General features: G+C 73.3%; 51 protein-coding genes and 1 pseudogene. 30 read left to right on the top strand and 22 right to left on the bottom strand.

The annotated features are described in order from the left end of the window. The 5 genes from AB0F18_RS19595 to AB0F18_RS19575 form a co-directional block, all read left to right on the top strand. Positions 1-1,634 (top strand): hypothetical protein (locus AB0F18_RS19595; RefSeq protein WP_362062178.1); only part of this gene is annotated, 1,634 nt, incomplete at its 5' end. 170 nt (positions 1,635-1,804) lie between these two features. Then, positions 1,805-2,764 carry an ABC transporter ATP-binding protein gene (locus AB0F18_RS19590; protein WP_362062175.1) on the top strand — a complete coding sequence of 320 codons (960 nt, stop codon included), beginning with the start codon at positions 1,805-1,807 and terminating at the stop codon, positions 2,762-2,764. Continuing rightward, positions 2,758-3,513: an ABC transporter permease gene (locus AB0F18_RS19585; protein WP_362062196.1), complete on the top strand. Its 756-nt coding sequence runs from the start codon at positions 2,758-2,760 to the stop codon at positions 3,511-3,513. The genes AB0F18_RS19590 and AB0F18_RS19585 overlap by 7 nt, the downstream gene beginning before the upstream one ends. 35 nt (positions 3,514-3,548) lie before the next feature. Then, on the top strand, positions 3,549-4,682 hold the full coding sequence (locus AB0F18_RS19580; protein ID WP_362062193.1) for a sensor histidine kinase: 1,134 nt from the start codon (positions 3,549-3,551) through the stop codon (positions 4,680-4,682). After that, entirely contained in the window at positions 4,679-5,314 is a 636-nt protein-coding gene (locus AB0F18_RS19575; protein ID WP_362062172.1) for a response regulator transcription factor, read from the top strand. The genes AB0F18_RS19580 and AB0F18_RS19575 overlap by 4 nt, the downstream gene beginning before the upstream one ends. Before the next feature lie 16 nt (positions 5,315-5,330). Here AB0F18_RS19575 and AB0F18_RS19570 read toward each other — a convergent pair whose 3' ends face one another. Both AB0F18_RS19570 and AB0F18_RS19565 read right to left on the bottom strand, forming a co-directional pair. After that, positions 5,331-6,122 (bottom strand): transglutaminase-like domain-containing protein, encoded by a 792-nt coding sequence (locus AB0F18_RS19570; protein WP_362062169.1) that lies wholly within the window; start codon positions 6,120-6,122, stop codon positions 5,331-5,333. Next, positions 6,119-7,108: a GNAT family N-acetyltransferase gene (locus AB0F18_RS19565; RefSeq protein WP_362062166.1), complete on the bottom strand. Its 990-nt coding sequence runs from the start codon at positions 7,106-7,108 to the stop codon at positions 6,119-6,121. Before AB0F18_RS19565 ends, AB0F18_RS19570 begins: the two co-directional genes overlap by 4 nt. 116 nt (positions 7,109-7,224) lie before the next feature. Here AB0F18_RS19565 and fdxA point away from each other — a divergent pair, with 116 nt between their 5' ends. Both fdxA and dapC read left to right on the top strand, forming a co-directional pair. Continuing rightward, entirely contained in the window at positions 7,225-7,554 is a 330-nt protein-coding gene (gene fdxA, locus AB0F18_RS19560; RefSeq protein ID WP_030713714.1) for a ferredoxin, read from the top strand. A gap of 105 nt (positions 7,555-7,659) precedes the next feature. After that, complete coding sequence (dapC, locus tag AB0F18_RS19555; protein ID WP_362062163.1) at positions 7,660-8,754, top strand: succinyldiaminopimelate transaminase; 1,095 nt, start codon at positions 7,660-7,662, stop codon at positions 8,752-8,754. A gap of 77 nt (positions 8,755-8,831) precedes the next feature. On the opposite strand, the gene AB0F18_RS19550 is transcribed toward dapC, so the two are convergent. Together AB0F18_RS19550 and AB0F18_RS19545 are read right to left on the bottom strand one after the other, a co-directional pair. Beyond that, a complete protein-coding gene (locus AB0F18_RS19550) occupies positions 8,832-9,215 on the bottom strand; it encodes an ATP-binding protein (protein WP_362062160.1) in 384 nt (127 codons plus the stop codon). A gap of 262 nt (positions 9,216-9,477) precedes the next feature. After that, entirely contained in the window at positions 9,478-10,548 is a 1,071-nt protein-coding gene (locus AB0F18_RS19545) for a hypothetical protein (protein ID WP_362062157.1), read from the bottom strand. 77 nt (positions 10,549-10,625) lie between these two features. Here AB0F18_RS19545 and dapE point away from each other — a divergent pair, with 77 nt between their 5' ends. Next, on the top strand, positions 10,626-11,705 hold the full coding sequence (dapE, locus tag AB0F18_RS19540) for a succinyl-diaminopimelate desuccinylase (RefSeq protein WP_362062154.1): 1,080 nt from the start codon (positions 10,626-10,628) through the stop codon (positions 11,703-11,705). 64 nt (positions 11,706-11,769) lie between these two features. Further along, positions 11,770-12,528 (top strand): TIGR00730 family Rossman fold protein, encoded by a 759-nt coding sequence (locus AB0F18_RS19535; RefSeq protein WP_362062151.1) that lies wholly within the window; start codon positions 11,770-11,772, stop codon positions 12,526-12,528. Between the two features lie 79 nt (positions 12,529-12,607). Here the strand turns inward: AB0F18_RS19535 and folP are convergent, their stop codons facing one another. Continuing rightward, positions 12,608-13,468, bottom strand: a complete 861-nt coding sequence (gene folP, locus AB0F18_RS19530; protein ID WP_362062148.1) for a dihydropteroate synthase — start codon at positions 13,466-13,468, stop codon at positions 12,608-12,610. Between the two features lie 76 nt (positions 13,469-13,544). Between folP and AB0F18_RS19525 the strand changes: the two genes are divergently transcribed. Further along, positions 13,545-13,898, top strand: a complete 354-nt coding sequence (locus AB0F18_RS19525; RefSeq protein ID WP_362062145.1) for a DivIVA domain-containing protein — start codon at positions 13,545-13,547, stop codon at positions 13,896-13,898. After that, positions 13,895-14,476: a DNA-3-methyladenine glycosylase I gene (locus AB0F18_RS19520; RefSeq protein WP_362062142.1), complete on the top strand. Its 582-nt coding sequence runs from the start codon at positions 13,895-13,897 to the stop codon at positions 14,474-14,476. The genes AB0F18_RS19525 and AB0F18_RS19520 overlap by 4 nt, the downstream gene beginning before the upstream one ends. A 15-nt stretch (positions 14,477-14,491) precedes the next feature. On the opposite strand, the gene AB0F18_RS19515 is transcribed toward AB0F18_RS19520, so the two are convergent. Further along, positions 14,492-15,295 (bottom strand): enoyl-CoA hydratase-related protein, encoded by an 804-nt coding sequence (locus AB0F18_RS19515; protein ID WP_362062139.1) that lies wholly within the window; start codon positions 15,293-15,295, stop codon positions 14,492-14,494. A 332-nt stretch (positions 15,296-15,627) separates the two neighbouring features. On the opposite strand from AB0F18_RS19515, the gene AB0F18_RS19510 reads away from it, so the two are divergent. Further along, entirely contained in the window at positions 15,628-15,795 is a 168-nt protein-coding gene (locus AB0F18_RS19510; protein WP_003966491.1) for a DUF3117 domain-containing protein, read from the top strand. Positions 15,796-15,902: 107 nt separating this feature from the next. Here the strand turns inward: AB0F18_RS19510 and AB0F18_RS19505 are convergent, their stop codons facing one another. Continuing rightward, positions 15,903-16,565 carry a class I SAM-dependent methyltransferase gene (locus AB0F18_RS19505; RefSeq protein ID WP_358894288.1) on the bottom strand — a complete coding sequence of 221 codons (663 nt, stop codon included), beginning with the start codon at positions 16,563-16,565 and terminating at the stop codon, positions 15,903-15,905. A 167-nt stretch (positions 16,566-16,732) separates the two neighbouring features. On the opposite strand from AB0F18_RS19505, the gene sigE reads away from it, so the two are divergent. The 5 genes and pseudogenes from sigE (at position 16,733) to AB0F18_RS19480 (ending at position 21,056) form a co-directional block, all read left to right on the top strand. After that, on the top strand, positions 16,733-17,512 hold the full coding sequence (sigE, locus tag AB0F18_RS19500) for an RNA polymerase sigma factor SigE (RefSeq protein WP_362062136.1): 780 nt from the start codon (positions 16,733-16,735) through the stop codon (positions 17,510-17,512). Next, positions 17,509-17,982: pseudogene (locus AB0F18_RS19495) on the top strand (zf-HC2 domain-containing protein); the annotation flags it as partial. The gene sigE and the pseudogene AB0F18_RS19495, both read left to right, overlap by 4 nt. A 279-nt stretch (positions 17,983-18,261) precedes the next feature. Further along, positions 18,262-19,608, top strand: coding sequence for a trypsin-like peptidase domain-containing protein (locus tag AB0F18_RS19490; protein WP_362062134.1), 1,347 nt, complete (start codon positions 18,262-18,264; stop codon positions 19,606-19,608). Positions 19,609-19,743: 135 nt separating this feature from the next. Further along, positions 19,744-20,193, top strand: a complete 450-nt coding sequence (locus tag AB0F18_RS19485) for a sec-independent translocase (protein ID WP_362062131.1) — start codon at positions 19,744-19,746, stop codon at positions 20,191-20,193. Between the two features lie 137 nt (positions 20,194-20,330). After that, positions 20,331-21,056 carry a hypothetical protein gene (locus AB0F18_RS19480; RefSeq protein WP_362062128.1) on the top strand — a complete coding sequence of 242 codons (726 nt, stop codon included), beginning with the start codon at positions 20,331-20,333 and terminating at the stop codon, positions 21,054-21,056. A 124-nt stretch (positions 21,057-21,180) separates the two neighbouring features. Here the strand turns inward: AB0F18_RS19480 and AB0F18_RS19475 are convergent, their stop codons facing one another. The 3 genes from AB0F18_RS19475 to AB0F18_RS19465 all read right to left on the bottom strand — a co-directional run bounded on the left by AB0F18_RS19475 (position 21,181) and on the right by AB0F18_RS19465 (position 24,328). Beyond that, positions 21,181-22,341: an Mrp/NBP35 family ATP-binding protein gene (locus AB0F18_RS19475; protein WP_362062125.1), complete on the bottom strand. Its 1,161-nt coding sequence runs from the start codon at positions 22,339-22,341 to the stop codon at positions 21,181-21,183. A 42-nt stretch (positions 22,342-22,383) separates the two neighbouring features. Continuing rightward, on the bottom strand, positions 22,384-22,890 hold the full coding sequence (locus tag AB0F18_RS19470; protein ID WP_362062190.1) for a DUF1003 domain-containing protein: 507 nt from the start codon (positions 22,888-22,890) through the stop codon (positions 22,384-22,386). A 166-nt stretch (positions 22,891-23,056) separates the two neighbouring features. Further along, complete coding sequence (locus AB0F18_RS19465; RefSeq protein ID WP_362062122.1) at positions 23,057-24,328, bottom strand: CBS domain-containing protein; 1,272 nt, start codon at positions 24,326-24,328, stop codon at positions 23,057-23,059. 167 nt (positions 24,329-24,495) lie between these two features. On the opposite strand from AB0F18_RS19465, the gene AB0F18_RS19460 reads away from it, so the two are divergent. After that, a complete protein-coding gene (locus AB0F18_RS19460) occupies positions 24,496-25,362 on the top strand; it encodes a hypothetical protein (RefSeq protein WP_362062119.1) in 867 nt (288 codons plus the stop codon). A gap of 16 nt (positions 25,363-25,378) precedes the next feature. Here the strand turns inward: AB0F18_RS19460 and AB0F18_RS19455 are convergent, their stop codons facing one another. Continuing rightward, positions 25,379-25,888, bottom strand: coding sequence for a hypothetical protein (locus tag AB0F18_RS19455; protein ID WP_362062117.1), 510 nt, complete (start codon positions 25,886-25,888; stop codon positions 25,379-25,381). Between the two features lie 44 nt (positions 25,889-25,932). Then, entirely contained in the window at positions 25,933-27,045 is a 1,113-nt protein-coding gene (locus AB0F18_RS19450; RefSeq protein ID WP_362062114.1) for a magnesium and cobalt transport protein CorA, read from the bottom strand. A 374-nt stretch (positions 27,046-27,419) separates the two neighbouring features. Between AB0F18_RS19450 and AB0F18_RS19445 the strand changes: the two genes are divergently transcribed. The 4 genes from AB0F18_RS19445 to AB0F18_RS19430 all read left to right on the top strand — a co-directional run bounded on the left by AB0F18_RS19445 (position 27,420) and on the right by AB0F18_RS19430 (position 31,404). Next, positions 27,420-28,004, top strand: a complete 585-nt coding sequence (locus tag AB0F18_RS19445; RefSeq protein WP_362062111.1) for a suppressor of fused domain protein — start codon at positions 27,420-27,422, stop codon at positions 28,002-28,004. Positions 28,005-28,087: 83 nt separating this feature from the next. Then, complete coding sequence (locus tag AB0F18_RS19440; RefSeq protein WP_362062108.1) at positions 28,088-28,729, top strand: DUF6758 family protein; 642 nt, start codon at positions 28,088-28,090, stop codon at positions 28,727-28,729. A 1,109-nt stretch (positions 28,730-29,838) separates the two neighbouring features. Continuing rightward, positions 29,839-30,705, top strand: a complete 867-nt coding sequence (locus AB0F18_RS19435; protein WP_362062105.1) for a PHP domain-containing protein — start codon at positions 29,839-29,841, stop codon at positions 30,703-30,705. A gap of 93 nt (positions 30,706-30,798) precedes the next feature. Next, positions 30,799-31,404: a MarC family protein gene (locus AB0F18_RS19430; RefSeq protein WP_362062187.1), complete on the top strand. Its 606-nt coding sequence runs from the start codon at positions 30,799-30,801 to the stop codon at positions 31,402-31,404. A gap of 60 nt (positions 31,405-31,464) precedes the next feature. Here AB0F18_RS19430 and AB0F18_RS19425 read toward each other — a convergent pair whose 3' ends face one another. The 3 genes from AB0F18_RS19425 to AB0F18_RS19415 all read right to left on the bottom strand — a co-directional run bounded on the left by AB0F18_RS19425 (position 31,465) and on the right by AB0F18_RS19415 (position 34,636). After that, positions 31,465-31,617 carry a hypothetical protein gene (locus AB0F18_RS19425; RefSeq protein WP_007266367.1) on the bottom strand — a complete coding sequence of 51 codons (153 nt, stop codon included), beginning with the start codon at positions 31,615-31,617 and terminating at the stop codon, positions 31,465-31,467. A 95-nt stretch (positions 31,618-31,712) separates the two neighbouring features. Then, a complete protein-coding gene (locus AB0F18_RS19420; protein WP_362062101.1) occupies positions 31,713-32,573 on the bottom strand; it encodes an alpha/beta fold hydrolase in 861 nt (286 codons plus the stop codon). An 86-nt stretch (positions 32,574-32,659) separates the two neighbouring features. Continuing rightward, complete coding sequence (locus AB0F18_RS19415; RefSeq protein WP_362062098.1) at positions 32,660-34,636, bottom strand: DEAD/DEAH box helicase; 1,977 nt, start codon at positions 34,634-34,636, stop codon at positions 32,660-32,662. A gap of 466 nt (positions 34,637-35,102) precedes the next feature. On the opposite strand from AB0F18_RS19415, the gene AB0F18_RS19410 reads away from it, so the two are divergent. Next, positions 35,103-35,861: a ferritin-like fold-containing protein gene (locus AB0F18_RS19410; protein ID WP_362062095.1), complete on the top strand. Its 759-nt coding sequence runs from the start codon at positions 35,103-35,105 to the stop codon at positions 35,859-35,861. A gap of 47 nt (positions 35,862-35,908) precedes the next feature. Here AB0F18_RS19410 and AB0F18_RS19405 read toward each other — a convergent pair whose 3' ends face one another. The 4 genes from AB0F18_RS19405 to AB0F18_RS19390 form a co-directional block, all read right to left on the bottom strand. Further along, positions 35,909-36,208, bottom strand: coding sequence for a hypothetical protein (locus tag AB0F18_RS19405; protein ID WP_362062184.1), 300 nt, complete (start codon positions 36,206-36,208; stop codon positions 35,909-35,911). 120 nt (positions 36,209-36,328) lie between these two features. After that, on the bottom strand, positions 36,329-36,556 hold the full coding sequence (locus AB0F18_RS19400; RefSeq protein WP_358894305.1) for a DUF3107 domain-containing protein: 228 nt from the start codon (positions 36,554-36,556) through the stop codon (positions 36,329-36,331). 120 nt (positions 36,557-36,676) lie between these two features. Next, positions 36,677-37,330, bottom strand: a complete 654-nt coding sequence (locus AB0F18_RS19395) for a TetR/AcrR family transcriptional regulator (RefSeq protein WP_362062092.1) — start codon at positions 37,328-37,330, stop codon at positions 36,677-36,679. A gap of 157 nt (positions 37,331-37,487) precedes the next feature. Beyond that, positions 37,488-37,703 (bottom strand): hypothetical protein, encoded by a 216-nt coding sequence (locus tag AB0F18_RS19390; RefSeq protein WP_362062089.1) that lies wholly within the window; start codon positions 37,701-37,703, stop codon positions 37,488-37,490. Positions 37,704-37,834: 131 nt separating this feature from the next. Here AB0F18_RS19390 and AB0F18_RS19385 point away from each other — a divergent pair, with 131 nt between their 5' ends. From AB0F18_RS19385 to moeZ, 7 genes are all read left to right on the top strand, one after another. Then, positions 37,835-38,830: an alpha/beta hydrolase gene (locus AB0F18_RS19385; protein ID WP_362062086.1), complete on the top strand. Its 996-nt coding sequence runs from the start codon at positions 37,835-37,837 to the stop codon at positions 38,828-38,830. Between the two features lie 4 nt (positions 38,831-38,834). After that, positions 38,835-40,193, top strand: coding sequence for a DUF3152 domain-containing protein (locus tag AB0F18_RS19380; protein WP_362062083.1), 1,359 nt, complete (start codon positions 38,835-38,837; stop codon positions 40,191-40,193). Positions 40,194-40,358: 165 nt separating this feature from the next. After that, the gene (locus AB0F18_RS19375) at positions 40,359-41,990 is read left to right on the top strand and encodes a DUF3492 domain-containing protein (protein ID WP_362062181.1); all 1,632 of its coding nucleotides are present in this window, start codon (positions 40,359-40,361) and stop codon (positions 41,988-41,990) included. Between the two features lie 158 nt (positions 41,991-42,148). Continuing rightward, on the top strand, positions 42,149-42,970 hold the full coding sequence (locus AB0F18_RS19370; RefSeq protein WP_362062080.1) for a hypothetical protein: 822 nt from the start codon (positions 42,149-42,151) through the stop codon (positions 42,968-42,970). A 76-nt stretch (positions 42,971-43,046) separates the two neighbouring features. Then, complete coding sequence (locus AB0F18_RS19365; RefSeq protein ID WP_362062077.1) at positions 43,047-44,063, top strand: NAD-dependent epimerase/dehydratase; 1,017 nt, start codon at positions 43,047-43,049, stop codon at positions 44,061-44,063. Then, positions 44,051-44,806, top strand: a complete 756-nt coding sequence (locus AB0F18_RS19360; protein WP_362062074.1) for a spherulation-specific family 4 protein — start codon at positions 44,051-44,053, stop codon at positions 44,804-44,806. The genes AB0F18_RS19365 and AB0F18_RS19360 overlap by 13 nt, the downstream gene beginning before the upstream one ends. A gap of 63 nt (positions 44,807-44,869) precedes the next feature. Next, the gene (moeZ, locus tag AB0F18_RS19355; protein ID WP_362062071.1) at positions 44,870-46,048 is read left to right on the top strand and encodes an adenylyltransferase/sulfurtransferase MoeZ; all 1,179 of its coding nucleotides are present in this window, start codon (positions 44,870-44,872) and stop codon (positions 46,046-46,048) included. Here the strand turns inward: moeZ and AB0F18_RS19350 are convergent. The 3 genes from AB0F18_RS19350 to AB0F18_RS19340 all read right to left on the bottom strand — a co-directional run bounded on the left by AB0F18_RS19350 (position 46,045) and on the right by AB0F18_RS19340 (position 50,739). After that, the gene (locus AB0F18_RS19350; RefSeq protein ID WP_362062068.1) at positions 46,045-47,646 is read right to left on the bottom strand and encodes an alpha/beta hydrolase; all 1,602 of its coding nucleotides are present in this window, start codon (positions 47,644-47,646) and stop codon (positions 46,045-46,047) included. The two genes, moeZ and AB0F18_RS19350, sit on opposite strands and share 4 nt — an antisense overlap. 72 nt (positions 47,647-47,718) lie before the next feature. Continuing rightward, positions 47,719-48,006, bottom strand: a complete 288-nt coding sequence (locus tag AB0F18_RS19345) for a hypothetical protein (protein WP_362062065.1) — start codon at positions 48,004-48,006, stop codon at positions 47,719-47,721. A 117-nt stretch (positions 48,007-48,123) separates the two neighbouring features. Beyond that, entirely contained in the window at positions 48,124-50,739 is a 2,616-nt protein-coding gene (locus tag AB0F18_RS19340) for a lysylphosphatidylglycerol synthase transmembrane domain-containing protein (protein ID WP_362062062.1), read from the bottom strand. Between the last annotated feature and the right edge of the window lie 88 nt (positions 50,740-50,827).

Genomic DNA, 50,827 nt, shown 5'->3' with positions numbered 1-50,827 from the left:
CCCCGGCCGCGCAGGCGCCCGCCGGAGCGCCGCCGGACGGCGGTTGGTTCGCCCCGCGCAAGGCGGCGACGCCCCCGCCCGCGACCCCCGCCGCCCCGGCGCCCGCGGCGAGCTACGGCTCCTCCGCGCCCGGCCCCGGCCGGAGCGCGGGCGGTTTCCCGGGCAACGCTCCCGCCGACGGCTTCGACGGTGCTCCGGGCAACGGCCCGGGCAACGGCTTCGACCGCGCCCCCGGCAACGGCCCGGGCAACCGCAACGCTCCGGGCGCCGCCCCGTACAACGGCCCCGGCACCGGCGCGGGCTTTGCGCCCCCGGCCGTCCCCGGCCGCCCGCGGCCGCCCGCCCCCGCCCCGGGTGCGGGAACCGGCGCCGGCTTCGCGCCCGCCCCCGGCGGCCCCGGTGCCGGTTCGGCCCAGGGGTACGCGGCGCACGACGGCGGTCCGTCCACCGAGGCCTTCCCCGCCTTCACGGAGCCCTCCGGGCCCACCGGCGGGCCCGCGCTGGGCACCGTGCCCGTGGGCGCCGACGAGACCCCGCGCTGGCCCGGCCCCGAGGCCGCCCCGTCCGCCCCGGGCGTCCCGGCCCCCGGCCCCCGGTCCGGCCCGGCCGCCCCGCCGCCCGGCCCGCGGCCGCCCCTGCCGACGCCCGCCCCCGCGGGCAAGGCCGGCAAGGCGGCCGGCAAGCCCGCCAAGAAGAAGGGCCGCTCCAAGCTGGTCCTGCTCGGCGGCGGCCTCGTCGCCCTCGTCGCCGTGGCCTACGGCGCCGGACTGCTCATGAACCACTCCGACATCCCCAAGGGCACCAAGGTTCTCGGCGTCGACATCAGCGGCAGCCGCGACGACGCCGTCGACAAGCTCCAGACGGCCTTCGGCAAGCGCTCCGCCACCCCGCTCCAGCTCAGCGTCGGCGGCAAGACCGTCGAGCTGAAGCCGGAGAAGGCCGGTCTGACCCTCGACAGCCAGACCACCGTCCGCAACGCCGCCGGCAGCGACTACAACCCCGTCACGGTCATCGGCTCGCTGTTCGGCGTGGAGCGCACGGCCACCGCCGTCATGCCGGTCGACGAGGAGAAGCTGCGGGTCTCCCTCCAGGAGCTCGCCGGCACCGCCGGCACCGCCTCCGAGGGCACCATCACCTTCGACACCGGCAAGGCCGTCGCCGTCCCCGGCAAGGCCGGCACCAGCCTGGACGTCGACGGCTCCGTGGACCTGGTCACCAAGGCCTTCCGCGAGCTCGTCGCCAACGGCAAGGCCGCCCCCGTCGAACTCCCCACCGCCACCAAGGAGCCCACCGTCACCCAGGCGGAACTGAACCGGGCGATGAAGGAGTTCGCGGAGCCCGCCATGTCCGCCCCCGTGACCGTCAAGGCGGGCACCAAGTCCCTGGCCTTCGGCGCCAAGTCCCTCCCCAAGATCCTCAGCATGAAGCCGGTCGAGGGGAAGCTCGTCGAGAAGTACGACCTGGAGGCCCTCAAGGCCACCTACGGCAACGCCTTCGACGGGGTCCTGATCACCCGCGGCACCGGGGCCAAGACGCCCGTCACCCCGCAGGACGTCGTCGGCGCCCTCGGCAAGGGCCTCGTCGGCAAGACCCCCGCCGAGCGCATCGTGACGATCGACACGAACGCCAACTGAGGCCCCGCAGCGGCCGCAAGGAGCCCCTCCCCGGACCCCGGGGAGGGGCTCCCGCGCTTCCCGGGCCCCTCCTGACCAGCCCTGTCACCCCGGCGGGGTGACATCTGTCATGCAGCTGTCACGACTGGAGACACTGCCGCGCACACCCCCGTACCGGCGAAGCTCGGTACATGACGACGACGACCGCGACGCAGTCCGGAGCCCCCGGACCCGCACGCGGTGCCGGCAGCGGCACCGTGGTGAGCTTCCAGAACGTGACCAAGAGCTACGGCCAGGTCCGGGCCGTCGACGGCCTGTCCCTCGAACTCCACCCGGGCGAGACCGTCGCACTCCTCGGCCCCAACGGCGCCGGCAAGTCCTCCACCCTCGACCTGCTCCTGGGCCTGCGCCCCGCGGACTCCGGCACCGTGAGCCTCTTCGGCACCACCCCCCGCGAGGCCGTCGCGGCCGGCCGGGTCGGCGCCATGCTCCAGAGCGGCGGCCTCATGGAGGAGGTGACCGTCCGCGAGCTGATCACCCTCGGCTGCGCCCTGCACCCGCGCCCGTACCCGGTCGAGGAGGTGCTCTCCCGCGCCGGCGTCGAGGAGATCGCCGGCCGCATGGTCAACAAGCTCTCCGGCGGCCAGGAGCAGCGCGTGCGCTTCGCGCTCGCCACCGCCGGCCACAACGACCTGATCATCCTCGACGAGCCGACCACCGGCATGGACGTCACCTCCCGCCAGGCCTTCTGGGCCACCATGCGGGAGCAGGCCGCCCAGGGCCGCACGGTCCTGTTCGCCACCCACTACCTGGAGGAGGCGGACGCGATCGCCGACCGGGTGCTGGTCCTGAACAAGGGCCGGCTCCTCGCCGACGGCACCGCCGCCGAGATCAAGGCCAAGGCCGGCGCCCGCAAGGTCGCCTTCGACCTCGACGGCGAGATCGACGAGCAGATCCTGCGCGCCCTGCCCGGCCTGACCGCCTTCGACGTGAACGGCTCCACCGTGCGCCTCCAGTCGCGCGACGCCGACGCCACGGTCCACGCCGTGTACGCGCTCGGGCTCTACCCCCGCAACCTGGAGGTCGCGGGCCTCGGCCTGGAGCAGGCCTTCATCGCCCTCACCGAGGCCGAGGAGGCCGACGCATCGTGAACACCGGAACGCTGAACCTGGTCAAGCTGGAGATCACCCGCGCCCTGCGGAACAAGAAGTACATCTTCTTCACGCTGCTCTACCCCGCAGCCCTCTTCCTGATGCTCGGCGGCACCCTGGACGGCACCACCAAGGTCATGGGCACCGAACTGACCATGCCCGCCTTCTACATGGTCGCCATGGCTTCCTTCGGCGCCCTCACCGCCGTCCTGGTCGGCAACGCCGAACGCATCGCCAAGGAGCGCGAGGCCGGCTGGGTGCGCCAGCTGCGCCTGACCGCCCTGCCGGGCCACGGCTACGTGCTCGGCAAGACCGCCAGCGCGGGCGTGCTCTCGCTGCCGGCGATCCTGGTGGTCTTCGTGGTCGCCGCCGTGGCCAAGGACGTCCGCTTCGAGGTCTGGCAGTGGCTCGCCCTGACCGGCGCCATCTGGGCCGGCAGCCTCGTCTTCGCCGCGCTGGGCGTGGCCATCGGCTACCTCGCCAGCGGCGACAACGTCCGCCCCGTGAGCATGCTCTTCTACTTCGGCCTGTCCATCCTCGGCGGCCTGTGGATGCCCACCGCCGCCTTCCCGCAGTGGCTCCAGGACGTGTGCGAATGGCTGCCGACCCACGCCTACGCGGGCCTCGGCCAGGCCATCGAGCTGGGCGGAGCGCCGCACGTCAAGGACGTGGCGATCCTCGCCGGGTACTTCGTACTGTTCACGGGTGCGGCCGCCTGGCTGTACCGCAAGGACTCACTGAAGGCGTAGGGCACACCGTGGCGCTGACGCAGGAAGCCGTCGACGTGAGCCACGTCGTCCGGGCACCCGAGAGCACCGTCCACAAGGTGGTCAAGAGCCTCTGGATCGCCGTCTGGCTCTTCTACCTCAGCGCCCCCGTCACCGACCTGGTGCGCGGCGGGCACAGCGCCGGCGCGCGGGTGCTCGGCGGGCTCGGCCTGCTGGCCTTCGTCGGCTGGTACCTGACGCTGGTGTTCCGGCCGGACCAGCAGAAGCCGGTGCGGCCGGTCCTGCTGGCGCTGACGGTGCTCAGCGCCGAGGCGGCGGTGCTGTCGCTGGCCCTGGGCCGCGAGTGGCTGGTGCTGTTCGTCTACGTCTCCATCGCCTCCGGCGCCGCGCTGCCGGCCAGGGTCTCCCGTCTGACCGTGCCCGCCGCGACGGCGCTGCTGACGGCGCTGGCGCTCACGGTGCCGGACGGCACCGACTACCTGTTCGGGCTGCTGATCCCGGCCCTGATGGGCGGGTTCGCGATGGTCGGGGTCCGCGAGATGATCCGGACCACGATAGAGCTCCGGCAGGCCCGGGCCACGGTGGCGCAGCTCGCGGCCAACGAGGAGCGGCTGCGGATGGCCAGGGACCTGCACGACCTGCTGGGCCACTCGCTGTCGCTGATCACGCTCAAGAGCGAGCTCGCGGGCCGGATGCTGCCCGACCACCCCGACCGGGCCGCCCAGCAGGTGGCGGACATCGAGAAGGTCTGCCGGCAGGCGCTGGTCGACGTACGGGAGGCCGTGAGCGGCTACCGGCGGCCCACCCTGCCCGGCGAGCTCGCGGGCGCGCGGACGGCGCTGGCGGCGGCCGGGGTGCGGGCGGAGCTGCCGTCGGACTTCACGGACACCGTCGCGGAGGAGCCGGAGTGCGCGCTGGCCTGGTCGCTGCGCGAGGCCGTGACGAACGTGGTCCGGCACAGCGGCGCCAAGCGGTGCACGGTCACCCTGACGACCCGGCAGACCCTCGCGGGCCCCGTGCTGGAGCTGTCCGTGACCGACGACGGCTCCGGCGGGGCGGCGGTCCCGGGCAACGGCCTGACGGGCCTGACGGAGCGCCTGGAGGCGGTCGGCGGCACCCTGTGGGCGGGCCCGGCGGGGAAGACCGGTTTCCGCCTGCTGGCGAGGGTCCCCCTAGGATCCCCGTCATGACGGAAGCCACCGACGCCGCCCCGGCCCCCATCCGCATCCTCCTGGCGGAGGACCAGTCCATGGTCCGGGAGGCCCTCGCGGCCCTGCTGGGGCTGGAGCCGGACATCGAGGTACTGGCCCAGGTCGCCCGCGGCGACGAGGTGGTGGCCGCCGCCCGCGCCCATGACGTGAACGTCGCCCTGCTCGACATCGAGATGCCGGGCATGACGGGCATCGAGGCGGCGGCGGCCCTGCGGACCGCCCTCCCCGCCCTCAAGATCGTGGTCCTGACCACCTTCGGCCGGCCCGGCTACCTGCGCGGGGCGATGGAGGCGGGCGCCTCGGCGTTCCTGGTCAAGGACGCGCCGGCCGCGCAGCTCGCGGAGGCGGTGCGCAAGGTCCTCGCGGGCGACCGCGTCATCGACCCCACGCTCGCGGCGGCCGCCCTGGCGGAGGGCGCGAACCCCCTCACGGACCGGGAGCGCGAGGTGCTCCGCGCGGCGGAGCACGGCGCGACCAACGCCGAACTGGCGGCGGCCCTCTGCCTCTCCCAGGGCACGGTCCGCAACTACCTCTCGACGGCCATCCAGAAACTGGCGGCACGCAACCGCGCCGAAGCGGTCCGCGTGGCCCGCGAGAAGGGCTGGCTGTAGCCCGGTCTTCCGGCGTCTAGTTCAGCAGCGCACGCGCCGAGGCGGCTTCGCCACGGATGCGGGTCGCCGCCTCCGGGTCGACCGCGTCCATCACCACCGCGTACGCGTCCATCTCGGACGCCCCCTCCTGGAAGGAGCCCCGCTCCACCAGCAGCCGCGCCCGCTCGTACCGCAGCGCCGCCGGATGCGACGGCAGCAGCAGCGACAGGTCCAGGGACCACAACGCCACCGCCGAGTGTTCCGGACGGGCGGACGCCCAGACCCGGATGTTGCCCAGGATCCGCAGGACGATGTCCAGCGTCCGTGCCGGCGTCCGCGGCCCCTGCGCCAGCTCCGCCGGACCGGCGCCCAGCGAGGCCCCGCCCGCGAAGGGGTCCACCACGACCCCCTCCTCCGGGTCCCCGAAGCCCACCGTGAAGTGCCCCGGCAGGGCCAGCCCGTACACCGGCGCCCCGGCCCGCCGGGCCACCTCCAGCCAGACCACCGACAGCAGGATCGGCAGGCCGCGCCGGCGCCGCAGCACCTCGTGCAGCAGGGAGGACGACAGGCGGTCGTAGTCCTTCGGGGTGCCGTGGAAGCCGAGCCGGCCGCCCAGCAGCTCCGTCACCGCAGCCGCCCAGGCCTTCGCCCCGCGCAGCCCGTACGGCAGCATCCCCGCCAGCCGGTCCAGCTCCATCTGAGCCCAGTCCATGACCCGTTCGTCCAGCTCGGGGTCCGCCTCCGCCGCCAGCAGCAGGCACAGCTGCGCCAGGTCCGGCCGCTCGGAGCGGGCCTCCGCCGCGAACAGCTCCCGCGTGGCCGCGCTCATGCCCCGGCTCCGGGGCGGAAGTGGTGGTAGGAGTGGTGCGTGGCGAAGCCCATGCCGTCGTAGAGGGCCCGCGCGCCGGGGTTGTCCGTCTCCACCTGGAGCCAGGCCGCCGAGGCCCCCTCCTCCAGCGCCCGCCGGGCCAGCGCGGTCATCACCGCCGTCGCGAGCCCCCGGCGGCGGTACTCCGGGTCGACGGTGACCGCCGCGAACCCGGCCCAGCGCCCGTCGACCACGCACCGTCCGATCGCCCGGCCGCCGTCCAGCGAGGCGAACCACACCGACGGCCCCTCGACCAGCATCCGGCGCGCCAGCTCCGGGTCGCGGACCTTGCCGTAGCGGCCGAGCCAGGCCTCGTCCGGCTCACGGGTCAGGCGGACCGCGCCCGCCTCCGCGTCCTGGTCGGCCACCGGGGCCAGGCCCCCGACGCGGACCTCCGCCGAGACCTCGTTGACCCAGCCGCGCCGCTCCAGCTCCGCGCAGAGCAGTTCCTGGGTGCCGGCGGCGCCGGTCGCGGCCTGCACATAAGCCGGAAGGTTTCGTTCCGCATACCAGGCCGTCACCCGCGCGAGTGCTTCGTCCAGGGGTATCCCCGGGTCGCCGAGCGGCAGCACCGAGTTGGCCCGCCGGGTGAACCCGGCGGCCGCCCGCAGCGTCCACCCGCCCAGCGGCTCGCTCTCCAGCGGCTGCCAGGCCCGCGCCGTGACCCGCGCCAGCTCCTCGAAGGAGGCCGCGGGACCCCTGCGGCGGGCCGGCGCGGCGGGCACCACCTTGCCCGCGACCAGCGAGGATTCCGCGATATGGACGGACACGCCGTCCCGGCGTGTGATCGTCAGCACACCCTCGGTCCAGGATGTGAGAACCCCGACGGCGTCCGCGAAGGCGGGGGAGCCGCCGACCCCCTCCTGGACCCGTCGTACGGAGACTCGTTTACCCACGTCAGCCGGGGTGATACGGATCTCCAGCAGTCCACCGGCAGTGATTTCCACAGCTCTGTCCGCCCCTCCTGTTCGGATCGTGCCCGGGAACGGAGATACTAGGTGCGGGCATCGACGACGCCGCGCTCCCGCGCGAATGGACAGCCCTACCGAGGAGGAACGAGAGCGTGACCTACGTCATCGCGGAGCCTTGTGTCGACGTCAAGGACAAGGCCTGTATCGAAGAGTGCCCCGTCGACTGCATCTACGAGGGCCAGCGGTCCTTGTACATCCACCCGGACGAGTGCGTCGACTGCGGTGCCTGTGAGCCGGTGTGCCCGGTCGAGGCCATCTTCTACGAGGATGACACCCCGGAGGAGTGGAAGGACTACTACAAGGCGAACGTCGAGTTCTTCGACGAGCTCGGCTCGCCCGGTGGTGCCTCCAAGCTCGGTCTGATCGAGCGCGACCACCCCTTCATCGCCGCGCTGCCCGCCGGCATCAACGGCGAGCACTGACCGTTTCACGGCAGACGCGCCTCTCGGTCCCGTACGGCACTGCTGCCGGGCGGGACCGAGCCGTTTTCCCGCACCTTTCCCTTCCCTGAGAGAGAGCAGAGCACCGTGGCCGCAGTTTCCGACCGTCTTCCCACGTTCCCCTGGGACAAGCTGGAGCCGTACAAGAAGACGGCGGCGGCCCACGAGGACGGCATCGTCGACCTGTCCGTCGGCACGCCCGTGGACCCGGTGCCCCGGCTCATCCAGGACGCCCTGATCGGCGCCGCCGACTCCCCGGGCTACCCGACGGTATGGGGGACCCCCGCGCTGCGCGACGCGATCAGCGGCTGGCTGCGCGGCCGGCTCGGCGCGAGCGCCGCCGGGCACCGCAACGTGCTGCCCGTGGTCGGCTCCAAGGAGCTCGTGGCCTGGCTGCCGACCCAGCTGGGCCTGGGCGCCGGCGACAAGGTCGCCTACCCCCGCCTCGCCTACCCGACGTACGAGGTCGGCGCCCGCCTGTGCGGTGCCGAGGCCGTCGTCTACGACGACCCGACCGAGCTGGACCCGGCCGGCCTGAAGCTGCTCTGGCTCAACTCCCCGTCCAACCCCACCGGAAAGGTCCTCGGCAAGGAGGAGCTGATCCGGATCGTCGCCTGGGCGCGCGAGCACGGGATCCTGGTCTTCAGCGACGAGTGCTACCTGGAACTCGGCTGGGAGGCCGAGCCGGTCTCCGTCCTGCACGACGACGTCTGCGGCGGCTCCTACGAGGGCCTCGTCGCCGTCCACTCGCTCTCCAAGCGCTCCAACCTGGCCGGTTACCGGGCCGCCTTCATCGCCGGCGACGAGGACGTCCTCGCCGAGCTGCTGGAGATCCGCAAGCACGGCGGCATGATGACCCCGGCCCCCGTCCAGGCCGCCGTCGTCGCCGCCCTCGGCGACGACGCGCACGTCGCCGAGCAGCGCGGCCGCTACGCCGCCCGCCGCGAGGCGCTGCGCACGGCCCTGGAGGCGCACGGCTTCCGCGTCGAGCACAGCGAGGCCAGCCTCTACCTGTGGGTGACCCGCGACGAGCCCTGCTGGGACACCGTCGCGCACCTCGCCTCCCTCGGCATCCTGGTCGCGCCGGGCGACTTCTACGGCGAGGCCGGCGCGAACTTCGTCCGCGTCGCCTTCACCGCCACCGACGAGCGGGTCGAGGCCGCGGTCAAGCGCCTCGGCTGAGCGGCCGGGCCGCGGAACGCCCCGAGGGGCCGGGAGCATCCGCTCCCGGCCCCTCGGCGTTCCTCCGTGGCGCGTGATCAGCCCTTCAGCGGCAGGGAGTCCAGCGGCAGCGAGCCGACCGGCAGCTCCTGGCCCACCGGCAGCTGCTGCGCGGCCGGCAGACCGCCCAGGAGCTGGCCCGCGCCGGCCGCGCTGCCCAGGGCCTCGGAAGCGGGGGCGGCGGCGGGAGCGGCCGCCGGGACGGCCTTGGTGGCGGTGCCCGCGACGTCGGCGGCGGCACCGGTCGCGGCCCCGGTGGCGGCGGTGGCGTCGGCGGTGTCCGGGGCGGCGAGCGTGCCCAGCTGCGGCACGGACTCCAGGCCCGCGGCGCTGGCCGCGCCGGCCGCACCGACCACGGGAGCGGTACCGGCTGCGAGGAGAAGCGCGGCGCGGGCGATCCGACGGGTCAGGGGGAGGGACATGATGCTCCTAAGCGGTAGCGGCTGAGTACGCCGTGTACAACCGCTCCCGGGGTGCACGGAGTTGCGGACCACCCGGGTAAAGGATCAGTAACGCATCGTTTAATCGGCTTCCGTGACAAGCCCATCGGACCCCCGCCCACCAGGCCTTCTGTCCGTCAACACGCCCGGAGGCAGGAGTGCGGGGTCACCCCCTCCCGGGGGACGGGCCGCACGCACGAACGATCACGTCCCGCCGGCGGGACGGCGCCCGCCGCGCGGCGGCTCAGCGGGGGCCGAGGGCGACGAACACCCGGACCTGGCCCGGGAACGCCTCGTACGGGTCGGCGGCCGCGCCGCCCTTGGCGCCGCCGGCCGCCTTCCGCTTCCACGCGCCCTGGTTCTCGCCCGCGACCCAGGCGGAACCGTCGTACGAGACCCGGGCGATGCCCAGTTCCTTCGAACGGGCCACCGCCCAGTGCGCCATCGCCCGCCCGCGCCGGGCCTCGGCCGCACCTCCGCCGTCCTTCAGCCACACGTCCACCTCGGGCTCCGGGACGGCACCCGGCGCCGACGGCCCTGCCGTCGCCCCGCCGGAGGGGGCCGGGGAGCCCGCCGCCGTGCCGGTCTTCGCCCCGGAACCCGCCCCGGCGTGCACGGCGGGCCGGCCGGCGGCCAGGGCCTCCTTGCCGAACGCCCGGCCCAGCTCCGTGCGCACCTTCTCCGGATCGCCCTTCAGGGGCGCCGGTCCCACGCAGGTCAGCGTGGCCGGCGTCCCGCCCTCGCCGAAGGCGGCCGTCACCACCGTCGCGTCCGGCTCGTGCTTGGCGTACGCCTGCGGGAACCCGCTCAACTGCACCCGCTGCGCCGCCACCGTCAGCGGCAGCCGCGTGTAGCCCTTGATCTCCGCCAGCCGGTCGTAGAAGATCCCCGCCGAGTAGACCGGGTCCATGATCTGCTCCGGGGTGCCCCAGCCCTGCGAGGGCCGCTGCTGGAACAGGCCCAGCGAATCCCGGTCGCCGTGGTCGAGGTTGCGCAGCCCCGACTCCTGCATCGCCGTCGCCAGCGCGATCGTCACCGCCCGGTCCGGGAGCCCCTTGGAGATCCCGACGGCGGCTATCGTCGCCGCGTTCGACGCCTGCTCGGGGCTCATCTCGTAGGTCTGGACGGCCCCCTCGGAGCCGGCCCCCGCGCCCTTCGCCGTGACCGTGCAGTGCGGGGCGCCGGCCCCGCCGTTGGAATACCGGTGCACCAGGACGTATCCGATCACCGCGAGCAGGACGGCCAGGCCCACGGCCGCGCGGGGCGGCCTGCGGCGGCGGGAAGAGGAGCGATCGGTCTCGGACACGCGGCCCACCGTACTTGAGGCCGATAACGCGTCCACCGACCGGACGCCGCCGGTACCCGCCCATCCCGGGGCGTTAGGGTCGGTTCATGTCCGAATCCGAGCTCGACCTCACCCTCGACGCCGCCGAGCTGACCGCCCGCCTCGTCGACATCCCCTCCGTGAGCGGCGACGAGAAGGTGCTCGCCGACCTCGTGGAAGACGCCCTGCGCCGGCTCCCGCACCTCACCGTCGACCGCCACGGCAACAACGTCGTCGCCCGCACGATGCTCGGCCGCGCCGAGCGCGTCGTACTCGCCGGGCACCTCGACACCGTGCCGATCGCCGACAACGTCCCGTCCCGCCTGGACGAGAACGGCGTCCTGTGGGGCTGCGGCACGACGGACATGAAGTCCGGGGTCGCCGTACAGCTGCGGATCGCCGCGACCGTCCCCGAGCCGAACCGGGACCTCACCTTCGTCTTCTACGACCAGGAGGAGGTCGCCGCCGACCTCAACGGCCTCGGCAAGGTCGCCGCCGCCCACCCCGACTGGCTGGCCGGCGACTTCGCCGTCCTGCTGGAGCCCTCCAACGCCGAGGTCGAGGGCGGCTGCCAGGGCACCCTGCGCGTCCTGCTGCACACCCGCGGCGAGCGCGCCCACTCCGCCCGCAGCTGGATGGGCTCCAACGCCATCCACGCCGCGAGCCCGATCCTGGCGAAGCTGGCCGCCTACGAGCCCCGCAAGCCGGTCATCGACGGCCTGCAGTACCACGAGGGCCTCAACGCCGTCCGCATCGAGGGCGGCGTCGCCAACAACGTGATCCCGGACGCCTGCACGGTGACGGTCAACTTCCGCTACGCCCCCGACCGCAGCGAGGCCGACGCGCTGGCCCACGTGAAGGAGGTCTTCGCGGACTGCGGCATCGACTCCTTCACGGTCGACGACTCCTCTCCCGGCGCCCTCCCCGGCCTGTCCCACCCGGCGGCCGCGGCCTTCATGGAGGCGGTCGGCGGCCAGGCCATGCCCAAGTTCGGCTGGACGGACGTCTCCCGCTTCAGCGCGCTCGGCGTCCCGGCCGTCAACTACGGTCCGGGCGACGCGCTGCTCGCCCACAAGGTCGACGAGCGGGTCGAGACCAAGGCGATCCTGCACTGCGAGGAACGACTCCGCGCCTGGCTGACCTCGTAAATTCCCCCTCCCGTCACTTTTGTGCGCCTAACCTGATCCAACGATCAGCAGGAGGGAGCACATCATGGGCAACTCCGAAGGCAACGGGCGCAGGCGCCCCGAGGAGCAGCAGCTCGGGCCGGTGCTGCGCAGACGGGGTCAGGTGCAGGCGGGCAGCACGACCGACCAGCGGCTGCTGGACACGGTCGGCCCCTCCGAGTGGGTGCACACCGATCCCTGGCGGGTCCTGCGCATCCAGTCGGAGTTCATCGAGGGCTTCGGCACGCTCGCCGAGCTGCCGCCCGCCATCAGCGTGTTCGGCTCGGCGCGCACGGCGGTGGACTCGCCGGAGTACGAGGCCGGCGTAAAGATCGGCAGCGCGCTCGTCGAGGCGGGCTTCGCCGTCATCACCGGCGGCGGACCGGGCGCGATGGAGGCGGCCAACAAGGGCGCCCGCGAGGCGAACGGCATCTCGGTCGGCCTCGGCATCGAGCTGCCCTTCGAGCAGGGGCTCAACCAGCACGTCGACCTCGGGCTGAACTTCCGGTACTTCTTCGTCCGCAAGACGATGTTCGTGAAGTACAGCCAGGGGTTCGTGGTGCTGCCGGGCGGCTTCGGCACCCTGGACGAGATGTTCGAGGCGCTGACCCTCGTACAGACCCAGAAGATCACCCGGTTCCCGATCGTGCTCTTCGGCACGGAGTACTGGGGCGGGCTCGTCGACTGGCTGCGCAACACGGTCATCGCCCAGGGCAAGGCCTCCGAGAAGGACCTCTACCTCTTCCACCTCACGGACGACGTGGACGAGGCGATCGCCCTGGTGACGAAGGAAGTCGCCAAGTAGGCGCACCGGCGCCCGAGGACCACGCCGCCGCCCGGCGGCCGACCGCCGGGGACGGGGTGGCCCGCCCGCCCAGGGTCCGCTAGGCCAGTCCGCGGCGGGCCACGGCCGGCGGGCGGTGGCCCTGGATCGAGCGGACCATGTCGAGGATCTGCTTCGTCTCCGCGACCTCGTGGACCCGGTAGACCTGGGCGCCGAGCCAGGCCGAGACGGCCGTCGTCGCCAGGGTGCCCAGCAGCCGCTCCTTGACCGGCTTGTCGAGGGTCTCGCCGACGAAGTCCTTGTTGGACAGGGAGACCAGGACCGGCCACCCGGTTTCGGTCATCTCCGCGAGGCGGCGGGTGGCTTCCAGTGAGTGCCGGGTGTTCTTCCCGAAGTCGTGGCCCGGGTCGATCATGATCGACTCCCGTGGCACGCCGAGGGCCTCGGCCCGCTCCGCGAGCCCGACCGTGACGCGCAGGATGTCCTCCATCACGTCCTCGTACGCGGTCCGGTGCGGCCGGGTGCGCGGTTCGACCCCGCCCGCGTGGGTGCAGACGATCCCCGCCCCGTAGCGTGCCGCGACCTCCGCCAGCTTCGGGTCCACCCCGCCCCAGGCGTCGTTCAGCAGGTCCGCCCCGGCCTCGCAGACGGCCTCGCCGACCTCGTGCCGCCAGGTGTCCACGCTGATCACCACGTCCCGGTGGCGGCGGCGCACCTCCGCGACGAAGCCCACCGTGCGCCGGGCCTCCTCGGCCGCGTCCACGTGCTCGCCCGGACCCGCCTTGACCCCGCCGATGTCGATGATCGCCGCACCCTCGGCCACCGCCTGCTCCACGCGGTCCAGCGCGGGCTGGTCGCGGAAGGTGGCGCCCTGGTCGTAGAAGGAGTCAGGGGTCCGGTTCACGATGGCCATGATCACCGGCTCGTGGGTGTCGAACTCGCGCCTGCCCAGTCGCAGCATCCCGCTCTTTCCTCCTTCGGCGACCCTCGCGCCTCGTCTGCGACCTTAACCTGGTGGCCGGAGTCTCTCAGGGGAGTTGATCGTGTTCTGGTTCTTGCTGATCGCGCTGGTCGTGGTCGTGGCCGCGGTCACCCTCGCGGTGGTCGGCGGAGGCGCGGAGGCCGTCCTGCCCGAGGCCGAGCCCGACCGGGTGGCCGACGCGCTGCCCGAGACCCGGCCGGTGGTACGGGAGGACATCGACTCCCTGCGGCTGCCGATCGCGCCGCGCGGCTACCGGATGGCCGAGGTGGACGACGTACTGGACCGGCTCGCGGCCGAGCTCGCCGAGCGGGACGCGCGGATCGCGGAGCTGACCGCGGCGCGCACCCCCGCGGGCACGGCCCAGGCTCCCGCGGACCAGCGGGTCGACCTCACCAAGGACGAGCGGTGAGCGGCGCCGGGCTGCTGGCCGGCCCGGACGGCGCGCTGCGCTGTCCCTGGGGCCTGTCCACGGAGGACTACGTCGCGTACCACGACACCGAATGGGGCAAGCCCGTCCACGGGGACGACGCCCTGTACGAGCGGCTGTGCCTGGAGGCCTTCCAGTCGGGCCTGTCGTGGCTGACGATCCTGCGCCGGCGCGAGGGCTTCCGGAAGGCCTTCTCCGACTTCCGGATCGCGGCGGTCGCGGAGTTCGGCCCGGCCGACGCCGAGCGGCTCCTCGCGGACGAGGGGATCATCCGCAACCGGGCCAAGATCGAGGCCACCCTGGCCAACGCGAAGGTGCTGGCCGGGTGGGAGCCCGGGCAGCTGGACGCGCTGATCTGGTCGCACGCCCCGAAGAAGCGGGGCCGGGCCCCGAGGAGCACCGGCGACGTGCCGGCGGTCACCCCGGAGTCCACGGCCCTGGCCAAGGCCCTGAAGAAGGCGGGCATCCGCTTCGTCGGGCCCACCACGGCCTACGCCCTGATGCAGGCGTGCGGCCTGGTCAACGACCACCTCGCGGGCTGCGTCTCCCGCGGGGAGTGAACCTTCGGTGAACGTTCAGCGGCCCAGGTACTGCGGCGGCTGCTTGGCGAGGAAGGCCTGGACGGCGATGGAGTGGTCCTCCGAGGCGCCGGCGCGGGTCTGGAGGACGTCCTCGCGCTCCAGGGCCTCGGACAGCGAGTGGGAGGCCCCGTACGCGAGGGACTCCTTGAGCGCGGCGTAGGCCACCGTCGGACCGGCGGCGAGGGTACGGGCCACCGCCTCGGCCTCGGCGTGCAGGGAGTCCGCCGGCACCAGACGGTTCACGATGCCCAGCTCGTAGGCCTCCTGCGCCTTGATGGAGCGGGGGAACAGCAGCAGGTCGGAGGCCCGGGAGGCGCCGATCAGGCGGGGGAGGGTCCAGGACACCCCGGAGTCGGCGGTCAGCGCCACCCCGGCGAAGGAGGTGTTGAAGGAGGCGGTGTCGGCGACGACGCGGAAGTCCGCCGCCAGCGCGAAGCCGAAGCCCGCCCCGGCCGCGACGCCGTTGACCCCGGCCACCACGGGCTTGGGCATCTCCGTGAGGGCCCGCACGATCGGGTTGTAGTGCTCGGAGACGGTGCTCATGGTGAGCTTCGAGCCGCTTTCGCGGTCCGCCGCCAGGTTCCCGATGTGCTCCTTGAGGTCCTGGCCCACGCAGAAGGCCCGGGTGCCGGAGGCGGTCAGCAGGACCGCCCGGACGGCCGGGTCGGCGGCCGCCGCCTGGACCGCGTCGCGCAGGGCGACCTTGGCCTCCGTGTTCATGGCGTTCATCGCGTCGGGCCGGTTGATCGTGACCTTCGCGAGTCCGTCGGTCACTTCGTAGAGCACGCTGTCGGCCATGGCGGGGGTCCCCCTTCGTCGCGGGTGTGGCTACCGGCCGGTACCGGCCGGTGCAAGGGTCAGCATGGCGGACGTGACCACCGCCGGGCATGTGATGTGCGTCAAACCGATCGGAGGCACTCCCCTGGGAGCAGCGGCGAAGTATCGCAGGCGGATCCCCGAAATGAGTGGTTTTGGTCGAGCGCGTTGCGCAAGCGTTCCCTGCCGATGTTGGTCATCGGGTCCTGACATGCGGGATAATGGCTGGGAAGCAATGTGTTCGATGCCGGGTATTAGGCGCCTGAACGGGGCCGTCGGCTGACGATGAGCTGGTTTCAGGAAGGGGAACGAGCATGGCGGCCATGAAGCCGCGGACGGGCGACGGCCCGCTCGAGGTCACCAAGGAGGGGCGAGGCATCGTCATGCGCGTACCGCTCGAGGGCGGCGGTCGGCTTGTCGTCGAGCTGACGCCGGACGAGGCGGACGCCCTGGGTGACGCCCTGAAGAAGGTCGTCGGCTAACCGTCGGCACCACGATCCCCACACCGCCCCGACCGCACCTGCTGCGGCCGGGGCGGTGTTGCTTCTACAGCCCCGCCGGCGCTTGAGGCGCGGGGGCGCGGCAGGCGCTACCGCCGCACGGCGCAGAGCAGCCCGTCCCCCACGGGCAGGAGGGCCGCCTCCAGCGCCGGACTCTCCCGCACGCTGCGCAGCAGCTCCCGCACCCGCAACACCTCCACCGGCTGCGCGGCCGAGTCGACCGTCCGCCCGTCCGCGAAGACCCCCTCGAAGCACACCAGCCCCCCGGGCCGCAGCAGGCGCAACGATTCCGCGAGGTAGTCCAGCGACTCGGTCGGGTCCCCGTCGCAGAACACGAGGTCGTACCCGCCGTCGGCGAGCCGCGGCAGGACGTCCAGGGCCCGCCCCGGAATGAACCGTGCCCGGTTGCCCGCGAAGCCGGCCGCGCGGAACGCCTGCCGGGCGAAGGCCTGCCGGTCCGGTTCCGGATCCACGGTGGTCAGTACCCCGTCCGGCCGCATCCCGTGCAGCAGATGGATGCCGGAGACGCCCGTTCCGGTGCCGATCTCGGCGACCGCCTTGGCGTCCGCGGTGGCGGCGAGCAGACGCAGCGCGGCCCCGGTGCCGGGGGAGACGGAGCGCAGGCCCGCCTCCCTGGACCGGTCGCGGGCCCATCGCAGAGCGTCGTCCTCGGCGACAAACGCGTCGGCGAACGCCCAGCTCGTCTGCCGGTTGCCGGTAATGACCCTCTCCTGTCCCCATAGTTGGCGCAACGGTGACTGTATCCGCTGACGTCGGGAACCCGCAGATGGGACCGGGCGTTGGGAGGGTGAGAGGCGGGATAGAGGGGACGGCAGCGGGCAGATCGGCGGCGCGGAACCCGAGTCCTGGGCAAAGTTACTGCAAAAATGCTTATCCGGAGCTGACGGGAGGGGTGGCTATGGTAGGGGCTCCACTGGACACCACCAGAGCCGACAGGGGAGGTGCGGCTGCGCCTGTGGATCGTGGAGGCGTACTCAGACGTCTCCTCTGGTCGGCGGGTGAGCCGAAATCCGTGACCTACACCGCTGACCGTTTCCACACCGCCCACACCGCGACCACCGCGACCTTTGCCGCCGATGCGGGCTCTCAGGCGTGGACCCCTCCCACCTGGGAGGAGATCGTCAGCACGCACAGCGCGCGGGTCTACCGCCTCGCCTACCGCCTGACGGGCAACCAGCACGACGCCGAGGACCTGACGCAGGAGGTCTTCGTCCGCGTCTTCCGCTCGCTGTCCACGTACACGCCCGGCACCTTCGAGGGCTGGCTGCACCGCATCACCACCAACCTGTTCCTGGACATGGTCCGCCGCAAGCAGCGGATCCGCTTCGACGCGCTCGCCGACGACGCAGCCGAGCGGCTGCCGAGCCGTGAGCCCTCCCCCCAGCAGGTGCTCCACGACACCCACTTCGACGCCGACGTGCAGCAGGCGCTGGACACCCTCGCGCCCGAGTTCCGCGCCGCCGTGGTGCTCTGCGACATCGAGGGCCTGTCCTACGAGGAGATCGCCGCCACCCTGGGCGTGAAGCTCGGGACCGTCCGCAGCCGTATCCACCGCGGCCGTTCACACCTGCGCAAGGCGCTCAAGCACCGCTCTCCCGAGGCCCGCGCGGAGCAGCGCGCCCTGGCGGGCGTGGCGGTGGGCGCACCGGGCGCCGGGGGAGAGGGCGGAGCCGAGTGAGCGGAGTCAGTCCGTCCCCCGCCGAACAGCACCTGGGCGACCGCCTCGCCGCCCTGGTGGACGGGGAGCTGAAGCACGACGCCCGCGAGCGGGTGCTGGCGCACCTGGCCACCTGCGCCAAGTGCAAGGCCGAGGCCGACGCGCAGCGCCGGCTGAAGACCCTGTTCGTGGAGAGTGCCCCGCCGCCGCTGTCCGCCGGACTGCTGGCGCGGCTGCAGGGGCTGCCGGGCGCGGGCCCCGAGGGTCCCGCCGGGCCGGCGGGCGGCCCCGGGGGTCCCGGTGCGGCGCGCACCCCCGCACCACCGGGCGCGGACCCGTTCGCCACGTTCGGGTGCGCCGCTCCGGCCGCCCCGCGCGAGGGGTTCCGTATCCATGAGATGGGGCGTCCCAGACGCCGGTTCGCCTTCGTCGCGGCCGGGGCCGTGTCGCTGGCCGCGATCGCCCTCGGCGGGACGCTCCCGCTGGACGCGATCGAGCCGAACGCCCGGGGCGAGGCGCCCGCCTCCCGGCCCGGGCCGTCGGTGCCGCTGACCGACGCCGCCGTCCGCGACCGGCTGCCCATCCCGGACGGGGTGCACACCCTGAGCCCGTCCGGCCCCCTGCCCACGCCCGCCACCTCACCCCCGATCACGGCCCAGCCGGCCTCCCTCTCCCGCTGACCGCCCCGCGCCTGCGGCGGGCTGCGGCACCTGGTTGAATCTGCGGCAGACGTGCCGCCCCGCGGTACGTCAGGCCCGCGGGGAGCGAACATGTCCGACAGTCAGAAGAGCGGCCCGGCTCCGTCGTGGTGGAGCCGGCCCGCCGATCCGGCGCAGCCGCCCCCGCAGACCGGAGCGGACGCTCCGGCGACGCCGGCGCCCGACCCCGACCCCGCCCCCGCGGCCGGGCAGGCCCCCGGGTTCGCGGGTGAGCCCCCGGCGGGGCCGCGGTACGACCCCTGGGGTGCCCGTCCGCTCCAGGTGGCGGACGACGAGGGCGTGCCGCGCCGGGCCGGGGCCTCGGTCTGGCAGCTGGCGGTGTTCGGCCTCGTGATCGCCCTCCTCGCGGGCGGCGTCGGCGGCTGGCTGGGCATCCTCGCCGAGCGCCGCACCGGCACCCGCCTGGAGCTCCCGCAGGCCGCCGTCGACACCAAGGGGCGGGCCCCGGACAGCGTGGCCGGCATCGCCGCCACCGCCCTGCCCGGCGTGGTCACCCTGCACGTCAGCTCGGGCGAGGGCGGCGGCACCGGCACCGGCTTCGTCCTGGACGAGCAGGGCCACATCCTGACGAACAACCACGTCGTCGCCGACGCCAAGGACATAACGGTCACCTTCAGTACCGGTGAGAGCGTCACCGCCGAGCTGGTCGGCCGCGACAGCGGCTACGACCTGGCCGTCGTGAAGGTCACCGGCGTCCGGGGCCTGCGCCCGCTGGCCCTCGGGAACTCCGAGAACGTCCGCGTCGGCGACCCCGTCGTGGCCATCGGCGCCCCCTTCGACCTCTCCAACACCGTCACCGCCGGCATCATCAGCGCCACCGGCCGCCCCATCACGGCGGGCGGCGACAAGGGCAACGGCAGCGACATCAGCTACGTCGACGCCCTCCAGACCGACGCCCCCATCAACCCCGGCAACTCCGGCGGCCCGCTCCTCGACTCCCGCGCCCGCGTGATCGGCATCAACAGCGCCATCCGCGGAGCCGACAAGGGCGACGACGACGGCGACCGCACCCGCCAGAGCGGCAGCATCGGCCTCGGCTTCGCCATCCCCGTCAACCAGGGCAAGCGCGTCGCCGAGGAACTCATCCGCACCGGCCACGCCACCCACCCGGTCATCGGGGTCACCTTGGACATGCAGTACAAGGGCGACGGAGCCCGGGTCGACGCCAAGGGCGAGGACGGCAAGCCCGCCGTCGTCGCCGGCGGCCCCGGGGCCCGCGCCGGGATCCGCCCCGGCGACGTGATCACCAAGGTCGACGGGGTCCGTGTGCACGGAGGCGACGAGCTGATCATCAAGATCCGCGCCCACCGGCCCGGCGACCACCTCTCCCTGACCGTGCTGCGCGAGGGCCAGGAACGCACCCTGGACGTCGTCCTCGGCTCGGCCAGCGGCTCCTGAGGCCGGTGGCCCCCGGCAAACACGGCACGACGGCCGGGTGAATCCGGCGAAGGCCCCGCACCGGCGTAGGGGCGGGCCGGGATCGCCGGGTACCGTTGACCGGGCCGGACGTGGAGAGAGCCGAGGAGCGGCAAGGTGTTCAACGACATAGGCGCACTCGAACTTGTCACCATCGTGGTGCTCGCCATCCTCATCTTCGGGCCGGACAAGCTCCCGAAGGTCATCCAGGACGTCTCGGGCTTCATCCGCAAGATCCGCGCGTTCTCGGACAGCGCCAAGCAGGACATCCGCTCCGAACTGGGGCCCGAGTTCAAGGACTTCGAGTTCGAGGACCTGAACCCCAAGACCTTCATCCGCAAGCAGCTGGCCGAGAACGAGGACCTCCAGGACCTCCGCACCAGCTTCGACCTCCGCAAGGAGCTGAACGAGGTCACCGACGCGGTCAACAGCCGCGAGACCGGGCAGGCCCCCTCGGCCTCCCCGGCGCCCGCCACGCCCGCCGCCGGCCCCGGTCCGGATCTGCTGAAGAAGCCCGCCGCACCGGCCCAGGAAGCCCGTACGCCCTTCGACGCCGACGCCACCTGAGCCGTGGCCTGCCCGTCGATCCCGGGTCGGCTGGCTATCCTCCATCTGTCCGGACGCAGGACGCCCAAGGGTGGGGGTCCCCCCAGCGAAGCGAGGGGGAGGGGCCGTTCCGGATCCTACGGAACGAGAGGCCGCCCATGGAGACGACGAGTACGAGCAGTGGCAGGGTGGGCGCGCAGCCTGCCGAAGCCCCCGACGCCGCAGCCGCGCAGCCCGAGCCGGCCCAGCCGGCGGCACCGCCCGCCGACGCCACCGCACCCGTCCCGGCGGCCCGACGTGCGGCCGAGGGATACCTGAGGGCCGATTTCCCCTGGTACGGGCTGGACGGGGCCTTCACCGGCCCCCGCTGGCTGATGCAGGTCGGCACCGGCGCCGACGGCACCGTGGAGCACGGCTCCACCGGCCACGGCGACGAGCCGTCGGTCCGGGGCGAGATCGCCACCGGCGAGAAGGAGCGGTTCGCGGTGGTGGTCACCGTCGCCAGCAACCCCCTGCGCCGCAGCGGTGACGGCACCGGCGTACTGGAGGCCACCTCGGTCTCCTCGGCCGCCTGGCTGGCCGGGTCCGGGCTGCTGGCCTACAGCTGGCCGCCGCAGATGGACCACAGCCTGCGCGACGACTGGCTGGACCAGCAGACCGAGGCGGCGTGGGAACTCGCCGACGACCTCGCGGGACCGGACTGGTCGACGCTGTCGCTGCCCGTGGACGGGGAGCCGACGCCGTTCCACTACCGGGAGTCGGAGTTCGGTTGGGTGCTGGCCGGGTCGACCGGGAGCGGGGTGCACCTGGGGGCGTACGGGCGGGGGATGAGCGCGTACGGGCTGGGCTTCTCCGCCATCGCCGACCTTGCGGTGTACGAGTAGGGGTACGGGAAAGGGCACCGCCTGGCGGCGGTGCCCTTCACGCTTCGCGGCCCGTGCGGGCGGCCTGTGGTGCCGGTGTGCCCACCTGTGCCGCCCTGCGGCACGGTTGCCCACACCTGCGTCGTCAGAACTTGTTGCGCGGGGTGATGCCCAGGGACATGCCCGACAGGCCGCGGGCCCGGCCGCCCAGCTTGCCCGCGATCGTTCGCAGGGCCGCGCCCGCCGGGGAGTCCGGGGCCGCCAGGACGACCGGCTGACCGTTGTCGCCGCCCTCGCGCAGCCGCACGTCGATCGGGATCTGGCCGAGCACCGGCACCGTGGCGCCGGTGGTCTTCGTCAGGCCGTCCGCGACCAGCTGGCCGCCGCCCGTGCCGAAGACGTCCACCATCTCGTCACAGTGCGGGCAGGGCAGCCCGGACATGTTCTCGACGACACCGACGATCTTCTGGTGCGTCTGCACGGCGATCGACCCGGCCCGCTCCGCGACCTCGGCCGCGGCCTGCTGCGGAGTGGTGACGACCAGGATCTCCGCGTTCGGGACCAGCTGCGCCACCGAGATGGCGATGTCGCCCGTGCCCGGCGGGAGGTCCAGCAGGAGCACGTCCAGGTCGCCCCAGAACACGTCGGCCAGGAACTGCTGGAGCGCTCGGTGCAGCATCGGGCCGCGCCACACCACCGGGGCGTTGCCCGGGGTGAACATGCCGATGGAGATGACCTTCACGCCGTTCGCGGACGGCGGCATGATCATGTTCTCGACCTGGGTGGGCTTGCCCTCCACACCCAGCATCCGCGGCACGCTGTGCCCGTAGATGTCCGCGTCGACCACGCCGACCTTCAGCCCGTCGGCCGCCATCGCCGCCGCCAGGTTGACCGTGACGGAGGACTTGCCGACGCCGCCCTTGCCGGAGGCGACCGCGTAGACGCGGGTCAGCGAGCCCGGCTTGGCGAAGGGCACCTCGCGCTCGGCGGTGCCGCCGCGCAGGCTGGCCGCCAGCTCCTTGCGCTGCGCGTCGCTCATCACGTCCAGGGAGACGGCGACGGAGGTGACGCCGGCGACCTTCTCGACGGCCTCGGTGACGTTCTTGGTGATGGTCTCGCGCATGGGACAGCCCGACACCGTCAGGTAGACCGTGACGGCGACCGCGCCGCCGTCGCCGATCTCCACCGATTTGACCATGCCGAGTTCGGTGATCGGCCGGTGGATCTCGGGGTCGTTGACCGTCGCCAGCGCGTCCAGGATCGCGTCCTGCTCCGGCACGGCGGCGGAGGGTGTCTCGGTAGCCATGCCCCGATGGTACGGCTCGGCAGCAGGGCTCCGGTAAGCCGATCAGCGGTCGCCTTCGTCACTTTCGCCGGAGAGCAGCCGCCGTTCGTCCATCTCCTTGATCAGGTCCTGGAACTCCGAGCGGATCCAGTCGCGCGTGGCGACCTCGCCCAGGCCCATCCGCAGCGCCGCGATCTCCCGGGTCAGGTACTCGGTGTCCGCGATCGAGCGCTCGTTCTGCTTGCGGTCCTGCTCGTGGGTGACCCGGTCCCGGTCGTCCTGCCGGTTCTGCGCGAGCAGGATCAGCGGGGCCGCGTACGAGGCCTGGAGGGACAGCATCAGCGTCAGGAAGATGAACGGGTACTTGTCGAAGCGCAGGGGGTCCGGCGCGAACACGTTCCACAGCACCCACACCACGATGACCAGCGTCATCCAGACGATGAACCGGCCCGTCCCGAGGAACCGCGCCACCCGCTCCGACAGCCGCCCGAAGGCCTCCGGGTCGTACTCGGGCAGCAGCTTGCGCCGGTCCTGGCGCGGCTGGTCCAGCCGCACCCGCGAGCGCGTCAGCGCGCTGGCACCCGAGGGCGCACCGCCCCGCGCCCGCTCGGAGGAACGTTCCGCCAACCGCTCGGTGCGCACCCGCGCCGCCTCTTCCAGCCGCTCCGAGAGCCCCTCACGGGCCTGCTCGCGCCGCTCCCGGCGACGCTCGCGCGCCGCCTCGCCGCGTCCGCGTTCAGTGGCCACTGACGGCCTCCTCGGAGTGGAAGTCCGTCTCCCGCCAGTCCTCGGGCAGCAGGTGGTCCAGGACGTCGTCGACCGTCACCGCACCCAGCAGCGAGCCGCTCTCGTCGACGACGGGCGCCGCGACCATGTTGTACGCGGCCAGGTAGCTCGTCACCACGGGCAGCGAGGCGTCCGGGGGCAGCGGCGGCAGGTCCGTGTCCACGATCGAGCTGACCAGGGTGAACGGGGGGTCCCGCAGCAGCCGCTGGAAGTGCACCGTCCCCAGGTACTTGCCCGTCGGCGTCTCGTCCGGCGGCCGGCACACGTACACCTGCGCCGCCAGCGCCGGCGACAGGTCCGACTGGCGCACCCGGGCCAGGGCGTCGGCGACGGTCGCGTCGGGCCGCAGCACGATCGGCTCGGTGGTCATCAGACCGCCCGCGGTGTTCTCCTCGTACGACAGCAGGCGGCGCACGTCGGCCGCGTCATCCGGCTGCATCAGCGTCAGCAGCCGCTCCTGGTCGTCCTCGGGCAGCTCCGAGAGCAGGTCGGCCGCGTCGTCGGGGTCCATCGCCTCCAGGACGTCGGCGGCGCGCTCCTCCTTCAGCTTGCCGAGGATCTCCACCTGCTCGTCCTCGGGCAGCTCCTCCAGGATGTCCGCGAGCCGGTCGTCGTCGAGGGCGTTGGCCACCTCGGCGCGCCGCTTCGGCGTCAGGTGGTGCAGCACGTTCGCCACGTCGGCCGGGCGCATCTGCTCGAAGGTGGCGACCAGGTTCTCGGCGCCCTGGCCCTCCTCCTCCAGGGAGAAGCCGGTCACCGCCGACCACTCCACGGTCAGGGTCTCGCCCCGGCGGCGCAGCGCGCCGCCCTTGCCCTTGCGCACGAAGATCCGGTCGATCTCCCAGTCGCGCCGGGCCGGCAGCTGCTGGATGGCCACGTCCAGGACGGTGACCTCCTCACCGCTGGCCACGAGCGTCACCCGGCGGTCCAGCAGCTCGCCGATGATCAGCCGTTCCGTCGGGCGCTGCTCGAAGCGCCGCATGTTGACGACCCCGGTGGTGATGACCTGCCCGGACTCCACGCCCGTCACCCGGGTCATCGGCAGGAAGATCCGGCGCCGGCTGACCACCTCGACCACCAGGCCCAGCAGCCTCGGCGGGCGCCCGCCGACGCGCAGCATCGCGACGAGGTCGCGGACGCGGCCGACCTGGTCGCCATTGGGGTCGAAGACGGGCACACCCGACAGATGGGAGACGAAGATCCGCGGGGCGCCTGCACCCATCCGAGCGCCTCCTAGAGCGTCGATCACCAGTCCTGCCGTGCCTCAGGCTAGCCCCTGCCGGGGGAAAGCGTCCTGGTGGGGCGGTCCGGCCGGGGGTCCGGCGGGGCCGGTTCCGGAGGCGGGTACGCTGCCTGCTGCTCGCTGACCCACGACGAGAGGCACCCGACGTGACCGCCTTCCCCTCCGCCGTACGGCTGCGCCGGGCCGCCGTCATCGGTGCCCTGTGCGCGGGCATCGCCGTCACCGGGGCGGGCTGCGAGGAGAAGGCGGACCCCGACAAGGGAACGAACGGGGTCGGCAAGCAGACACCGGAGAAGATCGAGGACCAGGCGAAGGCCGCGGCCACCGCGGCCACCTCGGTGCACCTCTCCGGAACCCTGGTCAGCGGCGGCAAGTCCTTCACCCTGGACATGCGGCTCAAGGCGGACGGCGGCTCCGGCGAGGTGAAGTCGCAGGCGGACACCTTCCAGCTGCTGCGGGTCGGCGAGCAGCTGTACCTGAAGGCGAGCGCGGCCTTCTGGGGGAAGTCGGACTCCGCCGGCAAGCTCGGCGACAAGTACGTGAAGGTCCCCGAGAGCGACCCCACGTACAAGCAGTTCCGCGGGTTCACCGACATGCACGTGCTGCTCGACGGGCTCCTCGGCCTCCAGGGCAAGCTCACCAAGGGCGGCTACACCACCGTCGGCCACACCCGGGCGGTACCGCTCGTGGCCGACGCGGGCAAGGGCGGCAAGCTGACGGTGTCCCTGGAGGGGACGCCGTACCCGCTGCGGATGGAGCGCGCGGGCGGCGCGGGCCGGGTGGAGCTGTCCGAATGGGGCAAGCCCTTCCCGCTGGAGGCACCGGCGCAGGACCAGACCGTGGACTACGGCTCCCAGCTGCCGACCACCAAGGACGGCACGGGCACCGGAGCGTCTCCGGCCCCCTCGAAGGGAACGGGTACGAGCACGGGCGGTACGGGCACCGGCGGTACGGGCACCGGGACCTCGGGCGGCAGCTCCTCGGGCCAGGGCGCGGACCTCACCAAGGGCTGAGCCCCCGGAACCCCGGTCAGGCCTTCTTCTTCCGCTTCAGCAGCAGCTTCGGCAGCCCAGCCGGGATCGGCCTGCGGGTGATCGCGGGGGAGTCCAGCGGCGCCGCGGCCAGCGAACCCTCGGGCAGCCGGTCGGCCACCGCCACCGGCTCCAGGCGCAGCAGCCGGCACTCCCGGGCCCAGCGCTCGGTCATCTCCTCCGAGTCGGGCGCGTTCAGCCGCTTGCCCTTCAGCTCGGCGACGGCCGTCTCCCAGGGCCCGGTGCGGGGCGCGATCTCCCGTACGGCCGCGGTCCAGGCCACGAGCCGGCCGCCCTTGTCCTTGCTGCGTACGGTCACCTCGGCCGCGGCCCCGTCGGCGAGCCCCGGGAAGGGCTGCTCACCGGGCCCGTCGCCGAGCACGTGCGCGGCGCCGTCCACCCAGGCGTGCCACAGGGCCCGGTCGGCCCCCATGCCGCGGACCCAGATCAGGCCGGACTTCTTGGAGGCCTCCTCGACGAGGGCCAGATCGAGTGCGCTGAGAGTCATGGGCCCAGCGTAGGGGGTGGCCTCCGCAGCGCTACCGATGGCTCCTACAGCCAGCCGTTGCGCCGCAGGGTCCGGTGGATGGCGAAGCAGCTGCCCACGATGGCGGCCATCACCATCGGATAGCCGTAGCGCCAGTGCAGCTCCGGCATGTGGTCGAAGTTCATCCCGTACACCCCGCAGATCATCGTGGGGACGGCGACGATCGCCGCCCAGGAGGTGATCTTGCGCATGTCCTCGTTCTGGGCGACGGAGGCCTGGGCCAGGTTCGCCTGGAGGATCGAGTTCAGCAGCTCGTCGAAGCCGATGACCTGCTCGTGCACCCGGGCGAGGTGGTCGGCGACGTCGCGGAAGTACTTCTGGATGTCCGGGTCCACCAGCCGCATGGGCCGCTCGCTCAGCAGCTCCATCGGCCGCAGCAGCGGCGCGACGGCCCGCTTGAACTCCAGCACCTCGCGCTTGAGCTGGTAGATGCGGCCCGCGTCGCCGCCCCGGGCGACGCCCTTGGCGGGGGCGGCGAAGACCGCGCTCTCCACCTCGTCGATGTCGTCCTGCACGGCCGCGGCGACCGCGATGTAGCCGTCCACCACGTGGTCGGCGATCGAGTGCAGCACCGCCGAGGGGCCGCGGGCGAGGAGCTCGGGGTCGTCCTGGAGGCGGTGGCGCAGGGACCGCAGGGAGCCCTGGCCGCCGTGCCGGACGGTGATCACGAAGTCGGGGCCGGTGAAGCACATCACCTCGCCGGTCTCCACCACCTCGCTGGTGGCGGTGAGTTCGGCGTGCTCCACGTAGTGGATCGTCTTGAAGACGGTGAACAGGGTCTCGTCGTAGCGCTCCAGCTTCGGCCGCTGGTGCGCGTGCACCGCGTCCTCCACGGCGAGGGGGTGCAGCCCGAAGGTGGCGGCGATCCCGGCGAACTCGGCCTCGGTGGGCTCGTGCAGGCCGATCCAGGCGAACCCGCCGTCCTCCCGGACCCGGCGCAGCGCCTCACGGGGCGTCAGGCAGTCGCCCTGCACCCGCCGGCCGTCGCGGTACACGGCGCAGTCGACGACCGCACTGCTGGCGGAGGGGTCGCGGGTGGGGTCGTAGCAGGGCTGTACGGGGGCGGACTTGCGCAGTGCCGGACGGACGGCGGCACGGAGGTAGGGCAGCATCGACATGGCAGGCTCCTTCTCGCGCACGGCTGCGGACCGCACGGGTGGGAGGCCCTCCGGCGACGGGCGGGACGGGCCCGTGCGGACGGAGGGAAACAGGACGGGAGGACAAAGTTCTGCCGTCGCTCTTCTGCTGATCAGAAGATCAAAGGGGGCTGGAGCCGCCCTGGAAGGACGCCGAAGAGCGATTGGTACTGCACGATCGACTTCGATCCATCGCAGCCCCACCTCCTCCGGCCGGTCCCCCGTGGGGGACGTCCTGTCGCCGGAGCCCTGAATCACGCTTCTGCGCGCGGCCCCGACCAGCTGTCAACACTATCAGCCGACGGATGGTCAAAGCCCTGCCTTTACCCGGCGGATAGGAGTTCTATGCTCGCTCCATGGCAGAAATTCCGGCCCTCGTCGAAGCCCGGCTGCGCAGCGCGTTCGGCGAACCCGACGCCCGCGCCGCCGTCACCTTCCTGGGCACCGACCGCATCGAGGTCCTCCGCTTCGCCGAGGGCGACCTCGTCCGGTACGCGACCCTCGGCATGTCCGCGCACCCCATGACCGACCCGACCGCCGTGGTCGCCGACCCGGTGCGCGGCCCGCGCGCCGAGCTGGTGCTGACCGTACGGGCGGGGCTCGCGCCCACCGACAAGGTGCTGCGGCCCCTCGCGGTGCTCGCGGCCTCCCCGATGGTCGAGGGGCTCGTCGTGGCCCCCGGCGCCTCGCTCGACGTGGGCGAACCGCTGTGGGAGGGGGCGCCGTTCACCTCCGTCCTCGTCGCGGAGCCGGGCGGACTGGTCGAGGACCTCGTGCTGGACGAGCCGATGGACCCCGTACGCTTCCTCCCCCTGCTCCCGATGACGGCGAACGAGGCCGCCTGGAAGCGGGTGCACGGCGCGGCCGCCCTCCAGGAGCGCTGGCTCGCGCGCGGCACGGATCTGCGGGACCCTCTGCGTACGGCCGTCGCACTGGACTGAGCGCGGTGTCCGCGCAGACGGACGCCATCCGGACGGGTGATCGCGTCTTGACGGGGCGCCGGGCGGGGAGGAGCGTGCTTCCTATGAGGGGCGAACCGAGTTGCCCGAGGTGTGGTGGCCGGGTCCGTGCGCCCGGTCTTTTCTCCGACTCCTGGCAGTGCGCCGTGCACGGCGCCGTCCACCCGCTGCAGCCCGTCATCCCGCCCAGCGTGGAGGCCCTGAGCGTGGTGGCGAACCGGGCCAAGGTGCCGGTGTGGATGCCGTGGCCGCTGCCGGTGGGATGGCTGTTCACGGGGGTCGCGTCCGCCGGTGACGACCGGACCGGCGGCCGCGCCACCGTCGTGGCCTGCACGGGCCCCGGCCCCCTGGGCGGCCTGGGCGAGCTGCTGCTGGTCGCCGAGGAACTGGGCGTCGGCCTCGGAGCCCGCTTCGCGGGCATCGACGGCCCCGACCCCGGCGCGGGCCTCGACGTCTCGGGCCCCCCGCACGCCAAGGTCGTCGCCGACGGCCGGCCGACCCCGCTGTGGCACGTGAAGGGGGCCCCGGAGGACCGGGCCGTCTTCGCGGGCGAGGCCGGCGGGCTCTGGCTGTGGGCCATCGTCTGGCCGGAACAGTCGGGCCTGCTGATGTACGACGAACTCGTCCTGGCCGACCTGCGCGACGCGGGCGCGGAGGTGGAGCTGGTCCCGTGCGGGGCGCTTAGTCCGCGGATTCTGGGGCCTTGAGGTGGGGGCCGTCCCGGCCCGGTGGGCGGCGGTGGGACGGACGGACGGGCGGCCGGGGTCGGGGGGTGGCGGGGTTTCGGCTGGGCGGTCTCAGAGATGCCTTGGGGCTTTCCCGTCAGTCCCACTGTCCTTCCGGTTCGGGCCGGCCTGTCAAGGGCGCTCCCTTCGGTCGCGTCGCTTCGCGATGGCCTTCGGCCACCCTTGACAGCCCGCCCCGCCCCGGAAAGACAAGGACTGCCGGGAAACCCCCAAAAGGACGGGCCGGTTCCTTATTGGACATGCGGCCGGATCAGCGATGAGGCGAGCAGGCCGGGTCCGCCTCGCCGGGCATCCGGCCCCTCCAGATCCTGATCCGGGCCCAGGGGCAACCCACGCCCCAGATCGCTACGCGCTGCCCAGATTTCGGCGTCCAGCGGCCGTCTGGAGCCGATACCCGCACCCAAGGACGATCAGGAGGGTCTCCGGACGCCCCTGGCGCGCCAGATCGCTACGCGCTCCTCTTGCCTCAGCGTCCGACGGCCGTCCTGGGCCGGGATGACGTCCTCGTCGTCCTGGGGTGCAGGTATCGACCCAAGACGGCCGGCGGACGCCGAGAAATGAGGAGCGCGTAGCGATCTGATGCGCCTGGCGGGCCCGGAGGACGATTTCATCGTCCTTGGGTGCGGGGATCGGCCCCAGACGGGCGGCAGACGCCGAAATCTGGGCAGCGCGTAGCGATCTGGGGCGTCGGGCGGGCCCTGGTCCCGAATCAGGGATCTGGAGGGGCCGGATGCCCGGTCTGCCGGACCCGGCCTGCTCGCCTCATCGCTGAGGGAGCCGGATGGTCAATGAACAACCGTCCCGTTCCTTTGGGGTTTTCCCGGCAGTCTTCGGCTTTTCGTGGCGGGGCGGTCTGTCAAGGGTGGCCGAAGGCCATCGCGTAGCGACGCGACGAAGGAGCGCCCTTGACAGGCCGGCCCGACGCGGAAGGACGATGAGACTGACGGGAAAGCCCCAACCCTTCTCTGAGGCCGCCCCACCGGAACCCGTCCCTCCCCCGACCCCGCCCCCCTCCCGGCACCGGTACCCTGGAGTGTCCCCTTCGTCCGTCCGACCCCTGGAGCCCGGCTGTGCGCATCGACCTGCACGCCCACTCCACGGCTTCCGACGGCACCGACAGCCCCGCCGAGCTGGTGCGCAACGCCGCCGCGGCCGGGCTGGACGTGGTCGCGCTGACCGACCACGACACCGTCGGGGGATACGCCGAGGCCATCGCGGCCGTGCCGCAGGGCCTCACACTGGTCACCGGGGCCGAGCTGTCCTGCCGGCTCGACGGGGTCGGGCTGCACATGCTGGCCTACCTCTTCGACCCGCGGGAGCCCGAGCTCGCCCGTGAGCGGGAGCTCGTGCGGGACGACCGCACCCCCCGCGCCCAGGCCATGATCGGCAAGCTCCAGGAGCTGGGCGTCGGCGTGACCTGGGAGCAGGTGGCCCGGATCGCCGGGGACGGCTCCGTCGGGCGTCCGCACATCGCCACCGCCATGGTCGAGCTGGGGGTCGTCCCCACCGTCTCCGACGCGTTCACCGCGGACTGGCTCGCCGACGGCGGCCGCGCGTACGCCGAGAAGCACGAGCTCGACCCCTTCGACGCCATCCGCCTGGTCAAGGCGGCCGGCGGGGTCACCGTCTTCGCGCACCCCGCCGCCGTCAAGCGCGGCCAATGCGTGCCCGAGGAGGCGATAGCCGCCCTCGCGGCCGCGGGCCTGGACGGCATCGAGGTGGACCACATGGACCACGACACCGACACCCGCGCGCGCCTGCGCGGACTGGCCGGGGAACTCGGTCTGCTGACGACCGGCTCCAGCGACTACCACGGCAGCCGCAAGACCTGCCGTCTCGGGGAGTACACCACCGACCCCGAGATCTACGGCGAGATCACGCGCCGTGCGACGGGGGCCTTCCCCGTGCCGGGCGCCGGTGGAGACGCCCGCGCCTGAGTCTCGCCGACCGCCGCCGAGGCGGTCGCCGCGCCCGGGCGCGCCCTCCCCCCTCGCCCTTTTTCGTAACACCTCTCTATGCAAGGCATCACTGTGTTCGACTTCGCCGTCTTCGGATCCCTTTTTCTCACGCTTTTTGTGATTATGGACCCGCCGGGCATCACACCGATCTTCCTCGCCCTGACCTCCGGCCGTGCCGCCAAGGTCCAGCGCCGCATGGCCTGGCAGGCCGTCTGCGTCGCCTTCGGCGTGATCGCGACCTTCGGCATCTGCGGTCAGCAGATCCTGGACTACCTGCACGTCTCCGTCCCGGCGCTGATGATCGCCGGTGGTCTGCTGCTCCTGCTGATCGCGCTCGACCTGCTCACCGGCAAGACCGACGAGCCCAAGCAGACCAAGGACGTCAACGTCGCCCTCGTCCCGCTGGGCATGCCGCTGCTGGCCGGTCCCGGTGCGATCGTGTCCGTCATCCTGGCCGTGCAGAAGGCCGACGGGTTCAGCGGGCAGCTCTCCGTCTGGACCGCGATCGCGGCGATGCACGTGGTCCTCTGGCTGACCATGCGCTACTCGCTGGTGATCATCCGGGTCATCAAGGACGGCGGCGTCGTCCTGGTCACCCGCCTGGCCGGCATGATGCTCTCCGCCATCGCCGTCCAGCAGATCATCAACGGCGTGCTCCAGGTCGTCCGAGGCGCCTGACCCCGCCCGCACATGCGAACGCCCCCGTACCGGATCGGTACGGGGGCGTTTCGGGAAGCATCAGGAGGACGCACTCTCGGCCGGTCGGATCAGGATGCGCTGGCCGATGGCGGCCGCCTGCTGCACGATCCGGTTGACGGAGGCCGCGTCCACGACGGTGCTGTCCACGGCGGTTCCGTCGACATCGTCCAGGCGCAGAATCTCGAAGCGCACGGCTTCTCCCTTCGTCGGTGTTCTCCTTGCACAGGGGTCAACCGGCTGCCCTTCAGAAACATTCCCTACGCTAAGGAAATTTTTTCCTTAGCTAACTACCGGGTGGTCGAAGATCGCCAGAACCTCACTAGAGATGCGGCCGTGACCTGCGGGTTCTCCGCGTTCGGGGAGTGTTCGGCCCCCTCGACCACCACCCGGGAAGCCCCCAGACGGACGGCCATCTCGTCCATCAGCGGCACCGGCCAGGCGTAGTCGACCGCCCCCGACAGGACCAGCTTCGGCAGCGGCACCGCCGCCAGCTCCGCCACCCGGTCCGGCTCCGAGACCAGCACCCGGCCGGTGGTGATCAGCTGCTCGGGGACGGTCGCCAGCCAGCGCTCGCGCAGGAACGCCGCCAGCTCGGGGGAGTCCGGGACGGCGTCCTCGGGGTCATGGGCCCGCATCGCCTCCCAGATGGCGGGCATGTCGTGCCGCATCGCCTCCAGGGCCGCTACCAGCAGCTTCGTACGGGCCTGCTGCTCCTCCGTGATCGCGGCCGGGCCGCTGCTCATCAGGGTCAGGGAGGTGAAGGGGGAGGCGTCCCGCAGCACCGCGGCGCGCGAGACCAGCCCGCCGAGGGAGTGGCCGACCAGGTGCAGCGGGCCGTCGTCCGCCAGCGCCTCGGCCTGGGCCAGTACGTCGAGGGCCAGCTCGTGCAGCTCGTACGCGGACTCCTCGCGCGGGCCGGGGCTCTCGTGCTGCCCGCGCCCGTCCACGGCGACCACCCGGTATCCGGCGGCGGCGAGCGGCTCCAGGAGGGCGATGAAGTCCTCCTTGCTGCCGGTGAACCCGGGGACGAGCAGGGCGGTGCCGTGGACGGGTTCGCCGGCCTCGTGCACGGCGAACTCGCCGCGGGAGGTGGCCAGGCGGTACGCGCGGGCGGCGGGGGGCAGGGTGAGGCGCGGCGGCTTGCTCATGGCCCGAGGTTACCGGCCCGTAGGGCCGGGTACGAGGACGGCCCCGGCCCCCCTCGGAAGGGGGACCGGGGCCGTACTCGCGGTGCCTAGCGGAAGCGGCGGGTCGTGCGGACCGGCTCGCTCGGCGGGGCGATCTGGAACTGCGGCTCGGCGGCCGGGGCGGCCACCTTGCGGGTCCGGGTCCGGCGCGGGGCGACGGGCGCCTCGTCGATGACCACGTCCGGGATCGGGGTGGGCGCGGCCTTGCGGGTCGGAACCCGGCGCGGCCGGGCCGGGGCCTTGGCCTCGGCGGCCGGAGCGGCGGCCACGGGGGCCTCCGCCACCGGGGTCTCCGCGATGGCGGCCTTGCGGGTCCGGGTGCGCTTCGGCTTGGCCGGAGCCTCCTCGGCGACCGGCGCCTCGACCGCGACGGCCTCGACGACCGGGGCCTCGACGACCGGGGCGGCCTCGGCGACCGGAGCCGCCGCCTTGCGGGTCCGGGTCCGGCGCGGCCTGACCACCGTCGCCTCCTCGGCCACGGCCGGAGCCGCAGCCTCGACGACGGCAGCCTCGACGACCGCAGCCTCGACGACCGGGGCCTCGGCCACCGCGACCGGCGCGCCGGCCTCGTTCACCGCGGCGACGGCGGCCGCCGTCAGCCGGGTGCGGCGGCGGCGCGGACGGCGCGGCTCGTCGGCGGCGACGGCCTCGGCGGCCGGGGCCTCCGGAGCAGCCGCGGCCTCGACCTCGTCGGCGACCTCCGAACCACCACGGGTGCGGCGACGCTGACGCGGCGTACGGGTCCGGGGGGCACGCTCCTCGGTCGCGACCGGGGCGGCGCCGCGGCCGCCACGGCCACCGCGGCCGCCGGTCTCGCCCAGGTCCTCGAGGTCCTCGGCCTTCAGGCCGGCCCGCGTGCGCTCGGCGCGCGGCAGGATGCCCTTGGTGCCGGCCGGGATGTTCATCTGCTCGTACAGGTGCGGGGACGTGGAGTACGTCTCCACCGGGTCGTGGAAGTCCAGCTCCAGCGCCTTGTTGATCAGCTGCCAGCGCGGGATGTCGTCCCAGTCGACCAGGGTGACGGCGATGCCCTTGTTGCCCGCGCGGCCGGTGCGGCCCACGCGGTGCAGGAAGGTCTTCTCGTCCTCGGGCGTCTGGTAGTTGATGACGTGGGTCACGCCCTCGACGTCGATGCCGCGCGCGGCGACGTCGGTGCACACCAGCACGTCGACCTTGCCGTTGCGGAACGCGCGCAGCGCCTGCTCGCGGGCGCCCTGGCCCAGGTCGCCGTGGACGGCGCCGGAGGCGAAGCCGCGCTTCTCCAGCTGCTCGGCGATGTCGGCCGCCGTGCGCTTGGTCCGGCAGAAGATCATGGCGAGGCCACGGCCCTCGGCCTGGAGGATGCGGGAGACGAGCTCCGGCTTGTCCATGTTGTGCGCGCGGAAGACGTGCTGCTTGATGTTGGCGACGGTCGCGCCCTCGCCGTCCTCGGAGACGGCGCGGATGTGCGTCGGCTGCGTCATGTAGCGGCGGGCGAGACCGATGACCGCGCCCGGCATGGTCGCCGAGAACAGCATGGTCTGGCGCTTCGCGGGCAGCAGGTTCATGATCTTCTCGACGTCGGGCAGGAAGCCCAGGTCGAGCATCTCGTCGGCCTCGTCGAGGACGAGGGCCTTGACGTGGGACAGGTCGAGCTTCTTCTGCCCGGCCAGGTCCAGCAGACGGCCCGGGGTGCCGACGATCACGTCGACGCCCTTCTGGAGCGCCTCGACCTGCGGCTCGTAGGCACGGCCGCCGTATATGGCGAGGACGCGGACGTTGCGGACCTTGCCGGCGGTCAGCAGGTCGTTGGTGACCTGGGTGCACAGCTCGCGGGTCGGAACCACCACGAGGGCCTGCGGGGCGTTGGTCAGCTGCTCGGGCTTGGCCCGGCCGGCCTCGACGTCCGCGGGGACGACGACGCGCTCCAGCAGGGGAAGGCCGAAACCGAGCGTCTTGCCGGTTCCGGTCTTGGCCTGGCCGATGACGTCCGTGCCGGAGAGGGCGACGGGGAGGGTCATCTCCTGGATGGGGAAGGGGGACACGATGCCGACGGCTTCCAGGGCCTCGGCGGTCTCGGGAAAGATCCCGAGCTCTCGGAACGTAGTCAGGGTGCTGCCTCTTCTGTGAGACGCGGCGCGAGGCGGCGAGGGGGGTCCTACCGTGCCGGGCTTGCGGTACTGCGCCCACCCGGGGTTCGGGAGGGTCGTACGAAGCTGCGCGGGACCACTGCCATCGCTCAGGCGCTCATGCCGCTGAGGGGGCCCCTCGTGGAGGTGGTACGCATGGACGTACTCCCCGCACCGAGGGCGGTCGGGTGGAGCCGATCGGGCCACCGACCGGGCATCCTCATTCGGATGGCCCGCCGAGTATTCGGCAGGCGCATTACCACTGTACCCCGGAATCGCGCAGGTGTGTCGGGTGAATTCACCAGGTAGGCGGGTTTACACAGACAGGCAGTGTTCAGGTGTGGTGACTTGTCCCGCCTTTCGGCGGGCTATTGTGCGGAGCATGTCGACTGTTGAAAACGCATCTCCCGCCGACGAGAACGCCCCGGCCGGGGCGCAGGGGATCGCCGCCCAGGACTGGGCGACCGCCTCCGCCTCCCCGCAGTACCGGGCCGCCGTCGTGGACCTCCTCGGCGCGCTGGCGTACGGAGAGCTCGCGGCCTTCGAGCGCCTCGCCGAGGACGCGAAGCTCGCGCCCACCCTGGGCGACAAGGCCGAGCTGGCGAAGATGGCCTCCGCCGAGTTCCACCACTTCGAGCGGCTGCGCGACCGGCTCGCGGCGATCGACGCCGAGCCCACGGCCGCGATGGAGCCCTTCGCGAAGGGCGTGGACGACTTCCACCGCCAGACCGCTCCCTCGGACTGGCTGGAGGGCCTGGTCAAGGCCTACGTCGGCGACTCGATCGCCAGCGACTTCTACCGTGAGGTCGCCACCCACCTCGACACCGACACCCGCGCCCTGGTCGTCGGCGTCCTCGACGACACCGGCCACGGCGGCTTCGCCGTGGAGAAGGTGCGCGCCGCGATCGAGGCCGACCCGCGCGTCGGCGGCCGGCTCGCCCTGTGGGCGCGCCGTCTGATGGGTGAGGCCCTCTCGCAGGCCCAGCGCGTGGTCGCCGAGCGCGACGCGCTGTCCACCATGCTGGTCGGCGGCGTGGACGGGATGGCGGCCGGCTTCGACCTGGCGGCCGTCGGCGAGATGTTCACCCGGATCACCAAGGCCCACACCAAGCGCATGGCCGCCCTCGGCCTCGCCGCCTGACGGACCTAGGCGAGTTCTAAAACACGGCCTAGCCCGCCCGGTCCCGCTCAGCTCCGCGACGGGAGCGAAAACGGAGGCCGGCGCGGGGGCCGTCCGCCCCCGGCGGCCGGGCGCAGCAGCAGGGACAGGACGACGGCCGACACGCCGAGCCCGCCCAGCAGGGTCGCGAACAGGGTGTTGTGCCCCGGACCCAGCGACATGTGCGTCAGGTAGGCCCCGAACAGCGCGCCCGTCACCCCGCTGACCAGCACCGTTCTGGTGGAGGGCAGTCGCTTGGCGAGCACGCGCACGGCCACGCCCGCCAGGGCGAGGCCCAGCAGACCGGAGCCGACGGCCTCCATCAGCATCATCTGGTCACTCCCCTACGTCAGGGCAAACCGGGTCACTGCGGTCCTACCCGAAGCGGAAGAAACGGAAACGGCCCGGCGGAACCATCCGCCGGGCCGTTCCACTCAGAGTCGAGTGCCTCAGAGAGCCCCGAAACCGACCTTGCGCTGGGCCGGCTCGCCGAGGTCGACGTAGGCCAGCCGGTCGGACGGCACCAGGACCTTGCGGCCCTTGACGTCGGTCAGGCTCAGCAGCGGCGCGGTGCCGGTCAGCGCATCGGCGATGATGCTCTCCAGCTCCTCGGCGCTCAGGCCGCTCTCCAGCACGATCTCCCGGGGTGCGTGCTGCACGCCGATCTTGACCTCCACGGCTTTGTCCCTCCGACGGTCCGGTTCGCGCGATCAGCCGCGCCGTACGCGGTCCACATTAGCCCGGTGAGGGGACACGATCGGCTCGCGGCGGACACGCTGGCAGCGAACAACGGCCGGTCAGGCCTCGGTGGCCGCCGCCTCCGTGCCGTGCAGCGGGAAGCCGGCGATACCGCGCCAGGCCAGCGAGGTCAGCAGCCCCACCGCCGTGTCGCGGGCGACCGGGCTCTCGCTCGACAGCCAGTACCGGGCCACGACCTGCGAGACCCCGCCCAGGCCCACGGCCAGCAGCATCGACTCGTCCTTCGACAGCCCGGTGTCCTCGGCGATCACGTCCGAGATGGCCTCGGCGCACTGCAGCGAGACCCGGTCGACGCGCTCGCGCACCGCCGGCTCGTTCGTCAGGTCCGATTCGAACACCAGCCGGAACGCGCCGCCCTCGTCCTCGACGTACGCGAAGTAGGCGTCCATCGTCGCGGCCACGCGCAGCTTGTTGTCGCTGGTGGACTCCAGCGCCCCGCGCACCGCCTGGAGCAGGTTCTCGCAGTGCTGGTCCAGCAGGGCCAGGTACAGGTCGAGCTTGCCGGGGAAGTGCTGGTACAGCACCGGCTTGCTGACGCCGGCCCGCTCCGCGATGTCGTCCATGGCCGCAGCGTGGTAGCCCTGCGCGACGAACACCTCCTGGGCAGCGCCCAGCAGCTGGTTGCGCCGGGCACGGCGCGGCAGTCGCGTACCCCGCGGACGCGCTGCCTCGGTCTGCTCGATGGCTGTCACGCCGCCTCCCACTTTCTCTAAGAACACAGTGCGCTCTGCGCCGCGCCGCCATCGTACTTTTCGGTAACCGAATCTGGTGGGTTCAAGCCGAGTTTTCTCGCTGTGCGGACGACCTGGACACACCCCGGACACGCTGGTCAGCGCCTGGCAGAGGCTGTCAGCGGTAGTCCTCCTCGTCCAGGGGTACCACCCGGGCCTGCTCGGCGGCGTCCGCCTCCGGGGCCTCGCCCCGGTCCCCGCCGGTGAGCGGGTCGTCCTCCTGCGGCTGGATGTCGGCGTGCTGCTCGGCGGCGTCAGCCTCCGGGGCCTCGGCGTCGAGACCGTCCGCGAACCGGTCCCGGAAGGTGTCCGGTTCCGCAGGGTCGACAGTCATTCCACTCCCCTCCCTTCGCTCGTCCTCACTATGAGCCTAGGAGGATCGCGAGTGCGCCGCCAGACGGTCCTGTGACCGCGAACACAAGGGAACACCAGGGGGCGAGCGTGATCGTCTCGTAACATTGGCCCATGTCTTCGACCGAGCTGCCGGGCGTACGGTCCACCACCGAGCCGACCTCCCAGGTGGGAGCCGTCCGGGTGGCCGAAGGAGAGGGGCTGCGCACCGTCGCGCTGCCCGGCCTGGAGATGAACGTGCGTTTCCGGCCACCGCAGCGGGAGGGCCTGCCGCCCGCGCTCTTCGTGCACGGACTCGGCGGCTCCTCCCAGAACTGGTCGGCGCTCATGGAGCAGCTCGCCGACGGCGTCGACGGCGAGGCGGTCGACCTGCCCGGCTTCGGCTGGTCCGCGCCGCCCGCCGACCGCGACTACTCGGTGACGGCGATGGCCCGCGCCGTCATCCGCCACCTGGACGCCGCCGGACGCGGCCCGGTGCACCTGTTCGGCAACTCCCTCGGCGGGGCCGTGTCCACCCGGGTCGCGGCGGTCCGCCCCGACCTCGTGCGCACCCTGACGCTGGTCTCGCCCGCGCTGCCCGAGCTGCGCGTGCAGGGCTCGGCCGTGCCCACCGCCCTGCTGGCCCTGCCCGGCGTGCCCGCCCTGTTCGGGCGTCTCACCCGGCACCTGACGGCCGAACAGCGCACCCGGGGGGTGACGGAGCTCTGTTACGGGGACCCCTCACGGGTGACACCGGAAGGGTTCCGCAACGCCGTCGAGGAGATGGAACGGCGGATGGCCCTGCCGTACTTCTGGGAGGCGATGAGCCGTTCCTCGCGCGGGATCGTCGACGCGTACACCCTCGGCGGGCAACACGGACTGTGGCGCCAGGCGCAGCGCGTGCTCGCGCCGACCCTGCTGGTCTACGGTGGCCGGGACCAGCTGGTCTCGTACCGTATGGCGCGCAAGGCCGCCGCGGCCTTCCGGGGTTCGCGGCTGCTGAGCCTGCCCGAGGCCGGACACGTGGCGATGATGGAGTACCCCGAGGTGGTGGCCGCCGCCTTCCGGGAGCTGCTGCGCGACACCGCCGCCCGGGACACCGACCGAGATACCGCAGACGGCAAGGGCTGAGTACGTGGGACGACATAGTCGCAAGGCCCCCGCTCCCGCCCCCGCCCGTCAGACGGCGGCGCCCGCGCCGTCGCCGTACGGGCCCGGCCCGGACGGGCTGTACGAGCCCGACCCCTACCCGGCCGACCCGTACGAGCCGCAGCCGTCCGGACTCCGGGCGCACGAGCAGGGGCCGTCCGACGGGTACGGGGAGCCGCGCGGACACCGCCGGTCCGCCGAACCGCCCGTCGTCCACCAGGGTTACGCCCCGCCCCCGGCCCGCCCCGGCGGCCACCCCGAGCAGTACGAGGAGGGCGGCGCCTGGGGCGCGGACCCGGCGGCCGCCTCCGTGTACGGCGACTGGCGCGGGACCCCCCGCGCCGCCGCGCCCCCCGCACCGCGACGGGACACCGCCGCCCCCGACTTCGGCACCCCCGCGGCCGGCTTCCCCCGGGTCGCCGAGCAGCCCCCGGCCCCCGCGCCCGACCCCTTCACCTCCACCGGCTCCCACCGCCGCGTACCGGGCCCCCGCAAGCCCGACGCCGACCGGGTCCCGAAGGGACGCGGCACGCGGATCCGCACCTACACGGGGATCGCCGCGCTGGCCGTCACCGCCGTGCTCGCCGTCGTCGTCGCGGGCCAGGTCACCGGCGAGGGCGACCCGGCCGCCCCGGGCGCCCGCGCCGCCGGGGACGATCCCCAGCGGGCCCTGGGCGACAAGGCGGCCTCCCGCTCCGACGGCCGCCCCACCCCCGCCTCCCCGCCGCCCGCGCAGCCGCTGACGTACGAACAGCAGATGGCGCAGCAGCTGCCCATCGACGCGAAGCTCACCGGCCCGGGCACCTTCGACACCGTCCCCGGCACCGCCAAGGCACCCGGCAAGGGCAAGGTCGTGCGCTACCGGGTCGACGTGGAGCAGGGCCTCGGCATGGACCCGCAGCTCTTCGCCGAGGCCGTGCAGCGCACCCTCAACGACCCGCGCAGCTGGGCCCACGACGGGGCGATGACCTTCGAGCGGGTGCCGGGCGGCGAAACCGACTTCGTCATCACCCTCGCCAGCCCCGGCACCACCGGCGCGTGGTGCGCGAAGTCCTCGCTGGACACCACCATCGACAACGTCTCCTGCGACTCCGCCTCCACCGACCGCGTGATGATCAACGCCTTCCGCTGGGGGCAGGGCTCCGTCACCTACGGCGCCGACCAGATGCTCGCCTACCGGCAGATGCTCATCAACCACGAGGTCGGCCACCGGCTCGGACACGGGCACGTCAGCTGCCAGAAGCCGGGATCCCCCGCGCCGATCATGCAGCAGCAGACGAAATCCCTCGACATCGACAACATCCACTGCCTGCCCAACCCCTGGGTATTCCCCGGGAATTCCTAGCGCGCTCGAACGCGAACCGTACGGGAAAGTTACGACTCTTCACCCCTTCCGGTGGCGCGATGGACAACCGTCCGTCGCGCCACCGGTGTATCCGCTTGAGTTCTCCAGCGGCGGGTCGCCGGACCGACGGCGACCGCCAGGAACGGGAGAACGGGGGTGCCACTCGTGCGGATCGGACTGCTCACCGAAGGTGGTTATCCGTATGCGGCCGGAGAGGCGGGGCTCTGGTGCGACCGGCTCGTGCGCGGGCTCCCGCAGCACGAGTTCGAGCTCTACGCGCTGAGCCGCAGCGCCGAACAGGAGGAGCGCGGCCGGGTCCCGCTCCCGCGGCACGTCACCCGCGTGCGCACCGCCCCGCTGTGGGCCCCCGCCGACGACGGCCGGACCCACGCCCGGCGCGAGCGGCGGCGCTTCGCCGACTGCTTCCGGGAACTGGTGCGCGGGATCTGCGGCGGGTCCGGTCCCGGATCCGGTGACGGGGCGGCGGCCGGGGCCTTCGCGGCCGGGCTCTACGGGCTCGCCGAACTCGCCCGCGAACAGGGCGGCATGTACGCGGCCCTGCGTTCGGAGACCGCCGTACGGGCCCTGGAGGCCGGCTGCCGGGCCCCGGGCGCGGGCCGGGCCGTGCGCGCCGCGCGGGTCCCCGACCTGCTGGAGTTCGCCGACGAACTGGAGCGCCTGCTGCGCCCGCTGTCCCTCGACTGGTACGGGGAGCCCGGGCTCGGCGCCGTCGACGTGTGCCACGCCGCCGCCGGCGGGGTGGCCGCCGTCCCCGGGCTGGTGGCCAAACGCTTCTGCGGGGTCCCGCTGCTGGTCACCGAGTACGGGGTCCAGCTGCGCGCCCGCTACCTCGACCAGGGTCCCGGCCCCCGGCCCGCCGTACGCGCCCTGCTCGCGGCCTTCCACCTCCGGCTGGCCTCGGAGATCTACGCCCGCGCCGACCTGCTGACCCCCGGCAACGCGCACGCCCGCCGCTGGCAGGAGCGCTGCGGGGCGCCCCGGGAGCGCCTTCGGACCGTGTACCCGGGGATGGCGGCGGACCGATTCGCCGCCGTCGGGGAGGACCCGGACTGCGGGGACCCCGACACCCTGGTGTGGGTCGGGCGGGTGGAGCCGGCCAAGGACCTGATCGCGCTGCTGCACGCCTTCGCGGAGATCCGCCGGGGTGCGCCGCGGACCCGGCTGCGGATCTTCGCCACGGCCGCCGCGCCCGGATACCTGGCCGACTGCCGCTCGCTGGCCGCGCAGCTCTTCCCCGACGAGGCCGCCGACGCGCGGACGGTGGGGGAGAACCCCGTCTGCTTCGAGGAGGTCGGCGGACCGGAGGCGCCCTCGGCGGCCGACGCGTACGCCGCCGGGCGGATCGTGCTGCTGTCCTCGGTGATCGAAGGCTTCCCCATCAGCCTCGTCGAGGCGATGCTGTGCGGCCGGGCCACCGTGTCCACGGACGTCGGCGCCGTCTGCGAGGTCATCGGCGGCACCGGGCTCGTCGTCCCCCCGCGCAACCCCCGCGCGCTGGCCGACGCCTGCCTCGCCCTGCTCGGCGACCCCGAACGGGCGCAGCGGCTCGGGGCGGCGGCGCGGGCGCGGGCGCTGGAGCTGTTCACCGTCGAGCAGAACGTGGAGGCCTTCCGCGAGAGCTACCTGCGGGTGCTGGCCAGGGGTTCCTCACGGGCGGAGGGGTCGGTCCCGTTCGCCCGGCCGGCGGAGGCGCGCGTACCGGGGCACTGGACGACGCCGACGTGGGCCGCCGCAGAGCCGGCCGAGCCGGCCGGGGCCGAGGGGGCGGCGGTATGACGACGTCGGACATCGCGGGTGCGGCGCCGCTGCCGGGGGCCCTGCCCCCGGGCCCTCCCCCGGCTACCGCTGGGGGTGCCCCCAGCGCCCCACACGCCGGCGGGGCCGGACCCGGCGGAGCGCAGCGCCCGGCGCGGCGGGGCGGGGATCCCGTCAAGGTGCTGTTGCACCGGCACCGGGAACTCTGTGAGCGGGCCGTCGACGCGTTGGAGATCGCCGCCGGGCTGGAGGCGTACGGGATCACCGACCGGACCGCCGCGCGGTTCCGGCACCGGGACGTGTTCTCGCTCGCCGAGGAGCTGTACGCCCGGACCCCGCGCGGGGAGGAGCCGGCGCAGGAGCCCGCCGCCGCCCCGGCCGCGGCGCGGGCGGTGGTGCGCCGCTTCGGGTGCGCCCTGCTGCCCGGCGCCCTCGCGTTCGGGGCGGCCGCCGCCGGGGTGCCGGGGGCGGGCGTCCTCGGCGGGCTGCTCGCCGCCGCCGCCCTGGTGTGGCCCTCGCGGGCCGCGGGAGGGCGGTTCCCCTGGGCCGTCCACCTGCTCGCGGCGGCCGCCGCCGGCTGGGCCGCACACCGGCACGGGCCCGCCCTCGGCGCCGCCCTCGCCCTGGCCGTGGCCCCCGGCTACCTCGCCGCCGCCCTCTACGCCGCCCGGGCCCGGCGCCGGCTCGCCGCGAGCCGGGCCCTGGACGAGTTCGCCGCCGGGGCCCGGCCCCTGCTGGCGGGAGCCCTCCTGCTGTCCACCGCGGCCGCCACAGGGGTGGCCGCGCTCGCCGGAGCCGCCCCGGAGACGGCCGTACCGCTCGCGGTGCTGCTGTTCCTGGCCCGGCTCCTCCTCGGCCACGGCGCCCACCGCGCACCGGTGGCCCTGGCCCTGGCGCTCGCCCTGGTCCCGGTCCCGGCCACCGCGTACGCGGCCGCCGCGGGACTCCTCGTACACGCCTTCCGCGCGCTGTCCCGTGCCTCCGCACACGCGCGTCCCTGAGCGCCGTACCCCTACTACGACAACTCACCAAGGAGAAAAGGATGACCGGCCAGCCAACCAACCGAGGGGCCGCGCGATGAGGGTGCTGCTGATCGGAGCCAACGGTTACCTCGGCCGCTACGTCGCGGACCGGCTGCTCGCCGACCCCGCCGTCCAGCTCACCGCGCTGGGCCGCGGCGACGACGCCGACGTCCGGTTCGACCTCGCCACCGGCAGTCCCGGCGCCCTCACCCGGTTCCTGGACGCCGTCCACCCCGGCGTCGTCATCAACTGCGCGGGCGCCACCCGTGGCGGAGCCCGCGAGCTCACCCGGCACAACACCGTCGCCGTCGCCACCATCTGCGAGTCCCTGCGCCGCAGCGGCTGCGGGGCCCGGCTCGTCCAGCTCGGCTGCGCCGCCGAGTACGGGCCCAGCCAGCCCGGATCCTCCACCGCCGAGGACGCCGTCCCGAGACCCGGCGGACCGTACGGCGTCAGCAAGCTCGCCGCCACCGAGCTGGTGCTCGGCTCCGGGCTGGACGCCGTCGTCCTGCGGGTGTTCTCGCCCGTCGGCCCCGGCACCCCCGCCGGGTCCCCCCTGGGCCGGCTCGCCGAGGCCATGCGGCGCGCCATGCAGTCCGGGGACGGGGAGCTCAAGCTCAGCGGGCTCGGCGTGCAGCGCGACTTCGTCGACGTACGGGACGTGGCGCGGGCCGTGCACGCCGCCTCCCTGTCCGCAGCCCAGGGCGTGGTCAACATCGGCACCGGCCGTGCGGTCCGGCTGCGCGACGCGGCGGCCGTCCTCGCCCGGGTCGCCGGGTACGGCGGCGCCCTCAACGAGCTCGACGTCCCGCACGGCGGCCCCCACAACGCCCCCCAGCACGGCCACCCCGGCCGCCCGCAGGCCCTGGCCGGCATCGGCTCGCCCCGCACCGAGGCCACCGCCGAGCAGCTGGCCGCCGCGGCCCCGCAGCCGTACCCGTACCCCGACGGCTGCGGGGCCTGGCAGCAGGCCGACGTCCGCACCGCCCGCGACCGGCTCGGCTGGCGGCCGCGGATCAACCTGGAGGAATCCCTCGCGGACATCTGGATGGAGGCGGCGTGCCGTATCTGACCACCCCGCCCGGGGCCACGGCGGCCGCCGCGACCGGGTCCGGCCGCCTCGGCCTGGGCATCCCCGGTTACGCGCACCCGCTGCTCGCCCCGGTGGAGTGGGCCGAGCTGACCCGCCCCGGCACCCCGCTGCACTGGGCCGTGCTCAACGTCTCCGACGGCCCCGGCGGCCGCCCCGACCCGCAGTGCACCGAGGCGGCCGCGAAGCTCCGCGGCGCGGGCGGGACGGTCCTGGGCCACCTCGCCCTGCGGGGCGGAGCCCGGCCCTTCGGGGAGCTGGTCTCCGACGCCCACCGCTTCCGGGACTGGTACGGCGTCGGCGGCTTCTACCTGGCCGAGACCCCCTCGGACCGGTCGGAGCTCGCCGCGGTGCGCCGGCTGACCGACGCCCTGCGCGGGCTCGGCGAGGGCCTGCGGATCGTGCTCGGACACGGCACGCACCCCTGCGAGGGCTATCTGGAGGCCGGCGACCAGCTGGTCACCTTCTCCGGGGCCTGGGCCGACTACCGGTGGTCGCAGGTGGCGGAGTGGACGGCCGGCCACCCGCCCGAGCGGTTCTGCCACCTCGTCCACGGGGTGCCGCGCACCCATCTGGAGGAGGCCGTCCGCATCGCCCGCTGGCAGGGCGCCGGAACCATCTGGTTCACCGACCGGCGCGCGGCACCAGACCGGGACCCCTGGGCGTCGATGCCCGCGTACTGGGACGAATTCGTCTCACGTATCGGACCGGGTGTCTCGGAATGAAGAAGGGCGTGGCAGTGTTACGGAAAGAACAACCGTTCAGACTTACCCATCTACGGAGTCCCCGTGTCGCTGCCACCCCTGGTCGAGCCAGCTGCTGAGCTCACCGTTGACGAGGTCCGTCGGTACTCCCGCCACCTGATCATCCCGGATGTCGGGATGGACGGCCAGAAGCGCCTGAAGAACGCCAAGGTGCTGGCCGTGGGCGCGGGCGGCCTCGGCTCGCCCGCCCTCATGTACCTGGCCGCGGCCGGCGTCGGCACGCTGGGCATCGTGGAGTTCGACGAGGTCGACGAGTCGAACCTGCAGCGGCAGATCATCCACAGCCAGGCGGACATCGGCCGCTCCAAGGCCGAGTCCGCCCGCGACAGCGTGCTGGGCATCAACCCGTACGTGAACGTGGTCCTTCACGAAGAGCGGCTCGAAGCCGAGAACGTGATGGAGATCTTCAGCCAGTACGACCTCATCGTCGACGGCACGGACAACTTCGCCACGCGCTACCTGGTCAACGACGCCTGCGTGCTGCTGAACAAGCCGTACGTGTGGGGCTCGATCTACCGCTTCGACGGCCAGGCCTCCGTCTTCTGGTCCGAGCACGGCCCCTGCTACCGCTGCCTCTACCCGGAGCCCCCGCCGCCGGGCATGGTCCCGAGCTGCGCCGAGGGCGGCGTCCTCGGCGTGCTCTGCGCGTCCATCGGCTCCATCCAGGTCACCGAGGCCATCAAGGTCCTCACCGGCGTCGGCGAGCCCCTCGTCGGCCGCCTGATGATCTACGACGCCCTGGAGATGCAGTACCGCCAGGTCAAGGTCCGCAAGGACCCCGACTGCGCGGTCTGCGGTCCCAACGCGACCGTCACCGAGCTCATCGACTACGAGGCCTTCTGCGGCGTCGTCTCGGAGGAGGCCCAGGAGGCCGCCGCCGGCTCGACGATCACTCCCAAGCAGCTCAAGGAGTGGATCGACGACGGCGAGAACATCGAGATCATCGACGTCCGCGAGAAGAACGAGTACGAGATCGTCTCGATCCCCGGCGCGAAGCTGATCCCCAAGGGCGAGTTCCTGATGGGCGCCGCCCTCCAGGACCTCCCGCAGGACAAGCGCATCGTCTTGCACTGCAAGACGGGTGTCCGCAGTGCGGAAGTCCTCGCGGTGCTGAAGAACGCGGGCTTCGCGGACGCCGTCCACGTCGGCGGCGGCGTGATCGGCTGGGTCCACCAGATCGAGCCCGAGAAGCCGGTCTACTAGACCTGCCCCGGAGGGGTCGTACCGCTCGGCGGTACGGCCCCTTCGTCGTTCCCCGCCCCGGCGGTGCACACGGCGTTCGCGCCCGGCACCTTCCCCTCCAGCAGGTAGGCGTTCACCGCCCGCTGCACGCACGGGTCGCCGCTGTTGTACGCGCCGTGCCCCTGGCCCTTGTACGTGAGCTCCACGCCGACGCCCTTGCCCAGCCGCTCCGCCATCCTCTTGGCGCCCTCGTACGGGGTCGCCGGGTCTCCGGTGTTGCCGATCACCAGGATCGGGGCGGAGCCGGGGGCGGAGACGTCCGGGGTCTGCCAGGCGCCGGCGACCGGCCAGCCCGTGCAGCCCATCAGCGCCCAGCCGAGGAAGTCCCCGAAGACCGGGGAGGCCTTGCGGAACTCCGGCAGCTTCGCCTTGGTGTCCTCCAGGCTGTACCGGTCCTTGGAGTCCGCGCAGTTGATGGCCGTGTTCGCGGCGCCGATGTTGCTGTAACGGCCGTTCTGCTCACGCCCGTTGAGAGCGTCGGACAGGGCCATCAGCAGCTGCCCCTGCCCGCCGTCGGCCTCGTCCAGGCCCTGTTCAAGCAGCGGCCACAGCTCCTTCGAGTACAGGGCCTGCGCGATGCCGTTCGTCGCCATCGTCTCGGTGAGCATCCGGTCGCCGATGCCGGGGATGGGCTTGACCGCCAGGTCCTTCTGGAGTTTGACGACGTTCGCCTCGATCTCCTTGGCGGTGGTGCCCTGGAGCCGGCACTTCTCGCCCCGGTCCACGCAGTCCTGGGCCCAGTTGCCGAGGGCCAGCTGGAAGCCCTTCGCCTGGCCGAGGGCGCCCTGCTCGGAGTCCTTGGTCGGGTCCACGACCGCGTCGAACACGGCCCGGCCGACGTTCTTGGGGAAGAGGTGGGCGTAGACCCCGCCCAGCTCGGTGCCGTAGGAGATGCCGAAGTAGTTCAGCTTCGGGTCGCCGAGGGCCTGGCGGATGCGGTCGAGGTCGCGGGCGGCGTTCTCGGTGCCGACGTACGGGAGCACCTTGCCGGATCTGGCCTTGCAGGCCTCCTGGTACGTGCGCAGGCCGTCGGTGAAGGCCTTCTCCTGCTCGGGTGTGGCGGGGGAGGAGTCCTGGGCGTAGTACGCGTCCAGCTGCTTGTCGTTCTCGCAGAGCACCGGGGAGCTGCGGCCGACCCCGCGCGGGTCGAAGCTCACCAGGTCGTACCGGGCGCGCAGGGCCTCGTAGTCCTTCGCGGCGCCGGGCAGGGTGGTGATGCCGGAGCCGCCGGGGCCGCCGAAGTTGAAGACGAGGGACCCGATCCGCTCCTTCGGCTTCCTGGCCTTCGCCCGGATCAGGGCCAGGGGGATGGTCTCCCCTTCGGGCTCGGCGTAGTCGAGCGGCACGTCGAGGGTGGCGCACTGCCAGTCCGCGGGCGGCGCCTGCCCGCCGCCCTCGGCCGCGTCGGGCGCCTCGCACTCCCCCCATTTGAGGGGCTTAGTGTCCACGGCGCCCCCCGACGGGGCCTTCCTCGTGCCGGCGCCGGAACAGGCGCTGGTGGTGAGCAGCGCGGCGGTGAGGGCGGCGGCAGCGGCGGTCCGCAGGGCGATCGTCGGCATACCCCCATCGTGTGCGCCCGGCCCGCCCTCCGCCCGCTGACGGTCCAGCCGGGTGACCCGCCCCGGCCCGCCTCAGGCGCCGCCAGCACCTCGCGGGCCGCCGTGCGGCGCCCGGTGCAGTTCGCCGACGGCGCGGCGGACCAGGTCGCGGTCGGACAGCCGCAGCGTGGCCTCCTCGCCGATCCGGCCGACGGAGGCGCGCGGGACGAACAGGTCCGGGGCGGCGGCGGGGTGGCCGCGCGCGGCGCTGCACCCGCCCTTCCTCCCCCAGCTACCGCTGGGGGGTACCCCCAGTTCCCAGGGGCTCCGCCCCTGCCCCCTTTCCGGGCGCTGCGCGCCCGGGCGACGGACCAGCCGCACCACAATCCAGCCCCGCCGGCGTTTGAGGCGCGGGGTCTGGGGCGGAGCCCCAGAGAACGGGTGAAGGGCGGGGCGGGGAGACGGCTCCGCGCAGCGGAAACCCGCTACCCCGCGGAGCTAAATGGCCTCTTTCCGCGTCAAGTAATTGAACGAAACCCACCCGGGCAGCACCGGAAGCCAGAACGTCATCAACCGGAACAACAGCACCGCGGAGATCGCCACCTCCTTCTCCAGCCCCGCCGCGATCAGCCCCAGCGTCAGCGTCGTCTCCACCGCACCGATACCACCCGGCGTCGGCGCAGCCGACCCCAGCGCGTTGCCCGCCAGGAAGACCACCGCGATGCTCGCGTAGCTCAGCGCCTCCCCGCCCCCGAAGGCGCGGATCGAGGCGTCCAGGCACATCACGAAGCAGCCGGTCAGCAGCAGCATCCCGCCGATGCCCGTCATCAGCTTCTGCGGCCGCTGCAGCACGTCCAGCATGCGCGGCACCACACCCGCGAACAGCGCCCGTACCCGCGTCACCACGAACTTCCGCAGGAACGGGACCGCCGTCACCACCAGCACCAGCACCGCCACCGTGAGCAGACCCGCGATGACCGTCCTCGACGGGGTCATCTCCGGGGTCTTCTCCGTCCCCGTCAGGTAGCCGAACGACAGCAGCAGCAGAATGTGGCTGGCCAGCCCGAACAGCTGCGAGGCACCCACGCTCGCCACCGCCAGCCCCGGCCGGACCCCCGCCCGCTGCAGGAACCGCGTGTTCAGCGCGACACCGCCGACCGCCGCCGGGGCGACCAGCTTCACGAAGGAACCCGCCACCTGCGCGAGCACCGTCCGCAGGAACGGCACCCGTTCCGGTACGAACCCCAGCAGGCTCATCGCCGCCGCCACGTACGTGAGCGCCGAGAAGGCCAGCGCGGCCCCCACCCAGCCCCACTGCGCCTCGCCGACGATCGTCGCGAAGTCGACGTGCGCCAGCTGCGTGAGCAGGAAGTACGCACCGAAGGCGCCCGCGATGAACGACACCAGCGTCCGTGGCCGGATCCGCTCCAGCCGGGCCGGCTCCACCGGGGCCTGCGGCCGGATCAGCAGCACCTGCCCGCGGATCTGGCTCAGCAGGTCCTCCTCCCGGGCCCCCTCCAGCGCGTCGTCCAGCGCCTTCTTCTCCGCCTTGCGGTCCGCGGCCGCCGAGGCCTTCGACTCGGCCTCCCGGGACCCCGCCTCGCGCGCCGCCTTCGCCGCCCGCGAGGACTCCAGTACGGCCTCCCGCTGCCGGTCGGCCCGCTCCCGGGCCAGCCTGCGCAGCGTGGCCCGGGTGGAGCGGCTCAGCGCGATCGGCTGGAGCAGCGGCAGGCAGTCCGCGACCGTGTCCGGCCCCAGCACCGACACCGCCGAGGCCACCGCCCGCTCCGCGCCGACCCGCAGGCCGAGCGTGGTCAGCAGTTGTGCGACGTCCATCCGCAGCACCAGGTCACCGGCCGCGATCTCGCCGCCCCGCAGGTCGGTCAGGACGACCTTGCCGGAACGATCCACCACCAGTGCGTCCCCCGTGAGCCGGCGGTGCGCGATCCGGCGCGACTGGAGGGCCCGTACCTGCTCCCACGCGTTGCGGCTCAGCTCGTCGGTGATCTCCTCGTCGGGGAGGGCGTCGAGGGTGCGCCCGCCCAGGTGCTCGTAGACCAGCATCACGGCGTCCGGGCCCAGCTCGGACGTGGCGATCAGCTTCGGCGCGTTCGCCCCGGCCGCGATCGCCGCGTACGCGAGGAGGGCCTCCTGCTCCAGGGCCTGCCGCAGCGACTGGATGCTGCGCCGGGTGGTGATCCCGCGCAGGGTCAGCCGCCGCCAGACCCGGTAGAAGAACCCCTGTGCCTGCTGCTCGCGGTCCACGACGGTGACGTCCAGCGGCGGGCCGTCCTCCAGCGTGACGTGGTACCGCCGGCCCCGGTCGCCGGTCTCGGCGGCGTCCCCGTCGGGGGCCTCCGCGCGCATCGCGCTGACCGGCTGGAAGCCGACGCGGCGCAGCCCGGCGAGGAGGTGCTGCCCGGTGGGGCGCACGTTAGGCGAGCCGACCGCGTACAGGGTCCCGTACGCGACGCTCCAGCCGATCAGTACGGTGAGGATGATCGAGAAGGGTGTGGTGTAGCCGCTGACCAGCATCGCGAAGGCGTCCAGCAGCAGCACCACCCACAGCGCGACCCGCCAGCGCGGCCGCCGCGTCATCCCCACGGCGGTCATGTACGCGATCACGGGCGCGAGGTAGCCGTGCACCGGGTCGGTGAGGGCGCCGCCGCCGGCGGAGCGGGTCAGGGCGTCCTGGATGGTCTCGGGGGCGCCCTGGGAGACCCACAGGTCGGTGGCGAGGGTGACCCCGTGCGCGAGGACGGCGGCGAGGACGCCGTCGGCGATCCTCAGGCCGTCGCGTTTGATCAGCCGTTCGATGGCGAAGGCGACGGGTACGAGGAGCACCGCGATGCTGGACACCAGGCCCGCGACCTTGATCAGCAGGTCGGGCGCCTGGCCGGTGCCCTTGCTGATGTCGGCCTCCAGGCCCACCGTCGTGCCGTGCGCGAAGGCGGCGATGCCGAGCACGACGGCGATGCCGAGCAGGCCGACGAGGAGGCGTACCAGGTCGGAGGGGCGGTGCACGCGGGCGGCGAGCAGCGGCTCGTCCACCTCGACGCGGTCGGCCGCCGTCGGGGTGTGGCCGGGCGGGTCGTCGGGGTGCGGGTCGTGCACCTGGTCCTGGTCGACCTGCGCAACTCCGAGCTGGACGGCCAGCAGGCCGAGGACCGGCTCCACGAGATCGGCATCACGGTCAACCGGA

The organism is Streptomyces sp. NPDC029216 (assembly GCF_040648015.1).
In the GTDB taxonomy this organism is placed as follows: Bacteria; Actinomycetota; Actinomycetes; order Streptomycetales; family Streptomycetaceae; genus Streptomyces.
This window is presented reverse-complemented; position numbering and strand designations above follow the sequence as displayed.

Bases quoted from the DNA above. Each gene is read 5' to 3' on its own strand.
- AB0F18_RS19590 (WP_362062175.1), top strand. From the start codon at position 1,805: ATGACGACGACGACCGCGACGCAGTCCGGAGCCCCCGGACCCGCACGC.
- AB0F18_RS19575 (WP_362062172.1), top strand. From the start codon at position 4,679: ATGACGGAAGCCACCGACGCCGCCCCGGCCCCCATCCGCATCCTCCTG.
- AB0F18_RS19570 (WP_362062169.1), bottom strand. From the start codon at position 6,122: ATGAGCGCGGCCACGCGGGAGCTGTTCGCGGCGGAGGCCCGCTCCGAG.
- AB0F18_RS19550 (WP_362062160.1), bottom strand. From the start codon at position 9,215: ATGTCCCTCCCCCTGACCCGTCGGATCGCCCGCGCCGCGCTTCTCCTC.
- dapE (WP_362062154.1), top strand. From the start codon at position 10,626: ATGTCCGAATCCGAGCTCGACCTCACCCTCGACGCCGCCGAGCTGACC.
- AB0F18_RS19535 (WP_362062151.1), top strand. From the start codon at position 11,770: ATGGGCAACTCCGAAGGCAACGGGCGCAGGCGCCCCGAGGAGCAGCAG.
- folP (WP_362062148.1), bottom strand. From the start codon at position 13,468: ATGCTGCGACTGGGCAGGCGCGAGTTCGACACCCACGAGCCGGTGATC.
- AB0F18_RS19515 (WP_362062139.1), bottom strand. From the start codon at position 15,295: ATGGCCGACAGCGTGCTCTACGAAGTGACCGACGGACTCGCGAAGGTC.
- AB0F18_RS19510 (WP_003966491.1), top strand. From the start codon at position 15,628: ATGGCGGCCATGAAGCCGCGGACGGGCGACGGCCCGCTCGAGGTCACC.
- sigE (WP_362062136.1), top strand. From the start codon at position 16,733: ATGGTAGGGGCTCCACTGGACACCACCAGAGCCGACAGGGGAGGTGCG.
- AB0F18_RS19490 (WP_362062134.1), top strand. From the start codon at position 18,262: ATGTCCGACAGTCAGAAGAGCGGCCCGGCTCCGTCGTGGTGGAGCCGG.
- AB0F18_RS19480 (WP_362062128.1), top strand. From the start codon at position 20,331: ATGGAGACGACGAGTACGAGCAGTGGCAGGGTGGGCGCGCAGCCTGCC.
- AB0F18_RS19475 (WP_362062125.1), bottom strand. From the start codon at position 22,341: ATGGCTACCGAGACACCCTCCGCCGCCGTGCCGGAGCAGGACGCGATC.
- AB0F18_RS19465 (WP_362062122.1), bottom strand. From the start codon at position 24,328: ATGGGTGCAGGCGCCCCGCGGATCTTCGTCTCCCATCTGTCGGGTGTG.
- AB0F18_RS19455 (WP_362062117.1), bottom strand. From the start codon at position 25,888: ATGACTCTCAGCGCACTCGATCTGGCCCTCGTCGAGGAGGCCTCCAAG.
- AB0F18_RS19450 (WP_362062114.1), bottom strand. From the start codon at position 27,045: ATGTCGATGCTGCCCTACCTCCGTGCCGCCGTCCGTCCGGCACTGCGC.
- AB0F18_RS19445 (WP_362062111.1), top strand. From the start codon at position 27,420: ATGGCAGAAATTCCGGCCCTCGTCGAAGCCCGGCTGCGCAGCGCGTTC.
- AB0F18_RS19440 (WP_362062108.1), top strand. From the start codon at position 28,088: ATGAGGGGCGAACCGAGTTGCCCGAGGTGTGGTGGCCGGGTCCGTGCG.
- AB0F18_RS19420 (WP_362062101.1), bottom strand. From the start codon at position 32,573: ATGAGCAAGCCGCCGCGCCTCACCCTGCCCCCCGCCGCCCGCGCGTAC.
- AB0F18_RS19410 (WP_362062095.1), top strand. From the start codon at position 35,103: ATGTCGACTGTTGAAAACGCATCTCCCGCCGACGAGAACGCCCCGGCC.
- AB0F18_RS19405 (WP_362062184.1), bottom strand. From the start codon at position 36,208: ATGCTGATGGAGGCCGTCGGCTCCGGTCTGCTGGGCCTCGCCCTGGCG.
- AB0F18_RS19390 (WP_362062089.1), bottom strand. From the start codon at position 37,703: ATGACTGTCGACCCTGCGGAACCGGACACCTTCCGGGACCGGTTCGCG.
- AB0F18_RS19385 (WP_362062086.1), top strand. From the start codon at position 37,835: ATGTCTTCGACCGAGCTGCCGGGCGTACGGTCCACCACCGAGCCGACC.
- AB0F18_RS19365 (WP_362062077.1), top strand. From the start codon at position 43,047: ATGAGGGTGCTGCTGATCGGAGCCAACGGTTACCTCGGCCGCTACGTC.
- AB0F18_RS19350 (WP_362062068.1), bottom strand. From the start codon at position 47,646: ATGCCGACGATCGCCCTGCGGACCGCCGCTGCCGCCGCCCTCACCGCC.